Source organism: Stenotrophomonas sp. YJH_SMC_8 (genome assembly GCF_059371315.1).
Window position 1 is genome coordinate 1 of record NZ_JCAFUL010000009.1, and the last position, 54,743, is coordinate 54,743.

A 54,743-nucleotide genomic window follows, 5' to 3' on the forward strand; every position below is an offset into this window, starting at 1 on the left:
CTAAACGGCGTCAAACGGGCATTTTTATGGTGGTTCATCCGGGCTCTTTGGGGGCTGGACAGGTGTGGTAACCACCATTTTCCAAAGATGTCCCGGATGAACAACCTACCGAGAGATCACAACTAACAGTCGACTCTACCCTCGCACGGTGGGGTGCCGGCCGGCGGCCGGCACTACCCATCTCCTTAGAAGGAGTCGGCAAAGGCATCTGTCGGATGTATGGGGACGGGGTTGGGCGGAGATGGCTCGAAGGAGACGGCTCGGTAGAGTCGACTGCCAGTCGACTTTTGGCGCGCAGCGCGGGGTTTTCGGCTTCCTGCCAAGAGCAGTCGACTAACAGTCAACTCTACCCTCGCACGGTGGGGTGCCGGCCTGCGGCCGGCACTGCCCATCTCCTCAGAACCGGTCGGCAAACGCATCCGTGGCCCGTACCAGCGCATCGACCGTGGCCGGCTCGTTCGCGCTGTGCCCGGAGGTCACCATTTCCAGCCGGGCTTCCGGCCAGGCCTTGGCCAGGTCCCAGGCACTGCGCGGCGGGCAGATGATGTCGTAGCGGCCCTGCACGATCACGCCCGGGAGGTGACGGATGCGATCGATATCGCGCAGCAGCTGGTCCGGCTCCAGGAAGATGCCGTTGCGGAAGTAATGTGCTTCGATGCGGGCCTTCGCCAGCGTGTCCAGCGGATCATCCGTGGATTCGGCATCCACGTCGTGCTGCAGGGTGGCGGCATTGTCCTCCCAACCCAGCCAGGCCTGTGCCGCTTCGATGCGGGTCGCCTCGTCCGCGCCATCCATGCGGGTCCAGTATGCCGCAATCATGTCGCCCCGCTCGGCTTCCGGAATGTAGGCCTCATAACGATCCCAGCGCTCCGGGAAGATCCAGCGCGCGCCCCCGTTGCCTTCGGCAAACCAGCGGTTCTCGATCTCGCGGCCGAGGAACACGCCACGTACGATCAGGCCGGTAGCGCGTTCCGGATGCGCCTGCGCATAGGCCAGCGACAGGGTCGAGCCCCAGGAGCCGCCATAGACCAGCCAGCGTTCGATGCCCAGGTGTTCTCGCACCTTTTCGATGTCGGCCACCAGGTGCTGCGTGGTGTTGTCGCGCAGTTCACCGAAAGGCGTTGAGCGACCGCTGCCGCGCTGGTCGATCAACACGATGCGGTAGCGCGCCGGGTCGAAGAAGCGGCGATGGGTCGATGAAATGCCTGCACCTGGGCCACCATGCAGGTACACCACCGGAATGCCCTCCGGCGTGCCGCACTCTTCGATGTGCAGCGTGTGCAGATCGCTCACCGGCAGGGTGAACTCGCGGTACGGCTCGATGGTGGGGTACAGGGTGCGCATGGCAGGTGCCTCACAAGCAGGGGCGGCCAGCATAGCGCCCTGCGCCGGCCGAGGCAGGGGGTGTCACGTGCAGGATGCTGGAAATGGGCTTGCCGATGCGCATAAGCTCCCGGGATGCACGAGACCACGACAAGGACGTCCACGTTCAGTATCAACCTCGGCAGTGGCGCCCGCGAGCTGCTGAAGTGGATCGCATTGCTGGCCATGACCGGCGATCACGTGGCCAAAGTGGTGTTTGGCGGCTACGTGCCGGTGGTGAGCGAACTGGGGCGTATCGCTTTCCCGCTGTTCGCGCTGGTGATGGCCTGCAACCTGGCCCAACCGGGCGCCGACCTTCGCAAGTCGATGCGTCGCCTGGCCCTGTGGGGCGTCATCGCCCAACCGCTGCATGCCCTGGCCTTCGGCGCCTGGCTGCCGCTCAACATCCTGCTCACGTTCGCCCTGGCAGCCGTGGCGGTGCACGCGCTGGCCAACAACCGGCCCCTGTTGCTGTTGTTGGCGGCAGGCGTACTGCCGATGCTGGTGGACTACCAGTGGGCCGGCGTTGGCAGTGTCCTGCTGGCCTGGATCGCGTTCCGCCATCGCGCGTGGTGGCCGCTGCTGATTGCCTTGGCGGCGGTGTGCTGGGCCAATCGGAACGGCTGGGCCCTGCTGGCCGTTCCCGTGGTGCTGCTGGCCACACGGGTGCAGTGGCAACTGCCGCGCTGGCGCTGGATGTTCTATGGGTACTACGTGGGGCATCTGCTGGTGTTGGCGGTAGTGGCGCGCGTGCTTTCGTGATCAGTGCATGCGTGGTCGTGCCTTGTGCCGGTAAATCCACGCCATGCCTGGATGCGTTTGGCGGATCACCATGGAGCCAGCCAGGCATGGCCTGGCTCCATGGTTCCCGGTGGATCCACGCCACGCGTGGATCCCGTTGACAGTTTGTCGCCCGGCTCAGAAATCCATCGTGGCCGACAACAGTACCGTCCTCGGCGCGCCCAATGCCAGGCTCGACAACAGCGGCATGCCCCAATACGCCTTGTTGGTGACGTTGTTCACCGTGGCACGCAGTGCAAGCGGCCGCCCTGCGAGTGCCGTGCTGTAGCGCGCACCCACGTCAAACAGTGTGCGCCCCGGAACTGACAGTTGATTGTCGGCGCTGATGTACTGTCTCGACATCGCAGTGGCATTGCCAGTCAACGTAAACCCCTGCAACGCCGGCACATCCCATTCCACGCCCAGCTTGGCCTGGCGCTGCGCAACAGCGGTGGCGATGCGACCTTCATTCACGCCACCGGCCGTACGGGTCAGCTTCGGCTGTACGTAGGCCACGCCGCCGAGCAGGCGCACGCCGTCCAGTGGCGATCCGAAGAAGCCCCATTCCACGCCGCGGTTACGCTGCTCACCACCGAACGAGAAGATGTTCGTGACCGGGTCGGTATAGCTGCTTGGCCGCTTGATCTCATAAACGCTGAAGGTGTGCGCGAAGCTGCCCATGTCCAGCTTCATGCCCAGCTCCTTCTGCTTGGTGCGGAACGGTGCGAACACATCGCCCGCGTTGGCGGCGGTCATCGGCGCGGTGGCGCCCTGGCTGAGGCCTTCGATGTAGTTGGTGTAGACAGAGATCGTGTCGGTGGTCTTCACCAGCAAGGCTGCCGCCGGGGTAGTGGCGCTCTCGTCATACCGCGAAGTACGTGCGCCCGTGACCACGTTGAACGTCTCGCTGACTACCTGCTGGCGGCGCACGCCCAGCGTCAGCTGCACGCGGTCATCGGCGAAGGAGAGGGTATCGGCGAAGCCGACGCTGTCCAGGCGCAGGTCGGTATGCGAGATGTGCGGCGCCACGAACGGCGCGGCCGGGCCCCACACCGGGTTGTAGAGGTTGGTGGTCCAGTCCCAGCCGGGCACGCTGCGGCGGCCATAGTCGTTCTGGGTGTGCTGGTAGTGGGTCACGTTGGCGGCCCATTGGTGGCCCACGCTACCGGTACGGAAGCTGCCGCGCAGGCCGGCGTCACCGGATTGCTTCTTGATGTCGAACGCGAGCTGGCCGATCACGGTGCTGAAGTCGCCGGCCGGGTTGAGGATCTGCGCGCTGATCGAGCCGTTGTAGCGGTAGTCGGTCTTGCTGGTGCCATAGGCCAGGTAGGCCATCAGGCTGTCATTGATGTCGAACTCGCCGCGCAGCATCACGCCTTTGTCCTGGCTGTCCACGTAGGCCCAGTCCGGGTTGATCAGGGTGTCGCCCCGCGGCGGGCGGGGAATGGCGACGCCCGGTGCGAGGCCTACACCACGGGCCGGGCCGTCCACGCGATCGTCGGCGCTGTACAGATCGGCCGACAGGCGGGTGCGATCACCGCGCCAGTCCAGTGCCAGCGATCCCAGTTGAACCTTCTTGCTCTGCTTGCCGACGGCGCCGTCGCCATCACGCCAGGCGCCGTTGAAGCGGATGCCGAACTGCTTGTCTGCGCCGAGGCGACGGCCCATGTCCACGTGGGCGCCGAACTGCGCATCGGAGGCGAAGTTGGCGCTGACCCGCAACAGGGGCTGCTCGCCAGCGCGCTTCGGCACCAGGTTCACCGCGCCGCCCACCGAGCCGCCCGGTGGCATGCCGTTGAGCAGCGCGGACGGCCCCTTCAGCACTTCGATGCGCTCGAACATCTCCGGCGAGGTGCGGTAGTAGGGCGCCATGCCGCTGAGGCCGTTCAAGGTGGTGTCGCTGGTGTTGGAGGCAAAGCCACGGATGGCATAGTTCTCGCTCCACGCGCCGGTGACGCCGTTGCTGAACACCGTTGGGTCGGTGGCGGCGATGACGTCGGTGAGGTCCTTGGCCTGGCGATCACGGATGAACGACTCGGTGTAGCTGACCGTGCTGAACGGCGTGTCCATGAAGTCCTTGTCGCCCAGCAGGCCGACACGACCGCCGCCCGCCACCTGTCCTCCGGCATAGTCGGCGGTGGCCCGTCGCTGTTCCTGCACCTGTACCGAGGGCAGGGTGGACGGCGCCGACTCGGCCAGCGCGGCGAACGAGGCCAGCAGGCCCAGCGCGAGGGTCGAAACACGATAGCGCCGGACCAGGCCGGGCGGCTGCATCGGCAGTCGGGCAGTTGCCACGGCGGGACGGACGGGCGAAGAGGGAAGGTCAAACACGGTCATGCCAGATTCCTGTGAATCGCAGGTGCAAACGCGCCTGGCGCGCTGCCGACGGCAAGCACGGGGGAAGGCGCAGCGCAGGGTTGTCGGCTGGGTGGGGACCTGGCGGGAGGTGAGCCACGGGCTCGATTCCGGATGGCGGCGGGGTGCGAACCAGACGCATTTCGAATTAGTTGAGTAAAATAAACTAAATCATATGAAGCGGACAAGAGGGTCCTTTTACTGGCACCCTCGCTACGGTATGAGCATGCAACCCGAGATCCCGGCGCCGGCCCGTGGCCGCCCGCCCACCATCACTCCCGAGCGCCTGGCTGACATTGGCATCAAGCTGGGCCTGCCGAACCTGACCATGGCCAACGTGGCCGCCGAGCTTGCGGTGACCCAGGCGGCGCTCTACAAGCGTGTGGCCAATCTGGAGGCCTTGAAGCGGCTGGTGGCCGATACGGTGTTCCAGCGCTGGCAGATTCCGCGCGCGTCGGCCGATGCGCCGGGTGGGCTGCAGGGCTACCTGATGGTCTTCGTGGAATCGCTGTGCGAGGTGGTGAAGGCGCACCCTGGATTGCCGCCCTACCTGTTGCGGCGCTCGGTGGCGACCGCGCCGATGCTGGAGAAGATCGCCTCGCACCAGGCCCACGTGGCCGAAGTGTTCGGCCTGCCGTTGGACAAGGCGCGCTGGGTGCTGGCCACGATTGCGTTCTACTGCATTGCCGGTGCGGACACGGTGTATGGGCTGGTGGATGACGAGGCCGAAGCGTTGACCGGGCGGCGCGTGCAGGACGAGGAAGTGATTGCCGAGTTCAGGCAGGGCATGCGTGCGCTGGTGATCGGTTCGCTGGACGTACTCGGCGTCCGGTAGATCCACGCCATGCGTGGATACCGGTGCACGGTCCGCCACGGCCCCATCCACGCATGGCGTGGATCTACAATGCGACCATGCCTGCCACGCCCACCCTCGATGATCTGCGCCGCCACGCGGTCGCGCGCACGCTGTTCAAACCCACCACGCTGTTGACCGCGATCCGGCGCCTGGGTTTCGTGCAGGCCGACCCGATCCGCGCACCAGCACGGGCACAGGACCTGACGCTGCGCCATCGGGTGAAGGACTACCGGGCCGGTGATCTGGAGCGGCGCTATGCGCGCCTGCCAGTGGAAGAGGATTGCCTGGTGAACTACGGCTTCCTCCCGCGCGAGCACCTGGCGTTGATGCACCCGCGTGTTTCCAAGCGCGCGTGGGACGCCGAGACCCGGCGTCGTGCGGCGGATGTACTGGCCTTCGTCCGCGAGCGTGGCAGCGTGCACCCGCGCGAGGTTGACCAGGCGTTCGCGCATGGCCGGGTGACCAACTACTGGGGCGGCACCAGCAATGCCAGCACCCACCTGCTGGACGGCATGCATTACCGCGGCCTGCTGCGCGTGCAGCGGCGCGACAGCGGCACCCGCATCTACGCGGTGGCCGAACATGTCGAGGCCGATGCCAGCGAGCAGGCGCAGATCGAACGCGCGGCCGCCCTGATCGACCTGGTGGTGCGCAAGTACGCGCCGCTGCCCTCGGCCAGCCTGACCTATCTGGTGCGGCTGCTGGGCTACGGTGCACCGCATCTGGCCGAACAGACCCGGCAGGCGCTGAAGCTGGCCAAGCAACAGCTGGCCAGCTGCACGCTGGATGGAACGACCTGGTACTGGCCAGCCAACGAGAATCCGCGATCGCGCCGACACGCACCGGAAGAGCAGGTGCGCCTGCTGGCACCGTTCGACCCGGTGGTGTGGGACCGCCGCCGCTTCGAGCTGCTATGGGGCTGGGTCTACAAGTTCGAAGCCTACACACCCGCACCTAAGCGCCAGTACGGCTACTACGCATTGCCAGTACTATGGCACGACCAGGTGGTGGGCTGGGCCAACGTCAGCATGCGTGACGGTGAGCTGGCATCCAGCGTGGGCTATGCCGGCAAGTCGCTGGCGCGCGACAAAGTGTTTGGTGGCGCGCTGGAAGACGAGTTGCAACGCATGGCGGCATTCCTCGAGTATCGCTGATTGGATGCCGGAGCCGGGACGGTCTTGGCGAGGGTCAAGGCCATGAACCCCGACGGGGTAGAGTCGACTGTCAGTCGACTGCTGTTGGCGGAAAGCCCGAAATGCCCGCGCTGCGCGCGATAGTCGACTGACAGTCGACTCTACCCAGGCGGCTGGACCTGGGTTCGTTCAAGAGGCGTCACTGTCGACGCCCATGCGCCACCATCGCCAGGACGACCACGCCGGTGGCCACGCTGGTATGCCCGGACAGCGCGGCCAGGCCGCTGCCTACACCCAATCCGCGCATCGCGAACACGGTGCTGAACACCAGCAGCGCCCATCCGACTGCGCGCAGCTGCTGCGTCGTAGCAACGCTCAGCACGCGATGCAGCACGTCCCGCTGATGGCGCTCCATTGCCAGCGCAAGGCACGCAAATGCAGCCAGCGACAACACGAACAGAATGACGTGGATCATGCGCTGGCCTCCGCTGCGGCATTGCGTGACGCTGCAGACGGCCGTGCGCGCTGCAACTTCGGCGCGTGCTTCCAGGTGCGCCACGCCAGCAGAGCGTGCAGGGCGGACAGGGCCAGCAGGGTCAGGTCAGTGCCGGCGAACGCCCAGTCGCCCGTGGGCAATGCGTGCCACAGCGGATGCGGCGTGGTCATCGCCGTCAGTACCGGCAACAACGCCAGCAGCAACGCACCCAGCACGAACTGCTCGACCCACGCGCGCTTCGGCGCACGCAGCGTGGCATGCACGAGCATTGCGGCCCAGGCCAGGAAGAATACATGCACCTCCCACGCGGCACGCCCATCAAGTCCGGTGGGCAGCAGGCGGTTGGCCCACAGATAGGCAGCCATCGCTACCGAAAGCCCAGCCACCGTCGCGATGTTGAGCCGCTCGACCAGGCGGAAGCCGAAGTGGGGGCGCTGCGGGTCGGGCAGTTGTGTACGGCGCTTGACCGTCCACAGCACCAGCCCGGTGCCGACCATGGCGGTGCCGGCCAGACTGACGATGAAGTACAGCCAGCGCAGGGTGGCGTCGGCGAAGCGTCCCAGGTGCAGGCCGTACAGCACGCCCTGGGTATCGGCGGCAACGCCCCAATGCTCCTTGATCTGCAGCAGCTGCCCGTTGCTGCCATCGAACATCAGATAGTTCGGCGTGGTGGAAACACGGGTGGACTGTGCCCGTACCACGGCAACGCGTGCGTTCTCGTCGCCCGGGTTCTGCACCTGTACGCTGCCCACGGCGCCGGTTCCCCAACGTTGCTCGGCCTGCCGCACCAGTGCGCCCACGTCGGTGAGCGGCGCAGCGTGGCCTGCCGCCTTCTGCGGTGGCAGGAACAGCCGCATCTCGCTGACGACCTCGGCCTGCTGGCGCTTGTCGGGCAGTTTCGCCAGGCCCCACGGCATGTACAGCACCGCCAGCATCACCAGGCCGCTCCAGGTGATCATGAAATGGAACGGCAGGCCGAGTACCGACACCGCCGCATGGCCATCCAGCCACGAGCGCTGGCCCTTGCCCCAGCGGAAGGTGAAGAAGTCGGCGAAGATCTTCTTGTGGGTGATCACGCCGCTGACGATGGCAACCAGCATGAACATCGCGCACAGGCCGACAATCCAGCGGCCCCACGTGGCGGGCATGTAGTGCAGGTTGAAGTGGAACGCGTAGAAGAAGTCGCCGCCGCCTGTGTCGCGTGCCTGCAACGGTGCGCCGGTGCTGGCGTCGAACAGGCCCGAATCGAAGCCGTGCCGGCCGCGTCCACCCGGGCTGGCCCACATCGCCGACACCCACGGCATGCGCGTGCCTGGCAGGTTGAGATTGATCTGGCTGGCCGCAGGCGTGTCGGCCATGATCCTGGTGACGGTACGCTGCGTGACGGCAGCAGCGTCCGGCAGCATGGAGGGCGTGGCGATCTCGGGGCGGGTGTAGCGCGAAAGCTCATCGCGGAAGTAGCTGACGGTGCCGGTGAGGAACATCGCGTACAGGATCCAACCGGCCAGCAGCCCGACCCAGATATGCAGGTCGGACATGGTCTGGCGGATGCCGCGCGGTTTGGGAGTGTGCCGGGGCTTGTTCATGCACCAGCCCCCGGGCCCACCGTCTGTGCGGCCAGCCACAGCGGAAGTGCGGCGATGATCAGCCCCAGCCACGCGCGCCACGCCGAGCGCGCAGCGAACACCCAGACCACGGCGCTGGCATAGAGCAGGAAACTGGCCAGCATGCCGGTGAAAACGGCCTGGCGGCCATCGATGGGCAACGCCAATGCCGCGATGCTGCACAACGCAGCCAAGGCGTAGCCACCTGAAAGCGCGGCGATGATGCGTGAGGCCAGTGGCATCCAGGCCAGCACGGCGGCGGTACGGGAAACGGTCACATCACTTCTCCGGGGCACCACGCGCGAGGGCGTGGTACCCGTGCCTCAGGGATCAGAAATCAACAGTGGCCGACAGCAGGGCCGTGCGCGGCGTGCCCAGCCCGGAGCTAAGGCTGCCGGCCCAGTACGCCTTGTTGGTCAGGTTCTGGACGGTGGCGCGCAGTACCAATGGGCGGCCCGCCGCCTGCATGGAGTAGCGGGCACCGAGATCGAATACGGTGTGCCCTGCGACCCATTGGCTGTTGTCGGCATTGATGTAACCCTTGGAGCGGCTGACCGCATTGCCGGTGAGGGTGAGACCGGCCACGGCCGGCACGTCCCACTCCACGCCGAGCTTGCCCTGCCATTGCGGGGTGGCGGTGGCCAGCCGGCCCTGGTTGATCCCGCCCTGGGTGCGGGTCAGCTTCGGCTGCAGCCAACCGATGCCGCCGAGCACGCGCAGCTGTTCGGTGGCCTGGCCGAACACGGTCCATTCCACGCCCCGGTTGCGCTGCTGGCCGCCGAACGAAAACACATTGGTGGTGGGGTCGGTGTAGGAGCCGGGCTTCTCGATCTCGTATACGCTCAGCGCGCTGGCCAGGCGACCGAGGTCGAACTTCGCACCCACCTCGCGCTGGCGGGTCTTGAATGGCGGGAAGACTTCGCCGGCGTTGGCGGCGTTGACCGGGGCGGTGCTGCCCTGGCTCAGTCCTTCGATGTAGTTGGCGTACAGCGACAGGCGGTCGCTGGCCTTGAACAGCAGTGCGCCGGCCGGGGTATTGGCGCTGGCGTCGTAGCGTGCGGTTCGCTTTCCAGTAGCCCCATCGATGGTGTCGCTGAGGACGGTCTGGTGGCGGATGCCCAGGGTCAGCTGCACACGGTCGTCGATGAAGGACAGCGTATCGGCAATGCCGAAGCTGGTGGTACGCACGTGCGCAGTCTTCGGCAACGGCGCACTGCTGAAGCTGCGGTCGATGGCCGGGCCCCATTGCGGGCTGTGGATGTTGGTCACCCATTCACGGGCGAGCAGGTTGCGCTTGAAGCCGAATTTCTGGTCGTGCTGGTACCAGGCAGCACTGATCGCCAGCGCGTGATCGACGGCTCCGGTACGGAACCGCGCCGACAGGCCGGCTTCGGCAGTGTCCTTGCTGTAGATGAAACGCTGGTGCGCGAAGTTGTTGCGGAAGTCGCCGGCCGCGTTGGTGATCAGGGTGGTGGCGCTGGCGATGGAATCGAAATCGGTATGGCCGTGGCCGTAGCTGGCATGTGCCTGCAGGTGGTCATTGATGTCGAACGACCAGCGCAGCGCGGCGGCCTGGTCCTTGACGTTGCTGAAGGTCCAGTCGGGTGCGAACAGGGTGCTGGCCTTCGGAGGGCGAGGCACGGCCAGGCCGGGAGCCAGCGAAACGCCGCGATTGAGGCCGTCCACATGGTCGCGACTGCTGAACAGGTCCACCGAAACCTGCGAACGTTCACCGCGCCAGTCCAGGCCGAGCGAGGCCAGCTGCGCCCTGTGCTGCTGGTGATCGGTGGCGGTGTCGCCTTCGCGATGCACCGCATTGAGTCGCACGCCGAACTGCTTGTCCGCGCCGAATCGGCGGCCGACATCCAGGTGACCGCCCAGCTGCGCGTCGCTGCCGTAGCTGGCGGTGAAGCGGGTCAACGGCGCATCACCCGCGCGCTTCGGCACCAGGTTCACGGCGCCGCCCACCGAGCCGCCCGGCGGCATGCCATTGAGCAGCGCGGAAGGGCCCTTCAACACCTCGATGCGCTCGGCCAGTTCAGGGCTGACGCGGTAGTAGGGAATCAACCCGTACAGGCCCCCAAAGCCGATGTCCGAGGACGCCACGCTGAAGCCACGGATGTTGAAATAGTCGGTGATGCCGCCGCCGGAGCCGCCGTTGTAGACGCTGGGATCGGTCAGTGCGATCACCCGTACCAGGTCAGGCGCCTGGATGTTCTCGATGAACGGGGCGGTGTAGCTGGTGGTGTTGAACGGGGTGTCCATGAAATCGAGCTCGCCGAGCAGGCCGACCCGGCTGCCACGGGTGACCTGGCCACCGGCGTATGCATCGGTGGGCGTGGTCTTGTCGGCGCGCACGTTGACCGTGGGCAGCTGGCGGGCACCCTCGGGCGCGTCATCAGCGTGGGCGGCGGTTGCGATCAACAGGGCCGGCAGCAACGCCGCGCGCGCGGCCAGGGACAGCGCGGTGCGCGGTGGGAAGGTCAGGGTTCGGGCGGGGAAGGACATGGCGGTTCTCGTGTGGTGGGTCGTACGATCGGCCAGCACGGCGCCGTCGGTAACCTGCCTGGGCAGGACGACGCGGGCTGTTGAATGGCTGGCAGAGGGCACGGCACTGCTGTCGGGGCAATGCTGCACGCGAGGTGCTAGGGCGATCTGTGGCTGGATGGAACGAAGCGCAGGGCGCGGGTGCTGCGGGTTGGTTCAGATATCGTCGAGGCGGTCGTCGAGGTTGTGCAGGCCACCGGCGTGGCTCAGCACGGCCTCGCAGCTGCCATGATCGGCACCGCGCAGCGGCCCGCTCGGGGTGATTGAAGGGGAGGGCGCGGACATCGAAAACGATCCAGGGGACTGCAAATGCGAATTAGTTACATCATAGTAAACTAAATTGACCGGGCCGCAAGCCGGGCCTGCCGGAATGGCATCTGGGTGCGTTGACCACCGCGCCCTTGCGGACCACCATGACAGCCCTTGCCAGTACTCCGTGCAGGAAACGCAACCGCATGGCCGCACCGAAGAAGACTGCCGCCCGCGGCCGCCCGCCCACCATCACCCGCGAACGCATTGCCGACGCCGGCATTGCGATGACCCTGCCCGGGCTGAGCTTCGTGGGGGTGGCGGCGGCGCTCGGCGTCAGCCACATCGCGTTGTACAAGCATGTCGACAACCTGGCCGCACTGCGCGAGCTGGTGGCCGAGGCGATCTTCGAGCGTTGGCAGGCACCGCCGCTGGATGCTGCGGAGCGGCGCAGCATCGAAGAGGACCTGCGCGATTTCCAGCGTTCACTGCGGATGCTGGTGGACACCAACCCCGGGCTGGCGCCGTTCCTGGTCAGCCACGGCGCCAAGACGCCGGAGATGCTGGCACGCATCCAGCGCCACCATGCCGAGTTCAGCCGCGTGCATGGCCTGCCGCTGGAACAGGCGGCGTGGTTGCTCTCGACCGTGGCCTATCACGCCGTGGCATTGGCCGACACCGTGTACTCGCGGCATGCCGCGGCGGACACCACGCGGCGACCACTGGATTGGAAGGCACAGGAAGCCGGATTCGACCGCAGCATGGAGGCGTTGATCATCGGTGCATTGGCAATGTGCGGGCGCTCGGCAGCTCCGAGGTAGAGCCGACTGTCAGTCGACTATCGCGCGCAGCGCGGGACTTCCGATCGGATGAACGAAGTGCAGTCGACTGACAGTCGACTCTACCCAGGCATTTCCGGCATTTCCGGCATTTCCGTCATTGCCGGCATTTCGGGTTTTCCAGGGCAGCGATGGCCATCAACGCCGCGCATGTACCGGCCAGCGGATCTCGAATGAACTGCCGCCACGTTCGGTAGCCCGGCACTGCGCGGTTCCGTGATGGGCCACGGCAATCGCGCGCACGACCGCCAGGCCCAGCCCGGAGCCACCGCTCTGCCGCGAACGTGAGACATCGGTGCGCTGGAATGCCTCGAAGATGCTGTCACGCAGTTCATCCGGCACGCCGGGGCCGCCATCTTCCACGGCCACCGTGCAGTGCCCCTCCGCCAGCGTGACGCGTACCCGCAGCGGGCAGGGGATGGCATGGCGACGGGCGTTTTCCAGCAATGCCAGCACCGCCTGGCGGATGCGGGCCGGATCGCAGTCCGCCAGCGACGGCCTCGCGTCCAGGCTCACCGAGAAGCCACTTTCGGTCAGTGCCTCGGACATCGCCTCCACCACTGCCGCCACCTGCACGCTGACGTCGCTGCGCTGCAGGCGCAGGTCGAGATGGCCGCTTTCAGCCAGGCTGACCACGCGCAGGTCCTCGATGATGCGGGTCAGGCCTTCCAGCTGGGTGAGCATGCTGTTGAACTGCTCGGGGCCCGGCTCGAATACACCTTCGGCGATGCCTTGCAGGCGGCCGCGCAGAATGGTCATCGGGGTGCGCAGTTCATGCGCGATCGCCGCGTTCCAGAACACGCGGTTCTCCGACATCCTGCTCAATCGCTCGGCCATGGAATTGAAGTCGCTGACCAGCGTGGCAGCCTCGGTCATCGAGGTATCACAGCCGCGCGCACGCGCCTCCAGATCGCCGCTGGCGACCCGACGCAGGCTTTCGGCCACCGAGTTCAGCGGGGTGATGATGCGCCGGGTCAGGCGCGAGGCGACCAGCGTGGCGAAGATGACGACGACGGTGGCGGTCAGGCCGATCCACAACCATTCCAGCCCGGACGGCATGATCGTTTCCGGTTCGTCATACCAGCGGGGATAGAACACCTCCATCAGGTAGTAGAACAGGTAGAAACCGCTGATCGACAGCACGGTCGAGCACAGCGAGGCGACCGTGATGGACAGCGTGATCTGGCGGCCGATGCTCTTGCCTTTGGGGTTCATCATTCAGTCCAGGAAACGATAGCCAACGCCGCGGATGGTGGCGGGGATGCCGATCACGCCGACGTCTTCCAGCTTGCGGCGCAGCTTGCTGACGTGGCTGTCGACGGTGCGCTCCTGCGCATCGCCTTCGGGCAGGCAGGCATGCAGCAGGTCAACGCGTGCATGCACCTGGCGCGGGGCGCGGGCCATGTGCACCAGCAGGCGGAACTCGGTGAGGGTGAAGTTCAGGGCATGCACCTGCTCGCCAAGGCGCACCGTCACCTCGTGGCTGCGCAGGTCGATCTCGAACGGCCCCTGGCGGATCAGGCCATTGGGCTCTTCGACCACCGTACGGGCGCTGCGGCGCAGTACAGCCTGGATGCATGCCACGATCTCGGCCGGGTTGAATGGCTTGGCCACGTAGTCGTCGGCACCCACGCGCAGGCCGGTCAGCCTGTCCACGTCCTGGTCGAGCGCGGTGAGCATGATCACTGGCGTGTTGCCGCGCCGGCGCAGTTCGCTCAGCACCTGCCAGCCGTCCAGCTTGGGCATCTGCACATCCAGCAGCACCAGGTCGGGGCGCAGCTGGCGGTGGCTGGCGAGGGCGGCCTCGCCGTCGGCGGCACGGGCGCTGCGCAGTCCGGAACGAGCCAGGTAGGCGCCGAGGATGTCGGCGATTTCACCTTCATCTTCGGCAATCAGCACCAGGGGTGCCTGTCGGGAGCGGAGATCGTGTTTCATTGCGTTCTGCAGCGTCATGGCAAGGGCGGGAAGTGGTGGCATCAAGGGCAGCGTCATCGTCGTTGCTCCATCGCCTGCGCTTCTTCGTTCGCTGCCCAGGCCAGGGTGGCCAGCACCAGCGTGCGCTGAAGGCTGGGCTCCACTGCGCCCGCGCCGTGCAGCTGTTGCACCATCAACGCGGATACAGAGGCCGGCAGCTTGCTCCAGCGCGATGCCATGGGCGTCGCCTCAACCCGGGCCTGCAGCCTGCGCGCCATGCCCACGACGGCGTGCAGGCGCAGCGCCAGCAGGATGACAACCAGTGCGGCGGCCAAGGCAAGCAGGCCCTGCACGATGGCAGTGCTGGCGGTCGGGAGCGCCGCCGCCCAGACGGCCAGGCCAATCAGGCCCAGTGACACCGGAACCCCCGCGCGGCTTGCATGACCCGGCCCATCGCTGCGGAACCACACCAGTGCAGCGGCTCCGAAACCCGCCAGCAAGGGCGGCACAGGGTGGGGGCTGGCCAGCATCCAGGCGGAGGTCGACGCCAGAACCAGTGCGATCAACCATGGCGAAGGCGCGTACCAAGCGAAGTAGGCACGGCGCACATCGATGGGTGGCAGGTCTGGACAGGAAAGGGACACGGCAGGCTGGCAGTCGGCGAGGCCGACGAGGCTAGCGACCGTTGATGGAGACTCGGTCGAGATTGTGTCGAGATTGCGTGGACGCAGGCCACGGCGTTCAGGTGCGGGGGTGATGCCTGAACGGCCGGCACATCTCCATGCAATCTCCACGATGGCTCCAAGGAATGTCCATCCGCGGCTTCCAGACTGCAGTCTCGGCGGTCGCATCGGGCGATCGCAGGCAGCCGGGCGTTTCGATGAGCAATCGCAGGATCTGGATCATTGCCGGTGCCGTGGCCACGCTGGCCGCGGGCACCGGATGGTGGGCGCTGGCCGAAGGCGGGGATGCCGCGCTGATCACCGCGCCGGCGCAGGTGGCAGATCTTGAAAAGACCATACAGGCGGTCGGCCGGGTCAATCCCAAGGAGGTGGTTGCGGTGGGTGCGCAGGTGTCCGGCCAGGTCAAGCGCCTGCATGTGGTGCTGGGGCAGCGGGTACAGGCCGGCCAACTGATCGCCGAGGTCGACTCGCAGCCGCAGCGCATCGCGCTGCGCAGCGCCGAGGCAGCCACCAATGCATTGCGTGCCCAGCATGCCGCCAGCCAGGCGCGCCATGTGCAGGCCAGCGGTGTCTACGAGCGGCAGTCGCAATTGGTGGCGTCGCAACTGGTGTCACAGGAAGGCTTCGAAGCCGCGCGCATGGCACGCGATGCGGCACGCTCGGAAGTGGCCGCGCTGCAGGCACAGATCGACCAGGCAGTGACCCAGGTGGAAACCGCACGGATCAACCTGGGCTATACCCGCATCGTCTCGCCCAGCGACGGCTACATCGTGGCCATCGTGACCAAGGCAGGACAGACGCTGAACTCGATGCAGACCACACCGACCATCGTGATGCTGGCGCAGATGGACACGATGACCGTGCGTGCCGAGATTGCCGAGGCTGATGTGGAACTGGTGGCGCCGGGGCAACCGCTGTGGTTCTCGACCCTGGGGCCGAGCGGTCGCCGTTATGAGTCCCATCTGCAGCAGCTGGAGCCAGCGCCATCTTCCATTGCCGACGTCGCGACCGGCAATGCAGGCGGCTCGGCGCAGTCGCCCAAGGCGGTGTACTACGCCGGCCTGTTCGATGTGGCCAACCCCGGCCTGAAACTGAAACCATCGATGACGGTGAAGGTGACCGTGCAGCTCGCGCGCGCCGCCAATGCGCTGCAGGTGCCGTTGACGGCGCTGGTCGCATCGGACGACATGGATGGCAACCGCGGCACCGTGCGCGTGGTCGACGCCAAGGGCCGCGTCCGCGAGCGTGCAGTGACGACCGGCCTGCGCACCGCTACCGCCGTGCAGATACTCAGCGGCCTGCGGGCGGGGGAGAGCGTGGTGATCGGCCAGGCGCCCAGCGGCGGCGAATCCGAACCGACCAGCCTGCTTGGGATGTGAACATGGCCGACGCACTGCTGGAACTGCATGGCGTATCGCGCAGCTATCGCTCGGGTGCTGGCGAGGTCGTGGTGCTCAAGGACGTTTCCCTGCGCATCGACGCCGGTGAATTCATCGCCATCATCGGCCCGTCGGGCTCGGGCAAGTCAACGCTGATGAACATCCTCGGCTGCCTGGACAGGCCGACCGAGGGCAGCTATCGGGTGAACGGCGAGGCCACCGAGCGGATGGCACCGGATACGCTTGCACGGCTGCGCCGCGAGCATTTCGGCTTCATCTTCCAGCGCTACAACCTGATGGAGAACCTGAGCGCTACCGAGAACGTAGCGCTGCCGGCGGTCTATGCCGGCATGGAGGCGGAAGCGCGCACGGCCCGCGCGCGCAGGCTGCTGGAAACGCTCGGCCTGGGCGAGCGCACCGCGAACCGGCCGAGCCAGCTGTCCGGTGGCCAGCAGCAGCGCGTGTCCATTGCGCGCTCGCTGATGAACGGCGGCGCCATCGTATTGGCCGATGAGCCGACTGGCGCGCTCGATCACGCCAGTGGCCAGCAGGTGATGGCCGAGCTGAAGCGCCTGCATGCACAGGGCCACACGGTGATCCTGGTCACGCATGACGCGGCGATCGCGGCCAATGCCAAGCGGGTGATCGAGATCGCGGACGGCCGCGTGGTGGCCGATCGCGGTGAGCGTGGCCCGGATTCTGCATCCGTAGCAACCGCGCCCGAACACGGTGGTTCATCGGTCACAGAGCGCCGCGCACGCGTGGACGCAGTACGCGAGGCCGCACGGATGGCCGTGCGCTCGATGCTGGCACATCGCCTGCGTACCCTGCTGACCATGCTCGGCATCATCATCGGCGTGGCGGCCGTGGTGACGGTGGTGGCGCTGGGCAAGGGCGCCCAGGCGCAGGTGGAGTCGCAGATCAACGAACTCGGCGCCAGTACGCTGGAGATCTTCCCGGGCGCCGATTTCGGCGACCCACGCTCGGCGGAGATCGAGACACTGGTGGTCGGCGACGCGGATCATCTTGCGGCGCTGAGCTACGTGGACAGCGTCAGCCCGAACCTGACCGGATCGGTGGCGGCCCTGCAGGGCAGTCGTCGTGCCAACACCCAGGTGCTTGGCGTGGGGGCCGACATGCTGCGCGTGCGTGGACTGCGACTGAAGGCAGGGCGCTTCTTCACCGGCGCGGAAGTGGGTGAGCATCGTGCGCTGGGTGTGGTCGACCAGAAGGCCGCCAAGGCGCTGTTCACGGGCAACCCGATCGGCAGCACGGTGCTGCTGGGCGGCATGCCGGTGGAGGTGATCGGCGTGGTGGGGGCCAATGCATTCGCTGGCGGCGCAACCCCTACGGTCTACGTGCCCTACACCTCGGCGGCGTCGCGACTGCTGGGCAGCCAGCGCCTGGAGAGCATCACCGTACGCGTTCGCGACAACGTACCCACCAATGCTGCCGAGGCCTCGCTGGGCGCCGAGCTGGAGCGGCTGCACGGTCGCCGCGATTTCTTCATCTACAACGCCGACCAGATCCGCAAGGCGGTGATGAAGTCCAGCCAGACCCTGGCGGCACTAGTCTCCGCCATTGCAGCCGTGGCGGTGGTGGTGGGTGGGGTGGGAGTGATGAACATCATGCTGGTGTCGGTGAAAGAACGCGTGCGCGAGATTGGCGTGCGCCTGGCGGTGGGCGCGCGGCAGGGTGACATCCTGCGCCAGTTCCTGATCGAGGCGGTGCTGATCTGCCTGTTCGGCGGCGTGCTGGGAGTGCTGCTTGCATTCGGCGTGGGGGCGCTGTCCAGCCTGCTGTCGCTGGGTGTGCCGTTCCTGTTCACCGCCGGACCCGTGTTGGCCGCGCTGGCGTGCTCCTCGGCAATCGGGCTGGGCTTCGGCTACTTCCCGGCACGCAGTGCAGCGCAGCTGGACCCGATCCAGGCGCTGGCGGCCGAATAGGGTCGCACCCGCTGCTGGAACCTGTAGAGCAGAGCCCGCGCTCGGCTTGCTGCGCGCGGCGCTCATCGTGGCCTGGCCGAAGAGGCCGAAGAGCAGCCGAGCGTGGGCTCGGCTCTACAGGAGCGGCGGCGGCGTGGGTGTGTCAGCGCGGCGGGAACTCAATGACGATGTCATTCAGCGGCAGCTGATTCCCATGCTGCGCGGTCACGCCGGGTGTCCATGCCTGCCCTTGGCCGAACAGCTGCGCTTCGCTTTCAGGGCCGAAATCGTTGAAAGCCTGGAAAACATAGGGGATGCCCTCGGAGCCTTCGAACGTTGCCTTGTTGGAGAGCTGGAAGTGCAGATGCGGGGCGGCGGAGTTGCCCGACTGCCCAAGCTGGGCCAGCACCTGTCCGCGCTGGACGCGCTGCCCGGATTCCACCTTGATGCTGCCGGTGCGCAGATGGGCGTAGCTGGCAAAGATGCCCGGTGAGATTTCCAGGACAACGTAGTTGCCAAACAAGCCATCCGCCGTGAGCGAGGCCGGTTCCGGTTGCGCAGTCAGCGGCGCATGTTCGGGTTGCCCATCACGTGTCGCGCGCACGATGCCATCGGCCACGGCCAGCACCGGTGCTGCATAGCCCACCCAATCCGAATGGCGGGTGTGCTGCAGATCCCTGGCCGTTGGGCGCACGGCGCGCCCATGTGCGTCGACGCCGACCAGATCGAGCGCGAAGCGCTGCGGAATGGTCAGGTCACCATTCACCGCCACAAGGCTGCCCCAATGGTGTGACTGCGCCGCGCCGGGCCCTTCATGGGCGAGCCATCGGCCACCCCGCAGGGGCGGGCCGAGCGCCATCACCTTTGCCGCGCTGACCGCAACATGGGCGCCGTCCAGCGCCACGGTGCCGTGGTGCTCGGTGCCCAGCAGCATGCGGTGCCGGAGGGTATGTGGCACGCGATCGGCGATGGGCAGTGACAGCCACAGGAACACCACCAGGCGCTTGCCCGGTGCAATGGATACCGCGCCATCCTCCGAAGGCGACGGCCGCACCCAGTTGCGCAGGGCAGGGCCATCCAGGCTCAGCAGCGGGGTTCCGGCATCGTCGCCGAACACCTGCAGCGATTGCGGCAGCAGCGCACCGGTATCGCCGTAGTAGTTGGTGATGTGCAGCTCGTAGGCCAGATGGCGCAGGCCGTCGCTGCCGACGAAGGGCGTCGGCGCGAAGGGCACGCGTGCCTCAACCGGTGCAGGGACTGGCGCTGGCAACGTGACGGAAGGAAGCAGCAATAGCAGCAGAGCCAAGCAGACGCTGCGGATCATGCGTGTTCCCCCCAGGCCGACGGTGGCCGCTGCCGAGCATAGCGCTGCGCCGGGGGCACGGGTACACCGGTTGGGGGATCAGGGCGCCGGCCGGGGATGCTGGCGCACCCGCGCGCGCTCCCGATACAGGCGACTGTCGGCACGCTGCAGGGTATCGGCCACCGATTCGCCCGGGGTGTGGTGGGTCGAACCGAGCGAGAACGGCGTCGGTGACTGTCCGGCCTTCTGCACATACCACAGTTCCAGCGCGGCCAGCCGTCCCGGCTCCGGCGCGGTCAGCACCACCATGAATTCGTCGCCGCCCATGCGCACCACGTGCTCCGCCGCACCCAGCGGGCCACGCAGGAAAGCGACGAACTCGACCAGCACCGTGTCACCCCGCGCATGGCCCTGGGTGTCGTTGATCTGCTTGAAATGATCCAGATCGAACATCAGGCAGGCCCATGGCTGCTCAGCCAGTGCGTCCAGGCGAGGCAGGAAGCGCCGGTTGTAGCTCTGGGTGAGCGGGTCCTTGAAGGACATCTCGCGCAGTTGCTGTTCCTGCATCCGCAGCGCCGTCACGTCCTGCGCATGGCCCAGCACGTACGGCGGACTGGCCTCGCTGTCGAGCACATTGTGATAGGCCCAGAAATGCCGGCTGCCGTCCGCGGCGATCAGCTCGATGACGCCAGCATCGGTGTGATTCACCGCAATGCGCTCGAGATAGGCCTTGAAGGCGGCGCGCTTGTCCGGCGGCATCAGGTCGCACAGGCTGCGCCCGATCATCTGGCTCTCATGGAAGCCCAGCGACTGCACGGCCGCCGGGTTGACCGATGTCAGCACGCCGTCCAGCGTGTGGGTGCAGATCAGGCCAAGGCTGTAGTGGAACAGGCGGCGGTAGCGTGTTTCGCTCGCCTCCAGGGCGTCCAGTGCAGCGCGCTCCTCGGTGATGTCCTGGATGGCGCCGACCAGCCGGGGCCGGCCATCGACCTGTTGCCGTCCACCCACCACGCGGGTCCAGATGGCACGTCCGTCGGCAGTGGTCATCGGCAGCTGCAGTTCCCAGGAGATGCCCTCGTCGACGCAGCGTTGTACTGCCGCACGGATGATGCTGCGGCTGTCCTCGCGATAGAAGGACAACGCGGTTTCGAGCGTCGGTTCGAAGTTGCTGCGCACGCCGTGGATCTGCTTGGTCTCGCGGGTCCAGCGGACCTCGTTGCTGACCAGGTCCATTTCCCAGCCACCCACGCGCGCCGCGCGGTTGGTGCGTTCCAGGAAGTCCTCGCTGCGCTTCAGCTCTCGATGCAGGGCCTTGGCCTGTCCAACCTGGGCCATCAGCGTGCTGCGCTGCTCCAGTACCTGGGTGGTGACCCGGGCCAGGTGCACCATCAGCTCGCGTTGCGAAGGCGACAGGACGCCCGGCATCGGGTCGAGCAGGCACAGCGTACCGATACGGGCGCCGTGCGCCGAGCCGAGCGAGATGCCGGCGTAATGGCGGATGCGGGGGCCACCAGTGACCAGCGGATTGGTGGCGAAGCGTGGATCCTGCCGGGCATCGGGAATCTCGAACAGGGCATCCTGCTGGATGGCGTGCGTGCAGAACGAGATCTCACGGGCCGTCTCGCTGACACCCTCCAGGCCGATGTTGGCCTTGAACCATTGGCGTTCATCGGCCACCACCGAGATCAGTGCCATGGTCATGCCCGTGGCGGCGCGGGCGGCGGCGACGATGGCATCGAACACCGGCTCCGGTGGTGTATCGAGCAGATGAAGGCGGTCCAGTTCAAGCAGTCGTTCGGCTTCGTCCATGGCGCTTTTCGGGGCAGGGTGGCGAGGGCGGCTTCGGCGGCTGTCAGGCACTACGCTAGTGCGGACCTCGTTATGTATGGGCAGGGTGGGGTGATGCCGACGTGACGCATCCTGGTCAGCGTTTGCGAGGCGCGCGCGAGGGGCGCACTGAAACGTGACGATGGTCGCGGACATGCCAGCGCCAGGGAAAGTCCACCGCACGGGTGATGCCGATGCGGGGCCCGACGACCGGATCGAGTGGCGGAGCGGTGCCATCGCTGGCGATGACGATCCCCTGGTTGCCCCTCACCAGATCCGCACCATCGAAGCTGCGATCCAGACCGAAGGCTTGCGAAAGCTTGCCGGGACCACTGGCCAGATCGTGGTCCCGGCGGGCTGCGGGGCGCAGTTCGCGCATCCGCTCCAGCCCCGCCAACGGCTCGGCGGCGCGCAGCAGTACGGCCACGCCTTCGCCGACGTCGCCACAGACGACATTGCTGCCCCAGTGCATGCCGTAAGTGAAGTAGACGTACAGATGGCCGGCTTCACCGAACATGCTGGCCATGCGTGGTGTCTGCCCGTGGTAGGAGTGCGCGGCCGGGTCCACGCTGCCGGCATACGCCTCGACTTCGACGATACGGGCCGCGCGACCATCGTCGCGCACCAGCAGCTTGTTGAGTAGTTCAGGGGCAACGTCGGTCGACGGGCGCTGGTAGAAGCGGCGCGGAAGAATCTTCCAGTGACCAGGCAACCAGTCGAGCACGGCAATGGCAGGCGCTGCGGGAGGAGCGGCCAGTGTGACGGCTTGCTGGTGAAGCGGCCGGCATTACCCCATGACGCGGCCAATCGCATCAGCCAGCAATGCTCTTACCCGCGCGGGCGGCAGGTCCGGATCGCGCACGGCGCGCATCGCCAGGCCTTCCACCAGCAGGCGCAGCAGCAGGGTGCGGCCAGCGATGCCTTCCTCGTCAACACGCCGGCCCTGGGTGACGTCGCGCTGGCGCAGCCAGGCGTGGATCGCGTCGCTGGTCTGCCTGTCATGGGTGCGCAGCACGTCGGCCAGTACCGGGTCGCGATGCGCCTCGGCATTGATTTCCGCATACAACGCCACGCTGGCGATGGCATTGCCATGGATGGGCAACACCTCGCCGCGCGCCCATTGCCGGTAGCACTCCAGCAGGCCGTCAACCAGATCCGATGCCGCCGGCATCTCGCTGATCGAGGCCTGGTCATGCCGAAGCTGGCGTTCGATCAGGGCCAGGATCAGGGCGCGCTTGTTGGCGAAATAGCGGTACATCAGCCCCTGGCTGATCTCGGCCTCGGCGGCGATATCGCCGATGGAGCCCGCATGGAAGCCGCGGGTAATGAAGCATTTCTGGGCGGCATCGAGGATGCGCCGGCGTTGGGCCTCCGCATGGGCGGCAGCGGGGGCTTCGGTGGCAGGTACTACGGCGGGTTTCGGCGTCATTGCGTGAAGTCGGGGCGTCCAGGGCCGGCATAGTACGTCACAAAAGGTGTGAATGAACGGTCATTCATTTGTAATTCCCGCCTCCCAGACTGCGCCGGCCTTCTCCTTCCGCGAATGAGTCCGATGCGCCACGCCCCGCTGCACCGCCCGCTGCTCACCCTCGCCATCGCCGCCGCGCTGCCGGTGCTGGCCCATGCCGAAGACAGTCCCGGCACCGATGCCACGGCATCTGCCGATGCAGCCCGTACCGTAGTCGCCCTCGACCAGGTGATGGTGACCGCGCAGAAGCGCGCCACCAACCTGCAGGAAACACCGATCTCGGTGTCGGTGGTCGATGCCGAAGCGCTGAAGGATCGCAGCGCGATTTCGCTGGGCAGCCTGTCTGATGGTTCCATTCCATCGTTGCGGGTCACGCCGTTCGCCACCCGCAGTTCGGCGCTGAACATCGGCATCCGCGGCATCGGCGCCTCCGGTGATGCCAACCAGCCAGCCCGCGACGCGGGCGTCGGCATCTATGTCGATGGTGTGTTCATGGGCCGCGCGCAGGGCCTGGGAAGCATGCTCTACGACGTGGAGCGCATCGAAGTACTGAAAGGACCGCAGGGCACGCTGTTCGGCCGCAATACCGAAGGCGGCGCGGTGAGCATCGTGACCAAGGCACCGACCGGTGAATTCGGCGGCAGCGTCAGCGCCGGTGTGTCCAACTTCAGCGGCTACAACAGTGCGCTGCACCTCGACCTGCCCAAGGTGGGCGACCTCAGTTTCAAGATCGACGCTGTGCAGGCCAGGCGCGGCGGGACCACCGACAACCCGATGCGCGGTGAGCGCGGCTTCAACAGCTATGACAAGCGTGGTGCACGATTGAGCATGCTGTGGCAGCCGAGTGATGATTTCTCGCTGCTCTATGCCTTCGACCGTTCCTACGACGCCACCACGCCTTATCACACGCAGGTGCTTGTGCCTGGCGCCTACCTCAGCCCGCTGCAGAAGGCGGGTGCCAGCCAGGATCGTCGCGACAGCGCCATCCTCGGTGGCCCTCAGGAAGACAACATCGGCCGCACCAGTGGCCACCTGCTGAATCTGTCGTGGACCTTGAACGACAACCTGGAACTGAAATCGATCAGCTCCTATCGTGAGCTCACCCAGGGCCAGTTCGACATGGGCCTGGTCGATGCAATCTCTGCCTATGGCGGTGCCGGCACGCCGTTCGGCCGTTACAGCCTGGCCCAGGTCTACCAGCACCAGTACAGCCAGGAATTCCAGCTGATCGGAAACACCTCGCAGGTGCAGTTCCTCGGCGGTGCGTTCTACTACCACGAGACGGCGGGTGACAATGCACAGACCCCGAACATGCTGGTGTGGGGACCGGGTGGCAACAGCTACACGGTGAATCCGGCGACCAATCCACTGGATCTTTCGCGGGTGCGCATCGACCGTGCGAGCAAGGCGTGGACCGACAGCCTGGGCGTGTTCGGGCAGGCTACGTGGACGCCGGAAGCAATGCAGCGGCTGCACCTGACCGCGGGTGGTCGCTACACCCGCGATGACAAGAAGGGCAGCCTGTACATCGTCAACGGCGCGGCGAGGGATCTCGCCTTCAAGGACCGCTGGAGCCGCTTCGACCCGATGCTCAACATCGCCTACGACCTTGGCGAGTATGCCATGGTGTATGCCAGGTACAGCACCGGTTTCAAGGCCGGTGGCGCCAACTCGCGCTCGACCAACTACACCGCGTTCGGGCCAGAAGAAGTGACCGCCTACGAGCTGGGCTTCAAGTCCCAGTTCTGGGACAACCGCGCCCGCCTGAACCTGGCTGTGTTCGATTCCAGCATCGCGCACAAGCAGATGGATCTCTCACTGCCGTTCGACCCGAACAGTGGCGAAACCCGCACCACCATGGTCACCACCAATGCACTGGGCGATGGCAAGTCACGCGGCGCGGAGCTGGAGTTCAACGTGATGCCGGTGGACAACCTCACCCTCGGCCTCAACTACGCCTACACGAAGATCGATGCGCAGACCGCCACCGACCCGTTCGGAGCGGGTGTGAAGGTCACCGTGCAGCCGCTGCTGGCGCCGAAGAATGCCGGCAGCCTGTCGGTGGACTACCTGATGCCGTTCGCCAACTTCTCGGCCTTGAAGTTCCATGTGGATGGCAACTGGTCCGATGGCTACTACACCAGCGAGTACGACCAGATGCTGACCGACAGCTCGTTCGTGGTGAATGCACGCGTCGCGCTGGTGGATGTGCCGCTGAACAGTGCCGGCACCACGATGTCGTTCTCGTTGTGGGCGCGCAACCTGCTGGACGAACAACACCTGTTCTACAAGATCAACAGCGCGGCACTGGGCCAGAGCGGCATCTTCAATGATCCGCGCACTTTTGGCCTGGATGTGGCCGTCAACTTCTGATTCGACCGGAGACACCCATGAAGACCCGCCACACCGAACTCGCCCTGGCCCTGATGCTGGGCCTGTCACTGGCTGCTGCTGCGATGGCCGCCGATACGCCGCCGGTCGTTGCCGCGAAGCCGGTGGCCACCACGAATGTGAAGCCTGTCGCTGCCGATGCGCTGCGCGTGATCCCGCTGCAGGGTGCCTGGAACGTGCGTACCTTCGAAGGCCTGCAGGGCAGCCGCGGGCCGATTCCGGCCGGCGCGTTCGTGCGCACCGCCGACCTCGGCCGCTTGACCGACAAGGATCGTGACGCGCTGGTCGCCGCCGGCGTGAAGCTGGACATCGACCTGCGCACCGCCGACGAGGAAGCACAGTCGCCGGACCTGCTGGCCCGGGATGATCGCTTCGCGTACCAGCGCATCTCGCTGATGGGTACCGAGAAGATGGACCTGCAGAAGATGATGTCCAGCTTCCCGGAGACCCTTGGCGAAGCCTATGTGCAGTGGCTGGGCCACAGCCAGCCGCAGTTCAAGCAGGTATTCCAGCGCATCGCAGCCCAGCAGGACGGTGCGGTGCTGTTCCATTGCACGGCCGGCAAGGACCGCACTGGCATCATCGCCGGCCTGCTGCTGGACCTGGCCGGCGTGCCGAAGGACGAGATCGTGCACAACTATGCGATCTCCGCGCACTACCTGGAAGGACAGCCGAAGGACAGCGCGATGAACGCGCAGATCATGGCACTGATCAAGCAGAACCCGGAGATCGGCCGCAGGATGGCGGGGATGGCCGGCACCGCACCGGACAACATGGAGCAGTTCCTGGCGGCGCTGCACCGCCAGTACGGCGGTGCGGAGGGCTACCTGAGGTCGATCGGGATGAGCGAGCAGGAGATCCTGCAGCTCAAGATGCGGCTGGGCCAGGCCGGCTGAGGAGGGCAGTGGCCAGGAGGGGCTCCCCGCAGCGATCTGCGGGTGGGCCCACGGGGTCCGCGTCGGTCCCGACCGGTCGTGGGCCAAGGCCCACGCCGGCTACAGCATTTCGAACGCCGCCAGTTTGCAGGTGGCCGAATAGCGGAACGCGATCGAGGAATTTCCCGGTGAGCTGGCTCCCTGGCCATCCTGGAAGGTCGCCAGCACCAGGCTGCCATTCAATTTCGCTGCCAGAACCGCTGCGTACATGGCTTTTCCACCATCCGTAGCGGTATCAATCCAGATCATGGAGTGATCGCAGGAGCAGCCGGTCAGTGGCACTGTCATGCCGAAACCAGCGACGCCCTGCGACGGGATCAGGCCCGCGACTTTTCCGATGACGTTGCACACCTTCTGGGCATGGGCGGGGCCCGTCGCGGCGCCAGCCGCCATAGCGACCAGAAGCCCCGCGACCACTCTTGAAATACGCTGCATGAACCTGCTTCCTTGTTGGGTTGTGCAACAGCGTAGCGCAGGGAGGAACCGCTGGGCGGAGTTTTCAGTCCCCGCCCGGCTTCACCCTCACGACCCGCTTCCGGTACTCGTAGACGTTGTCGCCACGGATGCGCTTCTCCTCGGTACCGGTGACCCTGCCCACCTGCTGGTCCGAGCCGGTGACGGGCTTGGCCTCGATCTCGGTTTCATGCTCGAAGGAGTGGGATTTGTCGGTGTTGCGGTAATAGCGGTACAGCGCCCAGTACAGCGCGGTTGCGCCTGCCGGACCTGCCGCCAACAGCCAGAGGCCACTGTCGTCGCTCATGTCGATGCCACCAGGAATGCTATTGCGAGGGCTTCAATGACGGTGCCGGTGGCCAGTGCCGCCAGCAGCATCTTCCATTGCTGCACGGGTACGCTGCCCATGGTCTCGCCGGTGCGGCCATTCACCGCGATGTAATGCAGCATGCCACCGTTCTTTCCAGGCTGATGGTAGGAATACAGCCACACCGGCAGGTACATCGATACCCAGCGGGTACCATGCACCTCCAGGTGTTCCTGTTCCCAGCGCACGCCACGGTTGTAGCGCTTCACCGAACCTTCCACCTGCGAACGGGCGATCGACAGCAGCTGGTCTTCCAGTCGCGGCCGCAGTTTCTCCACGTCCAGGTTGCGTTTCTCCGAAGTGAAGCCGGCCAGGTACGAGGCGTTCCATTTCACCGCGTTCTTGGTGTCGAACGGCAGGATGGTGTTGATGATGTTGTTGGTGTTGGCGCGGGTATCGAGATTTCCCCGCTCGGCCGAGGATTCCAGTGGCAGGTCATCAACGGTGAAATCCACCTGGCGCTCGACCTGGTAGACATCGGCGTCGTACAGGGTGCGCTTGTTCTTCTCGCTACCCACCGTGTATTCGCGCGTCTTGATCTCGCCCTTGCCGGCCACGGCCGCGCTGACATTGCTGTCGACGATCATGTAGGGCAGGAATACGCCCACCACGTTTTCCGGGGTGAACTGGTCCTTGAACGCCTTCAGCGCGAACATTCGGCGCTTGTCGACGAACTGGCGGATGCGCGCGACCGCGTCGTCCTTCCTGATATGGAAGGGCAGCACCGCATCAGGCACCGCGCCATTGCTGATCTGCTCGTTGACGCCGAAGACGTGGCGGCACCAGTGGCAGCGCGCTGTCATCGTGCTTTCGGTATTGACCGTGACTTCGGCGCCGCAGCCGGTGCACTTGAACGTCATCAATGCCGAGGTGTCGGCGTCGATGTCGCGTGCGCCGGAGGCAATGACGGTGCCGCGCAGCTGGTCGATGGCCTCGCCCAGCCCGAATTCCTCCTCGACCCGCGCGCCATGCCATTCGTGACGGCAGTACAGGCAGACCAGGATATCGGTGCCGGCCTTGGGGCGGATGTCGGTGGCGCCGCACTTCGGGCAGCGGTTGAGGCCATCCTTCAGCTCGCTGGCCGAGGTGTCGATGGCGACCGGATCAGGCGCTTCCACTTCATCGAGGATGGCCTGCGGCAGCTTCGAGGTGTCCAGCGGGAAGCTGCCGGGCAGGGGAGGGACGCCCTGCGGCGAACCCGGCCCATCCAACGACGCCGCCGGCAAGGGCGGCGGCGTCGCGGGCACGGATCCGGGCAGCGGCGGTGGGCCGTTTCGGGGATCAGACATGGGGTGTATGCGTCCTGCCGGTTACAGGCCCAGTGCCTTGGCCTTGAGCGCGTCGTAGTCACTCTGGGTGATCAGGCCCAGGTCCAGCATTTCCTTGGCCTTCTTCAGCTTGGCGACCGGGTCGTCCGCAGCCGGGGCCACCGGCTGCTGCATGCCGCCGACACCGAACATGCCAGATGCCATGCCGACACCGACCAGGCCTGCCGCACCGCCATTCTCGCCTGCCGACTGGATGCCCTGGGCAACACTGGCCTGCAGGTTGGAGTTGCCACGCGCACCGGACAGCGCATCGGCGCGCTGCACGGTCTTCAGCAGTTCGCGGGTGTTGGCGTCGTACTCGATGGAGACGATGGCGGTCTTGACGATGGCCAGGCCGCGGTCCGACTTCCACTGGTAGCCCTGCTCGACTGCGGCCGACAGGCTCTGCGCGAAGCCCAGCGAGTCCTGCTGCAGCTTGGTGATGCGGTTGCCCTTGCCCGGATCGTTGGTGTACAGGCTGAAGGCCGGTGCCAGCGAGCCGACCACTTCATTGAACAGCTGGCTGGCGGCGGCATTGTCCAGATCGGTGAAATCGAACACCTGGCCTGGACGCAGATAGCTGGCCGGCACGAAGTTCTTCACGAACAGGATCGGGTCGACGATCTTCAGCGTGTACGAGCCACGGGTGACCGCGCCGACCTGGGTGTTGAGGAAGCCGTCGTCCCAGTAGATTTCCGACTGGGTGCCGAAGCGGTTGTCCGGCAGCTCCTTCAGCGAGACGAAGTAGGCGGCCTGCTGCGAGCCGGGCTGGCCGCCGAACTTGAAGCGCTCCCAGCTCTGCTTGATGAAGGTGCTGACCAGGCCGTCGCCGGCAAAGATCGACTGCGAGTTCAGGTCGTCCGAGCGCCACTCATAGCCACCCGGTTCGGCGACGAACGCAGTGATCGCGCCGTCCTGGAACAGCAGCAGGCCGTAGCCTTCGGGCACGACGATCTTCGAGCCGTTGGTGATGATGTTGGACGAGCCGCTGGTGTTGGAGCCGCGGCCGGCATTGGTGCCCTGCGGCACCGCCGCGAACAGGGCCGCCGTGGACGGCAGGCCCGCCGGCACGGTGTAGAAGTCCTTCCACTGGTCGGCCAGAACACCGCCAACCGCACCCTTCACCGCCTGTACCAGACCCATGTCCAACTCCCTGTGATTCGAGGGCAGGCACCGTGCCTGCCGAGCTGGACTGAATATAGCAGCGGTGGGGGGCGGCAGTAGTGCCGGAACATGAATCCGGATCAGCGCCGGCCAGTACCGGTTGGCCCGGCCCGTACAGCCTGCAGCACGGCCGCCATGTCCAGCGCCCCCGACCCGGACGCCAGTGCCTGTGCGAACAGCGCGTCGCTGGCGTCGATCAAGGGCGCATGCATGCCCACCTCATGGGCGGCAGCGGCTACCAGCCCACTGTTCTTGCGCACGTCGGTGATCGACGCCTGCACGCTGAAGTCACCACGGACCATCTTGTCCAGCTTGATTCGCGATACTTCGCTGGCCATCGGCCCTGCATTGAGCACCTGCGCGAAGCGGTCCAGCTCAATGCCGTGGGCCTCGGCGAAGTGCACCGCTTCGGCCAGGCCGGTGACCAGGGTGATCAGGTACAGGTTCACCGCCAGTTTCATGCGCAGCGCGGACGGCACTTCACCACAGCACACCGTTTGCCTGCCCATCGGTGCAACCAGTGGGGCGGCTGCCGCGAGGTCGACATCCGCACCGGCCAGCAGGACCACCAGCTGCGCCGCTTCGGCCTGCACGCGTGAGCCGGACACCGGCGCTTCCACGTAGCGGCCGCCCGCGGCACGGATCTGCCCGGCCAGCGCCTGCGAGTACGCTGCCGAGCTGGTGCCCATGTTGATCAGCAGGCGGCCCTCGACCCGCTCGCCGAACGCCGCGCCATGCCGATCGAGCACGCTGTCGATGGCATCGTCATTGGCCAGCATCAGGATGACGGTGTCGCAGGCCGCGAATACTTCGTCCACTGTCTCGCAGACGCCGATGCCGGCGGCGCGCGCGGCAGCGTGGTTGCGGTCGGAGCGCGACCAGCCACGCACGATGTGGCCGGCATGCGCCAGATGCGCCGCCATCGGCGTTCCCATCACGCCCAGGCCGATGAATCCAACGGGCATGGCCGACTCCAGATCTGGACAGGGCGCCCATCATGCCGCAGATGGACGCCGTGTGGCTCAGGTGCCCGCGCGCAGGATCAGTGCGTAGCCCACCAGCAACAGGACGCACAGCGGCAGCGTGACGAAGGAGGCGATCATCCAGCGCAGCGCCTTGCGTGATGCCACCGTCGCCGGGCCGATCTGGCCGGCGGCGAGCAGCGAGGTGGTGCGGTTGGCGTAGACCGTGGCGACGATGCCGAAGGGCCAGAAACCACCGAAGATGCTCAGGATCGCCCACATCAGATAGTTCTTCGGGGCCGCCGGGGTGGTGTGTTCCATGTATTGAATCTCCTTGATCGGGGGAGCGGATTATGTCGTCCGCTCCCGGTGCAGGACAGTGGGCGGAATGCTGCGCGCTGCGCAGACATCGCTGGGCCACGCCAGGGCCTGTGAAAACGGGTGTTTCCTGCCGGTGCAGCGCCCTGTGGGACGTGAAGGCGCCCGAATGCCACGGATATTCACGTCATTATCATCATGTTTCTCTTGAAACTCCGATTCGATAATCGGAAACGCCGGCACTGTGAAGACGCCGGCGGAGTCCGGATCCGTCCGACGTCCGCATCGTCGACCTACCGACGGCAACCCCCTGGGGGCATGGGGGCGGACAGCGTGCGCGTTGATCTGTGTGTGCAGCGGCTGGCGCGAAGCGCGGCGTAGGCATCGCAGCATCACGCAATGAAGCCAGACGCTACGCATTGCGCGATCGCCTGGTGCAGCTGCACCGGGGCGCCATTCGCAAGGGGAGTTTCAATGCACAGGCAAGTCAGTGAGATGTTGCAGCGCGCCTACCAACCCTACCGGTCCTTGCCCGACCTGCTGGGCGCGTTCGTCAAGGAGTTCTCGCAGCACCATGCATTGCGCGGAGGCCGCGTCCATCTGCGTGGCCCCGGCGCCAACGCGTCGGAAGCAGGCCACGACGCGGGCGGTACGCGTACACGCGGCAGCAGCCAGCGCCTGCCGATCCGCTATGGCGGCGAAGTACTGGGTGAGCTGCAACTGGAAGGGGACGCCGGTGATCTGGACAGCAGTGCACTTGCGTTGGGCGAGGTGTTCGCACACCGGTGCGCGCACCTGATCAAGCGCTACGAAGCGCAGGCCTGGGCGGAGCAGGCGCTCAGCCGGTCGTTGCTGCTGGTGGGTGCCTGCGATGCGCTGAAGCGGATGGAGGAATTCGTCGAGCGCGCCGCCGCCAGCCGGCTGCCGGTGCTGCTGCGTGGCGAGTTCGGCACCGAGAAGATGGAGCTGGCCGCTGCCCTGCACAGCTGCGGCCCGCGCCGGCGCGGACCGTTCGTCGAGGTCAACTGCGCCCATCCGCAGGAAGAACCTGCCCACTGGTTTGACCGGGCGCGCGGCGGCACCGTGTACTTCCATGAGGTGGACGAACTTCCGGTGCCGCTGCAGGCGCAACTCTCGCATTGCATTCGTGGCCTGCAGTCAGCGACGGCCGACGCAGGTTCCGCGCGCGCGATCCGGGTCATCGCCTCGACCAGCGCCGACCTGGAGCAGCGCGTGCGCGAACGCCAGTTCTCGCGCGCACTGCTGGCCGGGCTGGAGTTCCTGACCGTGGACATTCCCCCGCTGCGCGAGCGAAGTGAAGACATCGATGCGCTGGTGGCGCGTTCCCTGCAGCTGCATGGGTTCAACCCGCAGGTCATCAGCGAAGACGTGCTGGAAGCGCTGCGCGGCCATGACTGGCCGGGGAATCTTCTGGAGATGGAACGCGTGGTGGTCCGTCTTGCGGTGATGACCGGCGGCCGCAACATCCACCGCGAAGACGTTCTGCGCCATGCACCGGGATTGAAGCTGGGCGGCGATCCTGCCGGCACCGGGCTGACCCTGCCGCGTGCGGACGATCCGCTGGCGAGCGCGCCGGTGTCTGTGCCGGAACCGGCTGCGGCGGATCCCGCGGCTGCATCACGCGAGGGCCTGCACGAGGGTCTCAAACGTGCGCTGGCCTACCTGAAGGATCACGCCGCCGAACCGGTGACGCTGGGTGACCTGGCACGCCAGGCGCATGTCAGCCAGTCACACCTGGGCTTCCTGTTCCGCAGCGAGCTGGGCACCACCTTCAAGCTGCTGCTGCAGCAGCTGCGCATCGAACACGCCAAGCAGCTGCTGCGCGGCGGGCAGCGCCTGCGCATCACCGATGTCGCCCTCCAGGTCGGCTTCGGCGACCTGAGTCATTTCGAGAAGAGTTTCCGGCGCGTGGTCGGGGTCAGCCCGCGCAGCTATCGCCGTACGCCAGAGCAATGAAAAACCCCGGCGCAGGCACAGGCCTCGCCGGGGTCGATCATCGCCGCAGCGAGCGCTACCTGGCGTTCGCTTCGGTCGCGCGGCGCACCGCTTCTTCGGCGGCCTCGTCGGCAAGTCGCGCGGCTTCGTTGGCGGCATCGACCGCCCGCTGGGACACCGCCATCGCTGCGCGGATGCCTTCCTCGCTGGCGGCCATTGCCGCATCGGCCAGCTCCTGCGCGATCTGCATGGGGGTCTTGCCGCCGGGATGGTCCGGCGTGGGGAACGGAGAAGGCGGGATCGGGAAGGTCATCGCTGGAACTCCTTCTGGGGCTGGGGATGGGGGACCGCCGTTGCGGTCCCCCAGGATATGGCGCAATGCCGCCTGGGCATCGGCCAGGATCTGCTGGGCCTGCTGCCGTGCGGCCACGCGCCCGGCAGCGACTGCCACGCCGGCAGCCGACGCCAATGCTGCCGTGGCCGCCTGCGGGCCTTGATCAGGCCCGGCGGCGGAGGATTCCCGGCTCACACCGCATCCGCCTGGTAGCCGATCTCCGCCTCATCCTCGGAGAAACGACGGATGCGCCGGTAGTCGAGGAGGGTGATGACGTTGTCTTCCACCTGGATGACAGCCTGTTCCTTCGAGCCATCGATGGCGAACAGCACGCTGGCACCATCCTGGCCAAGCCGGCCGTGCGAGACCGGGTGGCTGTTGAGGAACTCCTGTGCGCTGCGCAGCTGCCTGCGCGCGGCCTCGCGCAGGCGCTCGCCGTCCAGGGGTACGCCGCTGCCATCGCTCATGAACTGGGCGACCTGCTGCGCGGCCAGCGAGATGCGCGCGTAGCCGATCTGGCGGTTCGCCGCCAATGTTTCGGCAATCGCCGCGCGCACCTGGTCCGGCGACGGCAGGTGCGGAAGCTGGGGGCCGTCGAGGTAGCCGAACAGCATCGGCAACAGCGTCTGCAGGGCATGGGTTGCACGTTCAAGGCGCAACTCGCTGCTGGAACCGGTGGGATGCGAGCGCTGGTAGAAACGGAAGTAGTCGGCGAACTCGATCGGCCTGCGTGCATGCAGCAACGCGAAGCGGGCTGCCTCTGCCTGCATCTCGGAGGCGTGGGCCTGGCCGCCCTGCTCGCTGGCCAGCTGGCACAGCGCCAGCGACTCGCGGAAGTCCAGTTGCTGCAGCAACGGTGCATCGCCGGCGCCGACCGCGACGAGGAAGGCACGATACGCGCCCAGTGCCTGGTTGCTGAGCAGGCTGTGGCGGGCCAGCACGCCCTGCACCTCATGGCTCAGCAGGTTGCTGGGCTGGCCCGCTTCGAGCTGGCGCAATGCGTCCAGCTCGTCATTGTCCAGGCTGAGCAGCTTGACCGGGCTGACCTGCACGCCGGCGTTCGGCAGCCAGGTCATGCGCGAACCATGCAGGCCCTGCTGCACGCCGTCGAGCATCATGCCTTCGTCGCTGAACGCGTAGCGGTGCTCGTGCGAATCGATGGCCCACTGCAGCCAGTACTGGCCGCCGTCGATGAAGGGCAGCACGCGCCGGGTGCGTGAACCGAGCTGGCCGGGATGGGGGATGGAACGACCGTCAATGAAAACGCTCATGCGTGGCTCTCCTGGCGGCCTCACGTGGCCGGAAAATCCTTGAGGACGGTCGCAGCCGCACTGCCGACGCGGGTGAAGTCGTCGGTGGCGCCCTGCATCATGGTCTGCGCCTGGGTGAGCACCCTCGCATACTTTTCGTCCCCCGTCGCCAGGTACTGGGCCATGGCCACACCGGCGGCGGTGGTGGCGATGGTGGAGACGTTGCGCAGCGCGTCGGCGGCATCCTGCACGGCGATCGCCGCGGACTGCGCGACCGACTGGTAGGCCTTGCCGGCACCGCTGGTCTTCACCACGGTCGTGGCCATGGTGGCCGTCTGCACCTGGTTGATGACATCGATGACCTGGGCGTTGACGTTGCTCGGGTCCATACGGGCTCCTTGATGGGCGGGTGCGGCGGGCGGCGGCCGCTACGGGGTCACGACGCCGGGTCGGTACCGTCGGTGGCCGGGGTGGAGGGGGAGTCGGGCGTGGGGTCCTGGGCGGGACCCGCTGCCGGTTCCGGACCAGGCGTGGAGTCGGGCGCAGGACCGGGCGCTTGCGCCGCGCCGTTGCCTGCAAGCTGTTCGAGCGTATGCAGGCTGGCGGTGGCGGCCGCAGCGTCGGCAGTGGCACCGTGGGTCTGTGCCTGCAGGACGCTGATGGCGGTCTTTCCTTCTGCGGTGGCCGCGGCGATCACGGCCGCTGGCGGAGGTGGGGTGGGTACCGGGCCGGGAAGCGGGATCACGTTCGGCGGCGGTGGTGTGGGCGGTGGCGGGGCCGGCGGTGGCACCGGCCACGGCGCGTTGATCATCTTCGCGCAGGCGGCGGTGACCGCTGCCGAGCTGACCATGCCGGCGCCCTGTTGGCGCGCGACCGCGTTGTGCATGGCGGTGCCCAGCGTCTCCAGCATCACCATGTCGAGCATCCCGAAGGCCTGTGCTGGTGCCTGGCCTACCAACAGGGTGGAGGCGGCGGCGACGCTGTCGACGATCTGGCTGTTGACGGTGTTATCACTGCTCATGACGGAACGGCTCCCTTCTGGATGATCAGGGCCAGGACCTGGGCCAGGCTTGCGCCGGCGGTCACTTGGCCGCGTTGCTGGTTGGCGACGGCGTTCTGCATGGCCAGGCCGAGGCTGTCGGCCATGGCCAGGTAGGTGGCCGACATCGCGAACGAGGGTGCCAGCGCGATCGCCAGCCCGGAGCCGGCGCTGGCAGCGTCCAGCAGATAACCGGTGGCAGGCGATGCGGGCATCGATCAGGGGCCCGGCGTGACGCCACATGGGGCGGGGGCTCGGTAGTGGACGTCACGCCGGGCCGACACGTCAGCGCAGGCCCAGGATTTCGCGGGTGGCTACGCCATTGGAGGCGGTGTCGATCGCATACAGGGTGGATACCCCCTGGGTGGTCGATGCCTGCATGGTCACGTAGGACTGCTGCTGGTTGTTGGTGGCGTTGTGCGCGGCGTTGGACAGCGCCTGGCTGGTGGCCACGAACAGGTTGCCCATTGCGATCGCCGGCGCATCACCGAGGACCTTGGTGTTGACCTGCGAGACCGAGTCGGTGATCTGACTGTTGACGGCGGTGGGAAAAGCCATGGTGAATGCTCCTTGGATGGACAGCACTACAGGAACGGAGATTGCCGGCGGCTAGCAGACTCAGCCGAGAATCTTCCGGGTTGCGGCGCCGGTGGCGCCGGTATCGACGGCGTAGAGCAGGGCGACGCCCATCGTGGTCGCGGCCTGCGCCGTGACATACATCTGCTGCTGGGCGAGCGTCGCGTTGTGGGCGGCATTGGCCAGCGCCTGCGCGGTGGCCTGGTACAGCGTGCCCATTGCCGTGGCCGGCGCCACGCCCAGCACCTGCAGGTTGGCCTGGCTGACCGAATCGGTGATCTGGTCGTTGACGGCCGTGGGAAATGCCATGGCTCAGCTCCTTGCCTGCCGGCGCATCACGCGCCGAGGATCTGCTTGGTGGCTACGCCGGTGGTGGCCGTGTCGATGGAGTACAGCGTGGCCACGCCCATGGTCGTGGCGGCCTGCGCGGTCACATAGGACTGCTGCTGGGCGTTGGTGGCGTTGTGTGCGGCATTGGCCAGCGCCTGCGCGGTGGCCTGGTAGAGATTGCCCATCGCCACGGCAGGGGCGTCGCCCAGCACTTTGGTATTGGCCTGGGTGACCGAATCGGTGATCTGGTCGTTGACAGCGGTCGGGAATGCCATGTGATGCTCCTTGGGGTTGGCGGGTCAGCTACGGAACGACGGATCAGGAACCCAGGCCGCGGACGCGGGTGCTGAGGATTTCCTTGCTGGCCACCGCGGTGGTGGCGGTATCGATCGAGTACAGCGTGGCCACGCCCATGGTGGTGGCCGACTGCGCGGTGACGTAGGACTGCTGCTGGGCGTTGGTAGCGTTGTGGGCGGCGTTGGCCAGCGCCTGGGCAGTGGCCTGGTACAGATTGCCGACCGCCACCGCCGGCGCGTCACCCAGCACTTTGGTATTGGCCTGGGTGACCGAATCGGTGATCTGGTCGTTTACCGCGGTTGGAAATGCCATGTCCTGCTCCTGCGAAAAGGTGGAAGTGCGTGGTATCCAGTGTCACGGTGCGTGGTGCCGAACTGCCTGTGCTTCACCGTGGATGCAGAGTAGAAAGAAGCGCCGGTGGCGGATTGGTGGAATCGACGGAGAATGCGGCGGAAATGCTGTGAAGAAGTGCGGGAGGATGCGAGTGGAGCCGTGGTTGGATCATCGATTTCTCCGCATCGTCCACCGCCCCTCTACTGCTGCTCGATGTAGCAGGCCATTCGCAGGTACCAATCGATGGACTGTGATTCGGCGAAGCCTCGAAGCTCGGCCACCCAGTCCGCGATCGCATCCGCGCCCACTGGCGGCGGGAACGGAACCGGCAGGCAATTGTCTGGAATGCGGGTGGCCTGATACGCGCCCAGGTAGCCGGTCAGCTCGTTCTGCGCCACGATACGCACCGCGTCCAGCTCCCAATCGACTACTGACCCGGCAACCGGCCGATCGAGCCAGGCCTGGCGGGCCATCAGGTTGGCGTTGATGTCCGCTGCCAGCGCCGCGATGTCCTGGTCATCCGGCACGTCGAAACACACCAGATGGAACCGGGCGCCTTGAGGCGCGGTCTGGAAGGCCGTGTTGTACGCCATCACGAAGGGCGCGCCGAGCACGACACCGGTTTCTTCCTGGAACTCGCGCCTGGCGGCGTCTTCGGCGGGTTCTGCGTTGCCCATGCGCCCACCCGGCAATACCCATTGCCCGGCCTGGTTGACCAGTGTCGCTGGCCGGCTGCCGGCCCAGTTGCGGATGCGATCCAGCGCCGTGTTCACCTGCATCCCCAGGTCGGCGATCGGCCATGCGGCCATGCCCGCAATCACCAGGTCGGCCCAGGGCGGCGTCGGAACGCCCGGACGCGCCGGCGGCCAGCGACTGGCTCCCATGCGCGCAGCACGGTTCACAGCGGCAAGCACGACGGGCACGGCGGCCTGCAACTGGTCGATGGCCTGGCCGGCGTTGCTGACGTCCGCGAGCGCCTGATCGATCGCGGCGCGGGTGGCTGCGCCGTTGAGTGGCATCGGTCCCGGCCATGCAGATTTCGCGGCCAGAGCGGCATGGCTGAGCGTGGCGTTGATGGCGGCCACAGCGACCGCATCGGCATCAGCTGGCGGGTCGGCGGCCACATTGGCCACCGCAACCAACGCTGCGGCCGCTTCGGCGACCAGGACCGGTGCGGCATATCCACTCCACCATGCATTGGTGATTTGCTTGCGTGCGATGAGGTACTGGTCGCCTGAGCGAAGGGTTGCATAGACCTGCGGCATGTCGTTTCTCCTGTTGGGAACGGCGGGCTGCGAGCCGAGGCGAACGCCAGGCCGGCAGCGTGGATCACGCTGGCGGCTCAGTGATTGCGATGCTCGACCAGGTACGTGAACTCATTGCGCGTGTTGACGCGCGGCGGAATGGGGGCCAGCAGGGTGTCGTAGCGGGCTTCCCATGGAGGTGTGTTGCGGCGGTCGAGGAACGGTCGTTCGGTCTCGTCGGGCAGATCGGGTGGCCCGGGTATGTCCGGATCCAGCTGCTTCAAGCGCGTGGCCAGGCTGCCGGCAACGGCGATGATCTTTTCGCAGAGCACTGCCCTGCGTTCGGGTTCTGCGAAGTCTTCCAGGTCGGTCCATTCGATGGTTGAACCCATTTCCGTGATGCGCTTCATTCCTTTCCACTCCAGCAGCGTCTCCTGCCACACTTCCGGCGTGGCCAGCACGCTCGGCAGCTCGGTGACGGCCCAGGAATAGGTCTGCAGATTCTGGGTACGCATCACATCCAGAAGCGATGCCTTCAGCCAGATGCCGGTCAGGTCCTTCAGCGCGCTGTGGTAGGCGGCCCAGTCGCCGTGGATCACCTCCGGCTCGTCGGCGTCGATCGCGCGGGTGGAGCCGGCATCCCATGCCAGCTGTTGCAGCTCGAGCTGTGGCGTCTCCCCCAGCTCGGCAAGGGCGCCGGTCAACAGCTTGCCGACCACCAGGTAGAGCAGGGCCGAGCGGGAGATCGCATCGGGAGAGAACAGGTCCTCGTCAGTCGGGGGCTTTCCGAGCAGGGGCTGGTACCGGCACCACGCCTGCAGCAGCACATGCCGCCAGTACCACGCGGTGAGCTTCTGGCCGCTCTTCTCGTCCTTCAGCTCCTTCTGCACCCGGACAGCGTGCGAGTAAGTCACGTCGTGGGTCTTGTCCATCATGTACAGGAAGTAGCCGCTGAGCGTCATCGGCAGATTCATCTGCGAGGCGTAGCCTTCGGACCAGAACTTGCTGCAGCGGGCCAGGACGATGCCCGGCGTATAGCTCTCCCAGTCCGGCTCGCGTAGCTTGTGACGCAGCAGGGCGGCGGGAATATTGATGCCATCGTCCACATTGCCGACGTTCAGCCCTTCGCCAACATTTTCCCAGCTCGAGTAGCCGACGGGTTGCAGTTCGACGGGCTGCAGCTTCAGCTGGCGTGTATTGATGTGGGTGTTGAGAATTTCGACCAGCTTTGGGCCGAACTGCAGCGCCCAGTCACCCAGCGTAATGGCATTGATTCCCTGCGTGCGGGCGCTCTGTATCGACGTCTGCAGCATTGCCACCAGCTGGCCCTTGAAGGCATAGGCGCCCTGGATGGTCTCGAACGGCAGCGGTGGCGTGACGAGTTCGAAGACGTTGCCGGAATCGGACTCAAGCTTCCATGGCAGGGTGCCGGTGATGTTGAAGACGCCCGCGACAATATGGGTGAACGCGAAGATCACGCTGTCATGGGTGCAGAACTCGATCTCGATGCCATAGGTGTTGTCCGTCAGCGCTTCACCGCCCTTGCCGATGTCGATGCCCTGGACCTCCGGGGGCTTGCTGACGATCCAGCCAAGCCGTTTGTCTATCGTGATGATTGCCATGCGAAGCCCCTGCATGAGTGCGCGACCGGGAATGGCCGGCTCAGGGGCATGCTAGAAACGGGGGGGGCCGCGGGAATCGGCCGAATCGACGCGCAATGCGGTGCCATCGCGCGGATCTGTGCCGATGCGGTGGAATCGACGACGGCGGGCCGCAGCCACGCCGTCGCCGGGGCATCAGGGCTAGAGCATGTACGGAATCTTGAAGGCCAAGGTGAAGTCCGGCGCATCCGGGGTCAGGCCGATGCCCAGCAGGGTGACCAGCGTGGTGTGCTGGTTCAGCGCGTAGGTCACGCCCAGATTCAGTGACGCCGCATTGGCGTCGCTGCCGATCACCTTCGTCCACTTGCCGCCCTGGAAGCGGGTCGACGCACGGGCGCTGATGCGGTCGCTGAAGGACAGGCTGAGGCTGGTGCGTTCATTGAACGCGAAGGCAACACCGGCACCGAAGTACACCGAGCCGCCCAGCTTCACATCACCCGGGTTCACGGTATCCGGATTGCTGTCGATATCGTTGAACCCGCGCGGGATGGAGTGCACGTAGCCGATGTTGGCGAACAGGATCGCCGGGTCAGCGGTCTTGACCATCGAGAGACCCAGGTTAGCCTGCCATACGCCGTTGCCGGTGGGCTGTTCGCGCGGCACGGCGAAGCGGATGTAGTCGTCGTCATCACGCTCGATCACCTTCCAGTCCAGGCCGTACGGTGCGCGACCGGTTGGTGCGGTCACGCCTGCCGTCAGTACCGTCTCGGGCCGCCAGCCACGTTCCCCGAACAGCCGGTAGTTGGCGCTCAGGCCGATATCGCCCAGGCCGTTGCCATTGGTCTCTTCCTGTGCGATGGCAGCGGCTGCGCCGCCCGCCCCACCTTTCTGGTAGACCGTGCGCCGTGCAAGGTAGGGCACGTCCAGGTTGAGCGTGAGGTTCGGGCTGACGCCCCAGCGTGCAGCCAGGTTGTAGGTGAGCGAATCGGACTCCACGTTCTCGATGGCGATGTTGCCGAGGAAGATCGCGTCCAGTGCGAGGAAGCCGTTGAGGGTGAGCTGCTTGCGGTCGTAGCGGGCGTAGGTGAGGCTGTTTTCGACGGTGAAGCGGCGGGAAAACAGGGCCGATTGCTGCTGCTTCACATCATCCACGCTGCGTCGCGACTCCTGCTTGGCCTGCTGCGCCTCGGCCGCCGTGCTGGCGTAGCCCTCGCTGCTTGGTGGAACGGCTGCACCTGCACCGCCCTGTGGTGTCGAGCCATGCTCGACTGCCGTTGCCGGAGCAGTTGCGACTGCCGGACCCATCGGTCCAACCCGGCCACTCAATCGCGCCTGCATGGCCTGCACCTGCATGTCCAGTTCGCGCAATCGCCGAACTTCCTGGGCGTAGTTGCTCTTGAGCTGCTCCAGCTGATTGGCCAGGGCCTGTACGTCCGCATTGTCGTCGGCCGCCGCTGGAGGCGCGGCGAGGGCGGTGCCCGCCAGCGCCGCCAGCGCCAGCGGGGTGATCCTCAGTAGGGTGTGCATGTTCGTGTCCTGCGTTGTGGAACGCGTCCCCCAATGCCGTGCCGTGCTACTGGCCCGGCCCCATGCCACGGTTCAGCGCGATTGCCTGGGCCACGTTCTGGCTCAACGGCAGGTTGCCGCCCGCGGTGTTCCTCACCAGTTCCAGCCGCAGCTGGTTGCTGGCCGCCTGGCCGTCACCGGCCAGGGCAATGCCCTGGCCGACGCTGCCATTGCGTATCCATTGCTGCACCAGTCCCTGGCCGTCCACCTGCAGCATCAGGCGTGCCTGGTTGCCGTCCAGCACGGCACTGGCACTGATGCCGGCCTGCTGTGCGCTGGCCGAATGAGCGCCGTCGGATGTCGCCGCGGGCACGGCACCGTCACGCACCACCAGCGTGGTGGCGTTGCGCGCGACGTTGCCGTCGCCGGCCACCTGCACGCTCTGCACCAGCCCACTGGCGTTGGCCAGTCCGGTGCTGTCGATGCTACGGCCCTGCGTTCCCGGCAACGGTGCGTCGGCGGCGGTTACATGCACGCTGGGCTGGAAGCTCAGCTTCGGGGTGCCACCGCTCCGGAAGTCCATGCCCAGCGTCAGCGCGCCCTGCAGCGCGGCGCCGTTGCCGGCCTGCCATTGCGAGACCATGGTTACCCCGAACCAGGCCACGGTGTTTCCGCCTACGGTGTAGCGGCCACGCATCAGGTTCAGTTCGGGATCCGGAATTTCCTTCAGGCCACGTCCTGGCGCGCCCTCGGCTGCAAGCAGGGGCAGGGCAGGGGTTGCCAGCAGCAGGACCATCAACAAGGGGCGGCGGAACATGGCGAAGCCTCCTTCAGAACAGGTCGGCATGGCTGAAGCCGAAGTCGACCAGCTCGGCATCGGTGATCGGCCCCTGTCGCGCGAAGAGCGCGCGGGCACTGGGCCGTTCGTTGGGTTGCAGCAATACCGTGTTGCGATCGAAATCACTGCCGATCACCACGAACACGGCACGTGAGGGCCAGGCCGCCAGAAACTCCGGCAGGGCCAGGCTGCGGTTGCCGAGGATCGGGTCTGCCACTTCCACGATGCCCTCACGGACCTGCTTGAGCACCACGAAATGGCGGAAGCCGCGCACGTCCATCAGTACCAGGCCGGGAACGCGCAGTGTGCGCAGGCGTTGTTCGTCGATGCGGTAGCCGCGCCCACGCATGCCCAGTGACTCCACGTAGCGCTTGATGTCGAGCAGCGAGAAGCCGCGTTCGGCGACCAGCGCCGGATCGGATACCCCCATCATCCCTTCGATGACCGTCGCCTCGTCGGTGTCCAGGTGGTAGGCGTGGCGCAGGATGGTCGCCAGCGCCGCAGCCCCGCAGCTGTAGTCGGTGTGCTGGCGTACCACGTTGCGGTAGCGCCGCTCCTGCATGCTCTCCACCTTCTGCTGCAGCAGCGCGCCGTTGGGCAGTACGCCACTGAAGCGCACGTCGCCAGCCCACGCAGATGCAGTGGCCAGCAGCAACAGGCACGAGAGCAGGCGCATCGAAAGACGGCAACGGATCATCACGGTCTCCGGCAGCAGGGGGGAGCCCCTGTCCCAAGGGGGAGGAGGAACAGGGGCTCCCGGGAACCCGGCCATTGGCGGACGGCCGGGGTGTTGCGCTTACTCGCCGCTGCCACCACCACCGCCGGTGCTGGGCTGGGCGACTGCCAGGGCAAGGCTGTTGGCCTGCAGGTTGCCGGTGCCGGAAGCCACGTTCACGCCGATGTTGCCGGAGGCGCCGGAGAAGGCGCTGCCCGACAATGCCGAGGTGTTGGTGGCGTTGACGTTCACCCAGCGCGTGGTGCTGACCGTGCCGCTGAGGCTGGCATACAGGTCGGCCACGCCCAGTTCGACGAACTGGCTGGTGCCACTCTCACGCGTGTCGAAGCCCAGGCCGCCCACCCCCGGCCGGTTGGGGTTCATCGTGGCGTTCTGGATCTGGTTGTCCAGGTCGATGTGGCCGGTGCTGTTGCCACCCGGGTGCGGCAGTTCGCCATTCCAGGTGTCCAGATAGTAGTTCGCCATCTGGTAGGCGTTGCCGGTGCCGCGGTAGGTGCCCGCGCCATAGGCCAGGGTCAGGCCGCTGACACCGCCACGCATGCCGACCTGCACGGTATCCGTGTAGGACTGCACGAAGCCGGCGTTGCTGACCGTGTTGCCGGTGGATACCTGGTTCGAACTGATGCTCGACTGCGCCACCGCCGTGGTCGCTACCGAGGCTGCGAGCGCGTTCTTCTGCTCGTTGTTGTTGCCCGAAGCGATGTTCACGCCGATATTGCCGGACGCGCCGCCGAAGGCATTGCCGCCCAGGCCTGCGGCGTTGGTGACGCCGGAGTTCATGGTGGCGTTGCCGAAGCCAGCCTGGTTGACGAACACCTCGGCGTCGGCCATGCCGAAGCTGAAGGAAGCATCGGCAGCGGACAGCGACGCGGCGTTGTCCTGCGCGTTGTTGTCGCCCGATACCACGTTGAAGCCGAGATTGCCCGATGCTCCGGCACCGACGCTGTCACCGATGGAGGCGCTGTTGGTGACCAGGCTGTTGCTGGTGGCGTTGTTGCTGATCGACTGGCGGTTGTCGATCACTGCGATGGCGGCCGAGTCGAGGTCGATGTCACCGGTGATGTTCGGGTCGCCGGAGAAGTTGATATCGGTACTCAACCGCAGGTCCTTCTCCAGGTTCACGTCGACGCCGTGGTTGTTCTTTTCCTTGCGTTCGTCGGCCTGGATGTTGCTGTGCTTCTGCACATTGACGTTGACGGTGCGGTTGCGCACATCGTTGTCGGTGTGGTTGTGCGTGTCGTTGCGGGTTTCGCTGACGGTGTGGTTGTGGTTGATGTTCGCGTTGGCGTTCTGGTTGTCCCAGCCATTGGCCGCAGCTGCGGTCGAGGCAGTGGCAATCGCCATGGCGAGCATGGTCTGTTTGACGGTCGCTTTCATGGTGCCCTCTCTCTCATCAGGTGGTGCATCGGTTGGGTGGTTGTCACGGGCGGTCCTGCACGACCAGGCCGAGCACATTGGCCGTGTCGTTGCCGCTGCCCGCTATCTGATTGAGTTGCAGGACCCCGTCGAATCCCCGCAGCGCGGTGCTGGCCACACCAACGCTACGGGTGCCCGTCGCAACGCCGCGACCGGCGTCGTCCCGCCCCCCTGCCAACGCGGAACCTTCGGCGGCCAAGGCCGAGTCGTCGGTTTCGCGTATGCCCTGTCGGGCCAGCGTCGCGCTGACGACGTTGAGCGTCGTGTTGGCGATGCCGCTGGCCTGGTTGATGGATGCGATGCCGCTGGCGCCCGCCAGTGCATCGCCGCCGATATCGGCGCGTGCGTGCAATGGTGCCGACAGCACCCGGTTGCCGCGCAGCAGTTGCTGGGCGCTGATCGCCACATCGGCGCGCTCGCCGGTGGCGATGCCACGCAGGTTGGCCTGCTGGTTGAGGTCACCGGCGGCCTGGTTCACCGCGATCGTGCCATTGGCATCGGCCAGTGCGCGGCCGTCGATACGGGCTACATCCAGATAGGCCAGCATGCCGCTGTACTCGTCGCAGTGCGCAAGCGACGGCGCCATCGCCAGCATCAGCAGCGGCAGGTAAGGGCGTTTCACTTGCCACCTGCCGGGGCCGGTCCCTGCAACGGGAACTGGGCGAGGGCGCCGCGCACCGTATCGCCAATGCCGCGTGTGCTGTTGCCCACCGCGCCCAGCGGACCGCTCATGGCGCCGCCGAGGCTGCTGCCGACCATGCCGTCGCTGCTGCGGCCGAGCGTGCCACCAAGGGCCTGCTGGGTGACGCGCTCGACCGTCGTCCCCCCCGGCGCCGAAGCCGCAGCGGCGTGCCCTGCACCCATGCCTGCATAGTCCTCGTCACTCAGCTCGTCCATTGCGCCGCTACCGGTGCGGGTGCCAAGCGCGGCGGCGATCTCGCGCTGAGGCTTTGGATCGGCAATCAGCGCCATGCCCGGTGGCGCCATCCGGTAGGCGGGGCGCGCCGACACATCGCGCAACAGGACGATTTCGCCCGGTTGTGCCTTCACCGCTTGGCGCGCGCCGGAACCGGCTGCGTTCATGGCGACCGACAACAGGGCCAGCGCCAGGGGTGCCGCCAGGCCACGAATGAGGGTGGTGCCGTCCATGCCGATCTCCCGCGGTGGGTGCGGCGGAACCACGCATCAACCGTGCCAACTGCCGGAGGCCCGTGCCGCAACCGACGGCCGGGGTGCGGCGCGGCCGGGTGGCGCCAGGGCGTTACAACGGCGTCGGGAAATTGTTGGGATTGCGCAGCCCGCAGCTGCCACAGGGCAAGGCGGATGCCCGACTGTCGCATTGTTGTTACAGGTGACATCGCCGACTGCAACGGTGCCGCTTCAGCCGGTGATTTCTTGACGCGCTGCTCATTGCGCTGGCGTTTAGCGCAGCGCTAGGATCCGCCCATCAAAGGCCGCCCCGGTGGCCGAAGAAGTCCCGGCGGGGGGCGGCACGCCGGTGATTGCCTGACAGTCCGCCGACGGTGTCCGGATGCTGGGGGAAGCATGGCGGCGGTCCCGGAGGCTTCAACATCGCGCTGTGTACTGTGGTTCGGCGAACCGCTGGCAAGCGAGCGCAGCGCGCTGGCGGCCGCGGGCTGGTATGTACGCAGCATCCATCCCGATTCCGGCATGGCCATTGGCCTGCGTGGGCGCGATCGACTGCTCGCGGTGGTTGATCTACGCCATATGGATGAGGCGGCGCTGCAGTTGCTGATGCCGTGGATCGAACAGCACCAGCATCTGCCCTGGCTGGCAGTGCTGCCGCCGAGCGCAGGTGCCACGCCAACGGCATGGCTGCCGCTGCTGCAGTTCTGCCTGGCGCGCTTCACGCTCCCGTTCGGCCTGCAGGACCTGGTCAGTGCGATGCGCCAGCAGTTCGATGCGGATGAACCCTCTGTCGATGGCGCGTGCAACGGGCAGGGGCCGCGCGCATTGATCGGCGAGAGCCCCGCGCTGCATGCCGTGCGCACGGTGCTGCACAAGTTCGCTCCGGTGGAGTTGCCGGTGCTGGTCACCGGTGAAACCGGGACTGGCAAAGAATTGGCCGCACACGCGCTGCATGCGTTGTCCGGGCGCGCGGGCAGGCCATTCATCGCCGTCAACTGCGGTGCGATCCCGGCCAACCTCGTGCAGTCGGAGCTTTTCGGGCACGAGCGCGGCTCGTTCACCGGTGCCGACAAACGCCAGATCGGCGTGTTTGAAACGGCCCAGGGCGGTACCGTATTCCTCGATGAGGTGGGCGATCTGCCAGCGGAGGCCCAGACCAGCCTGCTGCGGGTGCTTCAGGAAGGCACCTTCGAGCGGGTCGGCAGCAGCCAGCCGTTGCGCGCCGACGTGCGGGTGCTTGCCGCAACCCACGTTGAGCTGGAGCATGCCGTGGCCCATGGCCGTTTCCGCAGCGATCTCTACTACCGCCTCAACGTGCTGCGGATGCTGATGCCGCCGCTGCGCGAACGTGGTGCTGATGTGCAGCTGCTGGCCGAGCACTTCCTGCGCTGCTTCCGGTTGCGCCACACGGTGCGCGCACGCGGCTTTTCGCCGGCGGCGATCCAGGCGATGCGCCGCTTCGACTGGCCGGGCAATGTCCGCGAACTGCTCAACCGGGTGCAGCGCGCTGCGATCATGGCCGAAGGGGAACTGATCAGCGAACGGGACCTGGAACTGGGCGCGCCGGTGCCGGCCCCGCCCGGCGCGATGCTGCACGATGCGCGTGGCCAGGCCGAACGTGATGTGTTGCTTCAGACCCTGCGCCAGACCGGCTACAACGTGTCCGAATGCGCCCGGCAGATGCAGATTTCGCGGGTGACGGTCTACCGCCTGTGCCGCAAGCACCGGCTGGAGCTGCCGGCGCAGCGCTGATCAGCCGGCCGGCACGTGCTTGAACAGGCGCAGTGGCGTGCCTGGAAGACGCTCGACCACGCCCTTGGCTTCCAGGTCCAGCTGCACGGCCTTCAGCCACCAACCGGCCGTGGCCCCTTGCGGAAACAGCGATGCGGGCAGGTGCGGCAACAGCGCCTGCTTCGCCTGCGCCACCGTCATCCCGGGAGGTTGCCTGGGTAAGGCACGCAGCAGGGCCGTGCGCATGGCCATGTACTTGGCACGGTCCACGCGCTGGATGTACCCGGGCGTGGTGATGCTCTCGATCTCGATCCGCTCGGCGTCAGACATGGGTATCTCCTGCGACCTCGATGCGTGGGCTGCGGAAGCCCATGGCGATCCACGCCTTCATCAGCCGGGCATAGAACCGCAGCGAGCGGGTCTTCAGGTTAGGCACATCGTCGGGAAGGACAGAGGCGTCAGGAAGATCACTGACCATCGTCCGCATCTCCACGGCGGGTCGTATCGAGTCCGGCCACAACAGGCCATACAGGCTCAGCCAATGGCCACCGCTGAACTCCAGGAAGAGCGGGGTATTGCAGCAGCCCGCCACGACGCGGCGGCTGCCGCCCCTGCTGGACAATCGCAACGCGCGCAGCATGGAATGTCCGGCATCGATGCTGACGCGATCCTTGCGATGCATTACGAAGAGCGTCTGGCCGTGCGGGCCCAGCACCTGCGGTGCTCCGGGCATCGACTGCAGCTGGGCGCCGGCCCTGCGGCAACTGTCGCAGCAGCATTCGACGGTGGCGATGGGACTGCCGGTGGCGGTCAGGAGCACCTGGCCGCAGGCGCAGGCAAGGGACTGGTGTGAGGCCATCTTCGTTTTCTCCTGGGGTATTCATCCTCTCGACGAAACAGCGCGCTGGAAATCGACACCACCTGCCTTCAAGGTCGCGACATCCGGTAGCGAACGCGATACAGATCCAACCCTGCACCGTCCGCGCGTCGCGCCGAATAGGTCAAGGTGCCGGGTTGCGAGCCATCCAGCATCGCGCCGTAGCTGTCGCCGGAGGCCTCGTTCAATGGCGAGGGCAATGCATGGCCTGGGTCATAACGGCCTCCACGCTCGTAGGCAATGAACTGGCGCACCGGTGCACTGCCGAAGTCCAGGGCGCGGGCAAACAAGAGCGTCCGGCCGTCGCCCAGGAACGTGGCATCGAACTCCTGCGCGGCGGTATTGATGCCACCAGCCAGCGGCCGCGCAGGCTGCGCCACGCCGCCGATCATCGTGGCGCTGTAGAGGTCATGGCCGCCGGCACCGCCCGCACGATCGCTGGAGAACAACAGCGTACGACCGTCCGGCGAGAGCATCGGCGCGAACTCATCGGCCGCGCTGTTCACTGCGGGGCCAAGATTGACTGGCTCCCCGAATCGACCGTCGCTCGCCATGCTGACCCGATACAGATCGTCGCCTCCCTGGCCGCCTGCGCGATCCGAACAGAAGTACACCACGCGGCCATCGGCGGAAAAGGCGGGATCGAAGTCGCGTCCCTGCGTGTTGAACGGCACCGGCGTCGCCGGCCGCCAGCGCTGCCCATCGTTGCGGGCGACCCAGATGTCATACCCGCCCGGACCGCCGGGCCGGTTGCGGCTGAACCACAGCGCGGTCTTTCCGTCGGGGCTCAAGGTCAGTCGAATCTCGTCGTACTGCGTGGATGCAACGCCCGGGGCAAAGCGCTCGGCCGGGCCGACGATCTGCAGCCCCCTTGATGGAGACGCGGGAGTCGACGCAGCAGCCAGCAGCACCACGGCCAACAGCGCCTTCATGCCTGTCGCTCGAAGTCGCTGACCCAGTTGGTTTCCCAGTTGCGCCCACCATCGGTCGAGGCCGCCTGTTCCCAGCGCGCCGAACGCGGGGTAATGCGTGACCAGATCACCCGTGTCTGGATTGATCGACCGTCGTGCTGGTCTTCGCCGAAGAAGCGGCCGACACCGGCCTGGAAACCACCGCGCAGTGGCGCGCCGATCCGGGTTGGCTCCCGGCCATCCAGCCACCAGCTCAGCCAGTGCTGCTCCGCCGCATTCCAGGCACGGATGCCCATGCCGCGCAGCGGTGCTCCAGGCACGTCCATCAGGTTGTCACCCACGTTGCCGAATCCTCCCAGTACCGGCCAGTTGTGCAGGGTGCCGTTGAACGCGTCCCACGCATCACTGCCTGCCAGCCGAGCGCGCAGGCGGCGATGGCGCACGTTCCAGCGGCCTGCCAGGAAATCAAAATCGCCCGGTGCATCCGGCAGCTTGGGAAGCGGAGAGGGGACCGCAGCAGTGCGCCGGAATGAGTTGCGCCAGTTCACTTCCCAGTGCGCACCGGCATCGTCGGAGAACGCCTGTTCCCACCACGGCTCATCGCCATGGATGTCATGCCAGCGGAACCAGACCTCGATGGGGCGTCCCTTGAAATCATCGCGACCGCGGAAGCTGCCGCCATCGCCCTCGAAAACGCCGCGCACGGGAGCTTCGATACAAGCAGGGTTACGGCCATCGATCCACCAGATCGACCACAGGGAAGACACCGGATCAAATGCACGCACGCCCAGGCCCCTGTAGGGGCCCGAGGGCAGCGCCATGACGTTGTCATCGATGGTGCCGAGCCCGCCCAGGGTGAGCCATACCGCGCTGGCGCCGGTGAAGGCTTCCCAACGGGTATCGCCCACCAGGCGCTCCTTCAGCCGTTGGTGCTGGACCTGCCAGTTGCCCTGCAACCATTTCCAGTCTGCGCTGTGGCTGGCCAGGGCCCACCCGGAGGGAAGCGCGGTGGACGCCGCCGTGGCGGCCAGGGTGGCCAGAAACTGCCGTCGATCCATGTGCGTGATCCCCTACCGGAGGTGCCTCCATCGTTGCGGGCAGGAGGGGGATTGACCACGCGGATATAGGGGCTCAGGCTAAGTCACACTTATGGTCACCCAGCGCCAGCTGCCATCGCTTGCCGCCATCCGTGCCTTCGAGGCGGCGGCACGGTTGGGCAGTTTCGCCCGCGCCGCCGAGGAGCTCGACACCAGTGCGGCATCGGTGAGTTACCACGTGCGCCGGCTGGAGGCCCAGACCGGTACCTGCCTGTTCCTGCGCCACGCACAGCACGTGGAACTGACGGTGGCGGGTGCCAGCGTCGCGCAGGAGGCCACCCGAGCCTTCGACGCGCTTCGTGCCAGTTTCATGCGTGCCGCTGACATGGATGCGACACGATTGCGCCTGTCCGTATTGCCGACGCTGGGCACCAGCTGGTTGACGCCGCGGCTGGGCAGCTTCCGCGCTCGCCACCGGAACCTCGTGCTGGAACTGGACCTGTCGGCAGAGCCGCAGGACCTGGCCGCCGGGCGTTTCGATGCCGCCATCCGCAACGGACATGGCGAGTGGCCCGGTCTGCAGGCCACACCCCTGTTTCCCAGTATTTTCACCCCGTTGTGCGCGCCGGCGCTGCTGCCGGCGGCAGACGGGCTCGGTCGCCGGGCTTTGGAAGTTCCGCTGCTCGGCAGGCCTGACTGGTGGGCATTGTGGTTTTCCGCACATGGCGCTGTTCCGCCGCCGCCCAAGGAAAGCTTCGTCACCCCCTTTGCGATGGAGCATCTGGACGTCGGCGCTGCCATTGCCGGGCAGGGCATCGCCATCGGTTCGCCGATCCTGTTCCAGGCCGAACTGGACAGTGGGCGCCTTGTGCAGGCACATCCCGATGTGGCCAGCGACGGGCGCGGTTTCTGGTTCGTGGCACCGACGGCGCGCAGCCGCAGCGCCAAGGTCATTGCATTCGGTGACTGGCTGGGCGAGCAGGCCGCGCAGGCCAGGCATGCGGCGCGACATCATCTAGCGCGCACGGTGACGCCATGAACCAGAGCCCCGAACTGCTGCGACGCCTGCTACGTGCCAAGGACCGGATGGACCACGCCAGTCACGAGGACTGGCCGGTGGCCCGCCTGGCCGAAGTGAGTGCCGTATCGCCCGCGCATTTCGCGCGTTCGTTCAAGCAGGCATTCGGGCTGCCGCCGCACCGCTACCTGCTCAGCCGCCGCATCGAACGGGCCGTGGCGATGTTGCGTGACACCGACCTGCCGGTCACCGAGATCGCCGCGCAGACCGGCTGGAGCAGTCTGGGCACCTTTGGCCGCATCTTCCGCGACATCACCGGCGACAGCCCGGGCAATGTGCGCGAGCGTGAGCGGGCCGGCCAGGCGACGCCGGCCGGCGTGCCGGAGTGCCACGCACGTGCCGCGCAGCGACCGGACCTGAACATCGCAGTTTTGGAGAAGCGGCGCCGTGAGGCGGTTGCTAACGTGGATCCCACCTGAGGGAGGTCCCATGACAAACACTGTGAACACGGTCGGCCTGTATGTGCGCGACCAGGATGAAGCACTCGCGTTCTACGTCGGCACGCTCGGCTTTGAAGTGCACACCGACGTGCGCAATGGCAGCTACCGCTGGCTGACGGTACGCAGCCCGGGCCAGGACGGATTCCAGCTGGGCCTGTTCGTGCCCGGTCCGCCCACACACGACGCGGCCACCGCGCAGGCGCTGCAGCAGCTGGTGGCCAAGGGCGCAATGCCGCCACTGGTACTGGCCGTGGACGACTGCCAGGCGTGCTACGCGCAATGGCTGGCGCAGGGCGTGGAGTTCACGCAGGAGCCGGTCGAACGCTACGGCGCCGTCGATGCCGGATTCCGTGACCCGTCCGGCAATGGCTGGAAGATGATCGAAGCCCGCTCCGAAGCGAGGCGCCGGCAATGAGCCGCGATGGCTGGGCACGGCCCGTGCACCGCTGGACCTCGATCGTGTTCACCCTGGCGGTGATCGCCAACTTCGTGGTGCGCGGGCTGGGGCAGGGCGAGCCTGCGGCGTGGATCACCTATTCGCCGCTGCCGCCCTTGTTCCTGCAGCTGTTCACCGGGTTGTACCTGTTTGCGCTGCACTACACAGGAAAGCGCCGCAGCGCCGGGCAGGGCGCTGCGGCTTGACCCAGGGTCAGGCGGCAGCGTCTGCGGCGTAGGCCGCCAACAGCGCCGGAAGATCCTCCATGCGCTGGAAGATCACCTGCGCACCGGCCGCACGCAGTGCCTCGGGCGTGCTGTGGTGCGGGCCGCCTTCGCTGAAGCCGAACACGGTGGCACCGGCAGCGACACCGGCGGTTGCGCCGGTCACGGTGTCTTCGATGACCGCGCAGCGCTTCGGGTCCACGCCCAGTGCCGCGGCCGCCGCCAGGTAGACGTCCGGGTGCGGCTTGGTGTTCGGCATGTCCTGGCCGCTGTAGACGTGCTCGCCGAAGGCATCGAGGATGCCGACCTTGCCCAGCTGCAGCTGCACCTTGTGCAGATCGGCGCCGGACGCGCAGGCAATCCGCCCGCCGGTTTCCGCTGCGATCGCCCGTACTGCCTCCGGTGCGCCCTGGATCGCCTGCAGGTCACGCTCCAGCGCAACGTTGCGCTGCAGGCGGAATTCCTCCAGCCATTCCTCGGTGAACGGCTTGCCGGTGCGTTCTTCGATCAGCCCGGCCAGGTGGGCCACGGACTGGCCAAGGAAGACTTCGCCCGCCTGCGCCGGAGTCAACGGCCAGCCGCGTTCGGTCAGCATCTCGGAGAGGACGCGGGCCACCAGCGGCTCGGAATCAACCAATACGCCGTCGCAGTCGAACAGCACGGCATCGAAGGGAAAACGGGACATCTACAGCTCCAGGGGGCAATGAGGTGGTGCAATTGCCCGCCATTTTCCCACAGCCATCCTTGCGTGGCACCCGGACCGGGTGCCACCCATTCCCGGCAGGCCGGTCAGCCCAGATCACACCCCGCCGGTTGCGGCCAGGTGGTGGCCGGCAGCATGTTCTTCAGCGATGCCGGGGCGTTGATCGCCACGTAGCTGGCACCCAGCAGCTCCTCCAGATCGGCGATGGTCACCAGGTAGCTGTCCAGGCTGCCGAGGTTCGCTTCGTTGGGGATGATCCAGCTGATCGTCTTGGCCGTGCCGGTGTTCGGATCACGGGTGATGATCGTCTTCCAGAAGAACTCCGGTGTCGGAATGCCATGGCTGGCCAGGAAGTAGTCGTTGGCCGCATCGCCGTAGACCACGCCACCGTAGACATCCACCGGCGCGATGTCGCGGTAGCACTCGGCCACGTTCTCGGCCTTCACCCAGATGCCCTGGTTGAAGCTGGAGACCTGCGGGACGATATTGGTCATGTAGTTGGCGCGGCGGATGTAGGTCGCGTTGTCGTCCATGTGATTGGAGGTCACCAGATGGCCCCGGTCATAGCCGGACCTGATGCTGGCGTAGGAGGCGGTGCTGGTCTGCCCGAGGCAGCCGGCCGGCAGGTCCGGGTCCTTGTAGAAGCTGGACGGCCGCGCGGCCGAACCAGTGTCTGCGGTCAGGGTGTATTCGTAGCGGGTGGCGCTGTGGATGCCGCAGTCGTAGGTGAGCACGAAGCCGCCCTTGTTGAGGGTGACGACCTGGGCCTGGGCAGCGCCGGCGAAAGCGCTGAGGACGAACGCGAAGAAGAAGCTTGCAAGGCGCATTGCGGTTCTCCAGCAGAAGTTCAGGGCGCAGCCGTCCGCCTCGACCTGGCAGGGCGAGGTCATGGGGAGACGGTGCGGAGTCGGGTGCAGCGGATTGCGGTGGGACGTGACCGCGTTGTTGGGCTGCGTAGGCCCTGCGGTGTCGTAAGCGTCACAAGCTGTCGTCTTTCGGTCAACGACGAAAAGACGAAGCTGTGACAGCGCGCAAGCACTGGTGATGTGTCAGATCAGGTGGCGCGTGGGTGCAACCTACGCGTGCTAGGCGCAGGGATGCCCGTCGTTGCCTAGCTCAGGGCGGTGCAAGCAGCACGTAGTCGCCGCGGCGCGCCCCGGGTACGAGCGACCATCCGGGCTCAAGGCTCAGCTGCCATCCAGTGCCTTGCAGCAGTTCCCCTGATGCAGGTGCCTGGACGAACACGGCCTTCCAGTCGTTCTGCATCAACGCTCCGTCGGTGACCGTCAGCGTTCCCCATACGTCGCTGAGCTGCATCGTGGGATACACCGTGCCGCTGCCAGGCAGCGGCTGCATGTTGCCTGGGTCGAACTGGATGCGCATGCTGCGAAGATCCAGCCGTAGTACCGGCCCTGTGACGAAGCGGGCCCGGTTGCGCTCGAGCAGCGCAAGGCGCTGCTGGTCGCGCTGTACTTCCAGCCTGCGCAGTGCAGGCCCGCCATGACGCGCTGCGGCGATACGCAGTGCGGATTCGTCGGTAGAGGGAGTGATACTCGCGTGCTCTGCCAGAAGTGTGCCGAGATCCCGGGCGTGGAGGCCGAGATCGCGATGCCATCCGGGCGAAACCTGGTCCAGCAGCAGGCCATAGGCCGGACCGGTTGCATAGGCGAACGAACGGACGAAGCTGCGATCACCGGCATGCGCGCGGAGGTCATGAAGTGTGGCTTCGATGCGTGCAGCAGGCGTGGGGTTGCCGACGAGAACGCCCGTGTACTCGGCCAGGCCCTCGTTCAACTCCAGCGCGGCTTCTTCCTGGGCGGCAGCAGGGGAGCGACGGTAACGCTCAGCACGGAACGCGAGCGCATCGTTCATCGCATTGCGCTGTGCGCCAGGGCCGGTCGCTGACAGGGCCGCGGCAAGTGCACGCCATTCCAGCTGCAGCCAATAGCGTCCTTCCAGGGTGTCGAGGTGCTCATTGCCGCCTTCGGCCGGCGCTGCGATCGCCAGCGCGGGCTGCAGGCGATGGAACATCTCGTGGGCCAGCAGCGTGCGTCGCCGCCCTTCATCCTGTGGCAGCGGCCAGA

58 protein-coding genes (1 of these 58 running past the window's edge) are annotated in these 54,743 nt (G+C 66.6%); 14 read left to right on the top strand and 44 right to left on the bottom strand.

Translation table 11 applies throughout. From position 1 onward, the window contains the following. Positions 1-396: 396 nt before the first annotated feature. A complete protein-coding gene (gene pip, locus AC5P88_RS12535) occupies positions 397-1,344 on the bottom strand; it encodes a prolyl aminopeptidase (RefSeq protein ID WP_495225182.1) in 948 nt (315 codons plus the stop codon). Between the two features lie 114 nt (positions 1,345-1,458). On the opposite strand from pip, the gene AC5P88_RS12540 reads away from it, so the two are divergent. Further along, the gene (locus AC5P88_RS12540; protein ID WP_495225183.1) at positions 1,459-2,124 is read left to right on the top strand and encodes a TraX family protein; all 666 of its coding nucleotides are present in this window, start codon (positions 1,459-1,461) and stop codon (positions 2,122-2,124) included. Between the two features lie 156 nt (positions 2,125-2,280). On the opposite strand, the gene AC5P88_RS12545 is transcribed toward AC5P88_RS12540, so the two are convergent. Continuing rightward, entirely contained in the window at positions 2,281-4,416 is a 2,136-nt protein-coding gene (locus AC5P88_RS12545; RefSeq protein ID WP_495225292.1) for a TonB-dependent receptor, read from the bottom strand. A 301-nt stretch (positions 4,417-4,717) separates the two neighbouring features. Between AC5P88_RS12545 and AC5P88_RS12550 the strand changes: the two genes are divergently transcribed. Both AC5P88_RS12550 and AC5P88_RS12555 read left to right on the top strand, forming a co-directional pair. Then, positions 4,718-5,332: a TetR/AcrR family transcriptional regulator gene (locus AC5P88_RS12550; RefSeq protein ID WP_111111732.1), complete on the top strand. Its 615-nt coding sequence runs from the start codon at positions 4,718-4,720 to the stop codon at positions 5,330-5,332. A gap of 53 nt (positions 5,333-5,385) precedes the next feature. Continuing rightward, positions 5,386-6,507 carry a DNA glycosylase AlkZ-like family protein gene (locus tag AC5P88_RS12555; RefSeq protein WP_495225184.1) on the top strand — a complete coding sequence of 374 codons (1,122 nt, stop codon included), beginning with the start codon at positions 5,386-5,388 and terminating at the stop codon, positions 6,505-6,507. A 178-nt stretch (positions 6,508-6,685) separates the two neighbouring features. On the opposite strand, the gene AC5P88_RS12560 is transcribed toward AC5P88_RS12555, so the two are convergent. The 5 genes from AC5P88_RS12560 to AC5P88_RS12580 form a co-directional block, all read right to left on the bottom strand. Continuing rightward, complete coding sequence (locus AC5P88_RS12560) at positions 6,686-6,961, bottom strand: DUF3325 domain-containing protein (RefSeq protein WP_495225185.1); 276 nt, start codon at positions 6,959-6,961, stop codon at positions 6,686-6,688. After that, the gene (locus AC5P88_RS12565) at positions 6,958-8,568 is read right to left on the bottom strand and encodes a PepSY-associated TM helix domain-containing protein (protein WP_495225186.1); all 1,611 of its coding nucleotides are present in this window, start codon (positions 8,566-8,568) and stop codon (positions 6,958-6,960) included. Before AC5P88_RS12565 ends, AC5P88_RS12560 begins: the two co-directional genes overlap by 4 nt. Next, positions 8,565-8,864 carry a DUF3649 domain-containing protein gene (locus AC5P88_RS12570; protein ID WP_495225187.1) on the bottom strand — a complete coding sequence of 100 codons (300 nt, stop codon included), beginning with the start codon at positions 8,862-8,864 and terminating at the stop codon, positions 8,565-8,567. The genes AC5P88_RS12565 and AC5P88_RS12570 overlap by 4 nt, the downstream gene beginning before the upstream one ends. A gap of 52 nt (positions 8,865-8,916) precedes the next feature. Next, positions 8,917-11,094 (bottom strand): TonB-dependent receptor, encoded by a 2,178-nt coding sequence (locus AC5P88_RS12575; protein ID WP_495225188.1) that lies wholly within the window; start codon positions 11,092-11,094, stop codon positions 8,917-8,919. A gap of 195 nt (positions 11,095-11,289) precedes the next feature. Continuing rightward, positions 11,290-11,418 carry a hypothetical protein gene (locus AC5P88_RS12580; RefSeq protein ID WP_495225189.1) on the bottom strand — a complete coding sequence of 43 codons (129 nt, stop codon included), beginning with the start codon at positions 11,416-11,418 and terminating at the stop codon, positions 11,290-11,292. A 170-nt stretch (positions 11,419-11,588) separates the two neighbouring features. On the opposite strand from AC5P88_RS12580, the gene AC5P88_RS12585 reads away from it, so the two are divergent. After that, positions 11,589-12,203: a TetR/AcrR family transcriptional regulator gene (locus tag AC5P88_RS12585; protein WP_495225190.1), complete on the top strand. Its 615-nt coding sequence runs from the start codon at positions 11,589-11,591 to the stop codon at positions 12,201-12,203. A gap of 156 nt (positions 12,204-12,359) precedes the next feature. Here the strand turns inward: AC5P88_RS12585 and AC5P88_RS12590 are convergent, their stop codons facing one another. From AC5P88_RS12590 to AC5P88_RS12600, 3 genes are read right to left on the bottom strand one after another with little or no spacing between them, the layout of a single operon-like run. Further along, positions 12,360-13,436, bottom strand: coding sequence for an ATP-binding protein (locus AC5P88_RS12590; protein ID WP_106548575.1), 1,077 nt, complete (start codon positions 13,434-13,436; stop codon positions 12,360-12,362). A gap of 3 nt (positions 13,437-13,439) precedes the next feature. Next, positions 13,440-14,156, bottom strand: coding sequence for a response regulator (locus tag AC5P88_RS12595; protein WP_495225191.1), 717 nt, complete (start codon positions 14,154-14,156; stop codon positions 13,440-13,442). Between the two features lie 53 nt (positions 14,157-14,209). Beyond that, positions 14,210-14,929: a hypothetical protein gene (locus AC5P88_RS12600; RefSeq protein WP_495225192.1), complete on the bottom strand. Its 720-nt coding sequence runs from the start codon at positions 14,927-14,929 to the stop codon at positions 14,210-14,212. Between the two features lie 86 nt (positions 14,930-15,015). On the opposite strand from AC5P88_RS12600, the gene AC5P88_RS12605 reads away from it, so the two are divergent. After that, the gene (locus AC5P88_RS12605; RefSeq protein ID WP_495225193.1) at positions 15,016-16,197 is read left to right on the top strand and encodes an efflux RND transporter periplasmic adaptor subunit; all 1,182 of its coding nucleotides are present in this window, start codon (positions 15,016-15,018) and stop codon (positions 16,195-16,197) included. Between the two features lie 2 nt (positions 16,198-16,199). Further along, entirely contained in the window at positions 16,200-18,143 is a 1,944-nt protein-coding gene (locus AC5P88_RS12610; RefSeq protein ID WP_495225194.1) for a MacB family efflux pump subunit, read from the top strand. Between the two features lie 142 nt (positions 18,144-18,285). Here AC5P88_RS12610 and AC5P88_RS12615 read toward each other — a convergent pair whose 3' ends face one another. From AC5P88_RS12615 to AC5P88_RS12630, 4 genes are all read right to left on the bottom strand, one after another. Continuing rightward, positions 18,286-19,356, bottom strand: a complete 1,071-nt coding sequence (locus AC5P88_RS12615) for a M23 family metallopeptidase (RefSeq protein ID WP_495225195.1) — start codon at positions 19,354-19,356, stop codon at positions 18,286-18,288. Positions 19,357-19,524: 168 nt separating this feature from the next. Then, positions 19,525-21,234, bottom strand: a complete 1,710-nt coding sequence (locus tag AC5P88_RS12620) for a sensor domain-containing diguanylate cyclase (RefSeq protein WP_111111722.1) — start codon at positions 21,232-21,234, stop codon at positions 19,525-19,527. Between the two features lie 115 nt (positions 21,235-21,349). Continuing rightward, positions 21,350-21,976 (bottom strand): DNA-3-methyladenine glycosylase, encoded by a 627-nt coding sequence (locus AC5P88_RS12625; RefSeq protein ID WP_495225196.1) that lies wholly within the window; start codon positions 21,974-21,976, stop codon positions 21,350-21,352. Between the two features lie 63 nt (positions 21,977-22,039). Further along, positions 22,040-22,681, bottom strand: coding sequence for a TetR/AcrR family transcriptional regulator (locus AC5P88_RS12630; protein ID WP_106548423.1), 642 nt, complete (start codon positions 22,679-22,681; stop codon positions 22,040-22,042). A gap of 123 nt (positions 22,682-22,804) precedes the next feature. Between AC5P88_RS12630 and AC5P88_RS12635 the strand changes: the two genes are divergently transcribed. After that, positions 22,805-25,093 carry a TonB-dependent receptor gene (locus AC5P88_RS12635; protein ID WP_495225197.1) on the top strand — a complete coding sequence of 763 codons (2,289 nt, stop codon included), beginning with the start codon at positions 22,805-22,807 and terminating at the stop codon, positions 25,091-25,093. Between the two features lie 17 nt (positions 25,094-25,110). Continuing rightward, positions 25,111-26,007, top strand: a complete 897-nt coding sequence (locus tag AC5P88_RS12640) for a tyrosine-protein phosphatase (protein ID WP_495225198.1) — start codon at positions 25,111-25,113, stop codon at positions 26,005-26,007. 99 nt (positions 26,008-26,106) lie between these two features. Here the strand turns inward: AC5P88_RS12640 and AC5P88_RS12645 are convergent, their stop codons facing one another. From AC5P88_RS12645 to AC5P88_RS12670, 6 genes are all read right to left on the bottom strand, one after another. Further along, entirely contained in the window at positions 26,107-26,481 is a 375-nt protein-coding gene (locus AC5P88_RS12645) for a hypothetical protein (protein WP_146146939.1), read from the bottom strand. Between the two features lie 64 nt (positions 26,482-26,545). Further along, positions 26,546-26,806: a hypothetical protein gene (locus AC5P88_RS12650; RefSeq protein ID WP_106548427.1), complete on the bottom strand. Its 261-nt coding sequence runs from the start codon at positions 26,804-26,806 to the stop codon at positions 26,546-26,548. Further along, positions 26,803-28,155: a TFIIB-type zinc ribbon-containing protein gene (locus tag AC5P88_RS12655; RefSeq protein ID WP_495225199.1), complete on the bottom strand. Its 1,353-nt coding sequence runs from the start codon at positions 28,153-28,155 to the stop codon at positions 26,803-26,805. The genes AC5P88_RS12650 and AC5P88_RS12655 overlap by 4 nt, the downstream gene beginning before the upstream one ends. 21 nt (positions 28,156-28,176) lie before the next feature. Further along, a complete protein-coding gene (locus AC5P88_RS12660) occupies positions 28,177-29,316 on the bottom strand; it encodes an SPFH domain-containing protein (protein WP_106548429.1) in 1,140 nt (379 codons plus the stop codon). A 101-nt stretch (positions 29,317-29,417) separates the two neighbouring features. Then, on the bottom strand, positions 29,418-30,302 hold the full coding sequence (locus tag AC5P88_RS12665) for an NAD(P)-dependent oxidoreductase (protein ID WP_495225201.1): 885 nt from the start codon (positions 30,300-30,302) through the stop codon (positions 29,418-29,420). 57 nt (positions 30,303-30,359) lie between these two features. After that, entirely contained in the window at positions 30,360-30,620 is a 261-nt protein-coding gene (locus AC5P88_RS12670) for a CD225/dispanin family protein (RefSeq protein ID WP_286073648.1), read from the bottom strand. 471 nt (positions 30,621-31,091) lie between these two features. Between AC5P88_RS12670 and AC5P88_RS12675 the strand changes: the two genes are divergently transcribed. Continuing rightward, entirely contained in the window at positions 31,092-32,594 is a 1,503-nt protein-coding gene (locus AC5P88_RS12675; protein ID WP_495225202.1) for a helix-turn-helix domain-containing protein, read from the top strand. A 55-nt stretch (positions 32,595-32,649) separates the two neighbouring features. Here the strand turns inward: AC5P88_RS12675 and AC5P88_RS12680 are convergent, their stop codons facing one another. From AC5P88_RS12680 to AC5P88_RS12760, 17 genes are all read right to left on the bottom strand, one after another. Beyond that, positions 32,650-32,886 carry a hypothetical protein gene (locus AC5P88_RS12680; RefSeq protein WP_106548433.1) on the bottom strand — a complete coding sequence of 79 codons (237 nt, stop codon included), beginning with the start codon at positions 32,884-32,886 and terminating at the stop codon, positions 32,650-32,652. 212 nt (positions 32,887-33,098) lie between these two features. Beyond that, positions 33,099-34,178, bottom strand: a complete 1,080-nt coding sequence (locus AC5P88_RS12685; protein WP_495225203.1) for a hypothetical protein — start codon at positions 34,176-34,178, stop codon at positions 33,099-33,101. A gap of 20 nt (positions 34,179-34,198) precedes the next feature. After that, positions 34,199-34,546, bottom strand: a complete 348-nt coding sequence (locus AC5P88_RS12690) for a hypothetical protein (RefSeq protein WP_099551024.1) — start codon at positions 34,544-34,546, stop codon at positions 34,199-34,201. Between the two features lie 47 nt (positions 34,547-34,593). Further along, on the bottom strand, positions 34,594-35,178 hold the full coding sequence (locus AC5P88_RS12695; protein WP_106548435.1) for a RebB family R body protein: 585 nt from the start codon (positions 35,176-35,178) through the stop codon (positions 34,594-34,596). After that, positions 35,175-35,411: a RebB family R body protein gene (locus AC5P88_RS12700; protein ID WP_053511975.1), complete on the bottom strand. Its 237-nt coding sequence runs from the start codon at positions 35,409-35,411 to the stop codon at positions 35,175-35,177. Before AC5P88_RS12700 ends, AC5P88_RS12695 begins: the two co-directional genes overlap by 4 nt. A 70-nt stretch (positions 35,412-35,481) precedes the next feature. Beyond that, complete coding sequence (locus tag AC5P88_RS12705) at positions 35,482-35,754, bottom strand: RebB family R body protein (protein ID WP_005416651.1); 273 nt, start codon at positions 35,752-35,754, stop codon at positions 35,482-35,484. 60 nt (positions 35,755-35,814) lie between these two features. Beyond that, complete coding sequence (locus AC5P88_RS12710; protein WP_006446865.1) at positions 35,815-36,081, bottom strand: RebB family R body protein; 267 nt, start codon at positions 36,079-36,081, stop codon at positions 35,815-35,817. 26 nt (positions 36,082-36,107) lie between these two features. Next, a complete protein-coding gene (locus AC5P88_RS12715; protein ID WP_005416649.1) occupies positions 36,108-36,377 on the bottom strand; it encodes a RebB family R body protein in 270 nt (89 codons plus the stop codon). Between the two features lie 43 nt (positions 36,378-36,420). Then, entirely contained in the window at positions 36,421-36,711 is a 291-nt protein-coding gene (locus AC5P88_RS12720; protein ID WP_005416648.1) for a RebB family R body protein, read from the bottom strand. A gap of 221 nt (positions 36,712-36,932) precedes the next feature. Next, complete coding sequence (locus AC5P88_RS12725) at positions 36,933-37,997, bottom strand: NUDIX domain-containing protein (protein ID WP_495225204.1); 1,065 nt, start codon at positions 37,995-37,997, stop codon at positions 36,933-36,935. Between the two features lie 77 nt (positions 37,998-38,074). Further along, positions 38,075-39,598 (bottom strand): hypothetical protein, encoded by a 1,524-nt coding sequence (locus AC5P88_RS12730; RefSeq protein ID WP_495225205.1) that lies wholly within the window; start codon positions 39,596-39,598, stop codon positions 38,075-38,077. Positions 39,599-39,778: 180 nt separating this feature from the next. After that, positions 39,779-41,104 (bottom strand): transporter, encoded by a 1,326-nt coding sequence (locus tag AC5P88_RS12735; protein ID WP_106548438.1) that lies wholly within the window; start codon positions 41,102-41,104, stop codon positions 39,779-39,781. Positions 41,105-41,150: 46 nt separating this feature from the next. Further along, positions 41,151-41,900, bottom strand: coding sequence for a hypothetical protein (locus AC5P88_RS12740; RefSeq protein WP_106548439.1), 750 nt, complete (start codon positions 41,898-41,900; stop codon positions 41,151-41,153). Positions 41,901-41,913: 13 nt separating this feature from the next. Then, the gene (locus AC5P88_RS12745; protein WP_111113836.1) at positions 41,914-42,618 is read right to left on the bottom strand and encodes a C39 family peptidase; all 705 of its coding nucleotides are present in this window, start codon (positions 42,616-42,618) and stop codon (positions 41,914-41,916) included. Positions 42,619-42,717: 99 nt separating this feature from the next. Beyond that, complete coding sequence (locus AC5P88_RS12750) at positions 42,718-44,034, bottom strand: FapB/FapC family functional amyloid domain-containing protein (protein ID WP_106548441.1); 1,317 nt, start codon at positions 44,032-44,034, stop codon at positions 42,718-42,720. A 43-nt stretch (positions 44,035-44,077) separates the two neighbouring features. After that, a complete protein-coding gene (locus AC5P88_RS12755; RefSeq protein ID WP_495225293.1) occupies positions 44,078-44,668 on the bottom strand; it encodes a FapB/FapC family functional amyloid domain-containing protein in 591 nt (196 codons plus the stop codon). Between the two features lie 23 nt (positions 44,669-44,691). Then, positions 44,692-45,222 carry a FapA family amyloid fibril periplasmic chaperone gene (locus AC5P88_RS12760; protein WP_106548442.1) on the bottom strand — a complete coding sequence of 177 codons (531 nt, stop codon included), beginning with the start codon at positions 45,220-45,222 and terminating at the stop codon, positions 44,692-44,694. Positions 45,223-45,618: 396 nt separating this feature from the next. On the opposite strand from AC5P88_RS12760, the gene AC5P88_RS12765 reads away from it, so the two are divergent. Continuing rightward, a complete protein-coding gene (locus AC5P88_RS12765; protein ID WP_495225206.1) occupies positions 45,619-46,974 on the top strand; it encodes a sigma-54 dependent transcriptional regulator in 1,356 nt (451 codons plus the stop codon). On the opposite strand, the gene AC5P88_RS12770 is transcribed toward AC5P88_RS12765, so the two are convergent. From AC5P88_RS12770 to AC5P88_RS12785, 4 genes are all read right to left on the bottom strand, one after another. Next, positions 46,975-47,283 (bottom strand): DUF6958 family protein, encoded by a 309-nt coding sequence (locus AC5P88_RS12770; RefSeq protein ID WP_495225207.1) that lies wholly within the window; start codon positions 47,281-47,283, stop codon positions 46,975-46,977. Further along, the gene (locus AC5P88_RS12775) at positions 47,276-47,812 is read right to left on the bottom strand and encodes a GFA family protein (protein ID WP_495225208.1); all 537 of its coding nucleotides are present in this window, start codon (positions 47,810-47,812) and stop codon (positions 47,276-47,278) included. The genes AC5P88_RS12770 and AC5P88_RS12775 overlap by 8 nt, the downstream gene beginning before the upstream one ends. Positions 47,813-47,880: 68 nt before the next feature. Then, positions 47,881-48,762, bottom strand: a complete 882-nt coding sequence (locus AC5P88_RS12780; RefSeq protein WP_106548446.1) for a TolB family protein — start codon at positions 48,760-48,762, stop codon at positions 47,881-47,883. Beyond that, positions 48,759-49,799, bottom strand: a complete 1,041-nt coding sequence (locus tag AC5P88_RS12785) for a hypothetical protein (protein WP_495225209.1) — start codon at positions 49,797-49,799, stop codon at positions 48,759-48,761. Before AC5P88_RS12785 ends, AC5P88_RS12780 begins: the two co-directional genes overlap by 4 nt. Positions 49,800-49,890: 91 nt before the next feature. Here AC5P88_RS12785 and AC5P88_RS12790 point away from each other — a divergent pair, with 91 nt between their 5' ends. Genes AC5P88_RS12790 through AC5P88_RS12805 form a run of 4 tightly spaced genes read left to right on the top strand, consistent with a single transcriptional unit; the run spans position 49,891 to position 51,938 of the window. Then, positions 49,891-50,817, top strand: coding sequence for a LysR substrate-binding domain-containing protein (locus AC5P88_RS12790; protein WP_495225210.1), 927 nt, complete (start codon positions 49,891-49,893; stop codon positions 50,815-50,817). Further along, complete coding sequence (locus AC5P88_RS12795) at positions 50,814-51,275, top strand: helix-turn-helix domain-containing protein (protein ID WP_495225211.1); 462 nt, start codon at positions 50,814-50,816, stop codon at positions 51,273-51,275. Before AC5P88_RS12790 ends, AC5P88_RS12795 begins: the two co-directional genes overlap by 4 nt. A 10-nt stretch (positions 51,276-51,285) precedes the next feature. Further along, the gene (locus tag AC5P88_RS12800) at positions 51,286-51,711 is read left to right on the top strand and encodes a VOC family protein (protein WP_495225212.1); all 426 of its coding nucleotides are present in this window, start codon (positions 51,286-51,288) and stop codon (positions 51,709-51,711) included. Continuing rightward, on the top strand, positions 51,708-51,938 hold the full coding sequence (locus tag AC5P88_RS12805; protein WP_495225213.1) for a hypothetical protein: 231 nt from the start codon (positions 51,708-51,710) through the stop codon (positions 51,936-51,938). The genes AC5P88_RS12800 and AC5P88_RS12805 overlap by 4 nt, the downstream gene beginning before the upstream one ends. Before the next feature lie 7 nt (positions 51,939-51,945). Here AC5P88_RS12805 and AC5P88_RS12810 read toward each other — a convergent pair whose 3' ends face one another. From AC5P88_RS12810 to AC5P88_RS12820, 3 genes are all read right to left on the bottom strand, one after another. After that, the gene (locus AC5P88_RS12810; protein ID WP_495225214.1) at positions 51,946-52,641 is read right to left on the bottom strand and encodes an HAD family hydrolase; all 696 of its coding nucleotides are present in this window, start codon (positions 52,639-52,641) and stop codon (positions 51,946-51,948) included. Between the two features lie 104 nt (positions 52,642-52,745). Next, a complete protein-coding gene (locus AC5P88_RS12815) occupies positions 52,746-53,486 on the bottom strand; it encodes a DNA/RNA non-specific endonuclease (protein ID WP_495225215.1) in 741 nt (246 codons plus the stop codon). A 289-nt stretch (positions 53,487-53,775) separates the two neighbouring features. Then, a protein-coding gene (locus tag AC5P88_RS12820; protein ID WP_495225216.1) for a hypothetical protein crosses the window boundary here: on the bottom strand, positions 53,776-54,743 show its 3' portion. It continues 343 nt past the right edge of the window; the window shows 968 of its 1,311 coding nt (coding positions 344-1,311); its start codon lies beyond the right edge, outside the window; it ends in the stop codon at positions 53,776-53,778.

What these genes read in the sequence shown, in the direction of transcription:
- pip (WP_495225182.1), bottom strand. Translation starts at nt 1,344, where the DNA reads ATGCGCACCCTGTACCCCACCATCGAGCCGTACCGCGAGTTCACCCTG.
- AC5P88_RS12540 (WP_495225183.1), top strand. Translation starts at nt 1,459, where the DNA reads ATGCACGAGACCACGACAAGGACGTCCACGTTCAGTATCAACCTCGGC.
- AC5P88_RS12545 (WP_495225292.1), bottom strand. Translation starts at nt 4,416, where the DNA reads ATGCAGCCGCCCGGCCTGGTCCGGCGCTATCGTGTTTCGACCCTCGCG.
- AC5P88_RS12550 (WP_111111732.1), top strand. Translation starts at nt 4,718, where the DNA reads ATGAGCATGCAACCCGAGATCCCGGCGCCGGCCCGTGGCCGCCCGCCC.
- AC5P88_RS12555 (WP_495225184.1), top strand. Translation starts at nt 5,386, where the DNA reads ATGGCGTGGATCTACAATGCGACCATGCCTGCCACGCCCACCCTCGAT.
- AC5P88_RS12560 (WP_495225185.1), bottom strand. Translation starts at nt 6,961, where the DNA reads ATGATCCACGTCATTCTGTTCGTGTTGTCGCTGGCTGCATTTGCGTGC.
- AC5P88_RS12565 (WP_495225186.1), bottom strand. Translation starts at nt 8,568, where the DNA reads ATGAACAAGCCCCGGCACACTCCCAAACCGCGCGGCATCCGCCAGACC.
- AC5P88_RS12575 (WP_495225188.1), bottom strand. Translation starts at nt 11,094, where the DNA reads ATGTCCTTCCCCGCCCGAACCCTGACCTTCCCACCGCGCACCGCGCTG.
- AC5P88_RS12580 (WP_495225189.1), bottom strand. Translation starts at nt 11,418, where the DNA reads ATGTCCGCGCCCTCCCCTTCAATCACCCCGAGCGGGCCGCTGCGCGGT.
- AC5P88_RS12585 (WP_495225190.1), top strand. Translation starts at nt 11,589, where the DNA reads ATGGCCGCACCGAAGAAGACTGCCGCCCGCGGCCGCCCGCCCACCATC.
- AC5P88_RS12590 (WP_106548575.1), bottom strand. Translation starts at nt 13,436, where the DNA reads ATGAACCCCAAAGGCAAGAGCATCGGCCGCCAGATCACGCTGTCCATC.
- AC5P88_RS12595 (WP_495225191.1), bottom strand. Translation starts at nt 14,156, where the DNA reads ATGAAACACGATCTCCGCTCCCGACAGGCACCCCTGGTGCTGATTGCC.
- AC5P88_RS12605 (WP_495225193.1), top strand. Translation starts at nt 15,016, where the DNA reads ATGAGCAATCGCAGGATCTGGATCATTGCCGGTGCCGTGGCCACGCTG.
- AC5P88_RS12610 (WP_495225194.1), top strand. Translation starts at nt 16,200, where the DNA reads ATGGCCGACGCACTGCTGGAACTGCATGGCGTATCGCGCAGCTATCGC.
- AC5P88_RS12620 (WP_111111722.1), bottom strand. Translation starts at nt 21,234, where the DNA reads ATGGACGAAGCCGAACGACTGCTTGAACTGGACCGCCTTCATCTGCTC.
- AC5P88_RS12630 (WP_106548423.1), bottom strand. Translation starts at nt 22,681, where the DNA reads ATGACGCCGAAACCCGCCGTAGTACCTGCCACCGAAGCCCCCGCTGCC.
- AC5P88_RS12635 (WP_495225197.1), top strand. Translation starts at nt 22,805, where the DNA reads ATGCGCCACGCCCCGCTGCACCGCCCGCTGCTCACCCTCGCCATCGCC.
- AC5P88_RS12640 (WP_495225198.1), top strand. Translation starts at nt 25,111, where the DNA reads ATGAAGACCCGCCACACCGAACTCGCCCTGGCCCTGATGCTGGGCCTG.
- AC5P88_RS12645 (WP_146146939.1), bottom strand. Translation starts at nt 26,481, where the DNA reads ATGCAGCGTATTTCAAGAGTGGTCGCGGGGCTTCTGGTCGCTATGGCG.
- AC5P88_RS12650 (WP_106548427.1), bottom strand. Translation starts at nt 26,806, where the DNA reads ATGAGCGACGACAGTGGCCTCTGGCTGTTGGCGGCAGGTCCGGCAGGC.
- AC5P88_RS12655 (WP_495225199.1), bottom strand. Translation starts at nt 28,155, where the DNA reads ATGTCTGATCCCCGAAACGGCCCACCGCCGCTGCCCGGATCCGTGCCC.
- AC5P88_RS12660 (WP_106548429.1), bottom strand. Translation starts at nt 29,316, where the DNA reads ATGGGTCTGGTACAGGCGGTGAAGGGTGCGGTTGGCGGTGTTCTGGCC.
- AC5P88_RS12665 (WP_495225201.1), bottom strand. Translation starts at nt 30,302, where the DNA reads ATGCCCGTTGGATTCATCGGCCTGGGCGTGATGGGAACGCCGATGGCG.
- AC5P88_RS12670 (WP_286073648.1), bottom strand. Translation starts at nt 30,620, where the DNA reads ATGGAACACACCACCCCGGCGGCCCCGAAGAACTATCTGATGTGGGCG.
- AC5P88_RS12675 (WP_495225202.1), top strand. Translation starts at nt 31,092, where the DNA reads ATGCACAGGCAAGTCAGTGAGATGTTGCAGCGCGCCTACCAACCCTAC.
- AC5P88_RS12680 (WP_106548433.1), bottom strand. Translation starts at nt 32,886, where the DNA reads ATGACCTTCCCGATCCCGCCTTCTCCGTTCCCCACGCCGGACCATCCC.
- AC5P88_RS12685 (WP_495225203.1), bottom strand. Translation starts at nt 34,178, where the DNA reads ATGAGCGTTTTCATTGACGGTCGTTCCATCCCCCATCCCGGCCAGCTC.
- AC5P88_RS12690 (WP_099551024.1), bottom strand. Translation starts at nt 34,546, where the DNA reads ATGGACCCGAGCAACGTCAACGCCCAGGTCATCGATGTCATCAACCAG.
- AC5P88_RS12695 (WP_106548435.1), bottom strand. Translation starts at nt 35,178, where the DNA reads ATGAGCAGTGATAACACCGTCAACAGCCAGATCGTCGACAGCGTCGCC.
- AC5P88_RS12700 (WP_053511975.1), bottom strand. Translation starts at nt 35,411, where the DNA reads ATGCCCGCATCGCCTGCCACCGGTTATCTGCTGGACGCTGCCAGCGCC.
- AC5P88_RS12705 (WP_005416651.1), bottom strand. Translation starts at nt 35,754, where the DNA reads ATGGCTTTTCCCACCGCCGTCAACAGTCAGATCACCGACTCGGTCTCG.
- AC5P88_RS12710 (WP_006446865.1), bottom strand. Translation starts at nt 36,081, where the DNA reads ATGGCATTTCCCACGGCCGTCAACGACCAGATCACCGATTCGGTCAGC.
- AC5P88_RS12715 (WP_005416649.1), bottom strand. Translation starts at nt 36,377, where the DNA reads ATGGCATTCCCGACCGCTGTCAACGACCAGATCACCGATTCGGTCACC.
- AC5P88_RS12720 (WP_005416648.1), bottom strand. Translation starts at nt 36,711, where the DNA reads ATGGCATTTCCAACCGCGGTAAACGACCAGATCACCGATTCGGTCACC.
- AC5P88_RS12725 (WP_495225204.1), bottom strand. Translation starts at nt 37,997, where the DNA reads ATGCCGCAGGTCTATGCAACCCTTCGCTCAGGCGACCAGTACCTCATC.
- AC5P88_RS12730 (WP_495225205.1), bottom strand. Translation starts at nt 39,598, where the DNA reads ATGGCAATCATCACGATAGACAAACGGCTTGGCTGGATCGTCAGCAAG.
- AC5P88_RS12735 (WP_106548438.1), bottom strand. Translation starts at nt 41,104, where the DNA reads ATGCACACCCTACTGAGGATCACCCCGCTGGCGCTGGCGGCGCTGGCG.
- AC5P88_RS12740 (WP_106548439.1), bottom strand. Translation starts at nt 41,900, where the DNA reads ATGTTCCGCCGCCCCTTGTTGATGGTCCTGCTGCTGGCAACCCCTGCC.
- AC5P88_RS12745 (WP_111113836.1), bottom strand. Translation starts at nt 42,618, where the DNA reads ATGATCCGTTGCCGTCTTTCGATGCGCCTGCTCTCGTGCCTGTTGCTG.
- AC5P88_RS12750 (WP_106548441.1), bottom strand. Translation starts at nt 44,034, where the DNA reads ATGAAAGCGACCGTCAAACAGACCATGCTCGCCATGGCGATTGCCACT.
- AC5P88_RS12755 (WP_495225293.1), bottom strand. Translation starts at nt 44,668, where the DNA reads ATGCTGGCGATGGCGCCGTCGCTTGCGCACTGCGACGAGTACAGCGGC.
- AC5P88_RS12760 (WP_106548442.1), bottom strand. Translation starts at nt 45,222, where the DNA reads ATGGACGGCACCACCCTCATTCGTGGCCTGGCGGCACCCCTGGCGCTG.
- AC5P88_RS12765 (WP_495225206.1), top strand. Translation starts at nt 45,619, where the DNA reads ATGGCGGCGGTCCCGGAGGCTTCAACATCGCGCTGTGTACTGTGGTTC.
- AC5P88_RS12770 (WP_495225207.1), bottom strand. Translation starts at nt 47,283, where the DNA reads ATGTCTGACGCCGAGCGGATCGAGATCGAGAGCATCACCACGCCCGGG.
- AC5P88_RS12775 (WP_495225208.1), bottom strand. Translation starts at nt 47,812, where the DNA reads ATGGCCTCACACCAGTCCCTTGCCTGCGCCTGCGGCCAGGTGCTCCTG.
- AC5P88_RS12780 (WP_106548446.1), bottom strand. Translation starts at nt 48,762, where the DNA reads ATGAAGGCGCTGTTGGCCGTGGTGCTGCTGGCTGCTGCGTCGACTCCC.
- AC5P88_RS12785 (WP_495225209.1), bottom strand. Translation starts at nt 49,799, where the DNA reads ATGGATCGACGGCAGTTTCTGGCCACCCTGGCCGCCACGGCGGCGTCC.
- AC5P88_RS12790 (WP_495225210.1), top strand. Translation starts at nt 49,891, where the DNA reads ATGGTCACCCAGCGCCAGCTGCCATCGCTTGCCGCCATCCGTGCCTTC.
- AC5P88_RS12795 (WP_495225211.1), top strand. Translation starts at nt 50,814, where the DNA reads ATGAACCAGAGCCCCGAACTGCTGCGACGCCTGCTACGTGCCAAGGAC.
- AC5P88_RS12800 (WP_495225212.1), top strand. Translation starts at nt 51,286, where the DNA reads ATGACAAACACTGTGAACACGGTCGGCCTGTATGTGCGCGACCAGGAT.
- AC5P88_RS12805 (WP_495225213.1), top strand. Translation starts at nt 51,708, where the DNA reads ATGAGCCGCGATGGCTGGGCACGGCCCGTGCACCGCTGGACCTCGATC.
- AC5P88_RS12810 (WP_495225214.1), bottom strand. Translation starts at nt 52,641, where the DNA reads ATGTCCCGTTTTCCCTTCGATGCCGTGCTGTTCGACTGCGACGGCGTA.
- AC5P88_RS12815 (WP_495225215.1), bottom strand. Translation starts at nt 53,486, where the DNA reads ATGCGCCTTGCAAGCTTCTTCTTCGCGTTCGTCCTCAGCGCTTTCGCC.